Annotated in this window: 52 protein-coding genes, 3 tRNA genes, 3 pseudogenes and 1 riboswitch (1 of these 59 only partly in view); of the genes and pseudogenes, 37 read left to right on the forward strand and 21 right to left on the reverse strand. The window is 70.5% G+C overall.

From position 1 onward, the window contains the following. Positions 1–117: 117 nt before the first annotated feature. Positions 118–1,320 (forward strand): FAD-dependent oxidoreductase, encoded by a 1,203-nt coding sequence (locus ACGFWE_RS16485; RefSeq protein ID WP_393600294.1) that lies wholly within the window; start codon positions 118–120, stop codon positions 1,318–1,320. Between the two features lie 545 nt (positions 1,321–1,865). On the opposite strand, the gene ACGFWE_RS16490 is transcribed toward ACGFWE_RS16485, so the two are convergent. Both ACGFWE_RS16490 and ACGFWE_RS16495 read right to left on the reverse strand, forming a co-directional pair. Next, positions 1,866–2,270 carry a hypothetical protein gene (locus ACGFWE_RS16490; protein WP_352390662.1) on the reverse strand — a complete coding sequence of 135 codons (405 nt, stop codon included), beginning with the start codon at positions 2,268–2,270 and terminating at the stop codon, positions 1,866–1,868. Positions 2,271–2,423: 153 nt separating this feature from the next. Continuing rightward, positions 2,424–3,572, reverse strand: coding sequence for an arabinogalactan endo-beta-1,4-galactanase (locus tag ACGFWE_RS16495; protein ID WP_393600295.1), 1,149 nt, complete (start codon positions 3,570–3,572; stop codon positions 2,424–2,426). 380 nt (positions 3,573–3,952) lie between these two features. Between ACGFWE_RS16495 and ACGFWE_RS16500 the strand changes: the two genes are divergently transcribed. The 5 genes from ACGFWE_RS16500 to ACGFWE_RS16520 all read left to right on the forward strand — a co-directional run bounded on the left by ACGFWE_RS16500 (position 3,953) and on the right by ACGFWE_RS16520 (position 9,145). Beyond that, entirely contained in the window at positions 3,953–5,290 is a 1,338-nt protein-coding gene (locus ACGFWE_RS16500) for an ABC transporter substrate-binding protein (protein ID WP_393600296.1), read from the forward strand. Then, entirely contained in the window at positions 5,287–6,282 is a 996-nt protein-coding gene (locus ACGFWE_RS16505; protein ID WP_352390659.1) for a sugar ABC transporter permease, read from the forward strand. Before ACGFWE_RS16500 ends, ACGFWE_RS16505 begins: the two co-directional genes overlap by 4 nt. Further along, positions 6,279–7,142, forward strand: coding sequence for a carbohydrate ABC transporter permease (locus tag ACGFWE_RS16510; protein ID WP_352390658.1), 864 nt, complete (start codon positions 6,279–6,281; stop codon positions 7,140–7,142). The genes ACGFWE_RS16505 and ACGFWE_RS16510 overlap by 4 nt, the downstream gene beginning before the upstream one ends. A 30-nt stretch (positions 7,143–7,172) precedes the next feature. Further along, on the forward strand, positions 7,173–8,201 hold the full coding sequence (locus ACGFWE_RS16515) for a LacI family DNA-binding transcriptional regulator (RefSeq protein ID WP_352390657.1): 1,029 nt from the start codon (positions 7,173–7,175) through the stop codon (positions 8,199–8,201). Between the two features lie 131 nt (positions 8,202–8,332). Beyond that, positions 8,333–9,145 (forward strand): HAD family hydrolase, encoded by an 813-nt coding sequence (locus ACGFWE_RS16520; protein ID WP_393600297.1) that lies wholly within the window; start codon positions 8,333–8,335, stop codon positions 9,143–9,145. Between the two features lie 3 nt (positions 9,146–9,148). Here the strand turns inward: ACGFWE_RS16520 and ACGFWE_RS16525 are convergent, their stop codons facing one another. Then, on the reverse strand, positions 9,149–9,631 hold the full coding sequence (locus tag ACGFWE_RS16525) for a transglycosylase SLT domain-containing protein (RefSeq protein ID WP_352390655.1): 483 nt from the start codon (positions 9,629–9,631) through the stop codon (positions 9,149–9,151). A gap of 5 nt (positions 9,632–9,636) precedes the next feature. Next, positions 9,637–9,809, reverse strand: a riboswitch (cyclic di-AMP (ydaO/yuaA leader). Between the two features lie 524 nt (positions 9,810–10,333). Between ACGFWE_RS16525 and ACGFWE_RS16530 the strand changes: the two genes are divergently transcribed. From ACGFWE_RS16530 to ACGFWE_RS16545, 4 genes are all read left to right on the forward strand, one after another. Further along, the gene (locus ACGFWE_RS16530) at positions 10,334–11,344 is read left to right on the forward strand and encodes a polyprenyl synthetase family protein (protein ID WP_352390654.1); all 1,011 of its coding nucleotides are present in this window, start codon (positions 10,334–10,336) and stop codon (positions 11,342–11,344) included. 243 nt (positions 11,345–11,587) lie between these two features. Then, positions 11,588–12,826 (forward strand): outer membrane lipoprotein carrier protein LolA, encoded by a 1,239-nt coding sequence (locus ACGFWE_RS16535; RefSeq protein ID WP_393600298.1) that lies wholly within the window; start codon positions 11,588–11,590, stop codon positions 12,824–12,826. 34 nt (positions 12,827–12,860) lie between these two features. After that, positions 12,861–13,859 (forward strand): ABC transporter ATP-binding protein, encoded by a 999-nt coding sequence (locus ACGFWE_RS16540; RefSeq protein ID WP_393600299.1) that lies wholly within the window; start codon positions 12,861–12,863, stop codon positions 13,857–13,859. After that, positions 13,846–14,733 carry an ABC transporter permease subunit gene (locus tag ACGFWE_RS16545; protein WP_352390651.1) on the forward strand — a complete coding sequence of 296 codons (888 nt, stop codon included), beginning with the start codon at positions 13,846–13,848 and terminating at the stop codon, positions 14,731–14,733. Before ACGFWE_RS16540 ends, ACGFWE_RS16545 begins: the two co-directional genes overlap by 14 nt. On the opposite strand, the gene ACGFWE_RS16550 is transcribed toward ACGFWE_RS16545, so the two are convergent. The 3 genes from ACGFWE_RS16550 to ACGFWE_RS16560 form a co-directional block, all read right to left on the reverse strand. Continuing rightward, the gene (locus ACGFWE_RS16550) at positions 14,723–15,313 is read right to left on the reverse strand and encodes an NAD(P)H-dependent oxidoreductase (protein WP_352390650.1); all 591 of its coding nucleotides are present in this window, start codon (positions 15,311–15,313) and stop codon (positions 14,723–14,725) included. The two genes, ACGFWE_RS16545 and ACGFWE_RS16550, sit on opposite strands and share 11 nt — an antisense overlap. 81 nt (positions 15,314–15,394) lie before the next feature. Continuing rightward, positions 15,395–16,696, reverse strand: coding sequence for an amidase (locus ACGFWE_RS16555; protein ID WP_393600300.1), 1,302 nt, complete (start codon positions 16,694–16,696; stop codon positions 15,395–15,397). A gap of 16 nt (positions 16,697–16,712) precedes the next feature. Continuing rightward, a complete protein-coding gene (locus ACGFWE_RS16560; RefSeq protein ID WP_352390648.1) occupies positions 16,713–17,177 on the reverse strand; it encodes a DUF6668 family protein in 465 nt (154 codons plus the stop codon). Between the two features lie 161 nt (positions 17,178–17,338). On the opposite strand from ACGFWE_RS16560, the gene ACGFWE_RS16565 reads away from it, so the two are divergent. After that, positions 17,339–18,832: a hypothetical protein gene (locus ACGFWE_RS16565; RefSeq protein WP_393600301.1), complete on the forward strand. Its 1,494-nt coding sequence runs from the start codon at positions 17,339–17,341 to the stop codon at positions 18,830–18,832. A 15-nt stretch (positions 18,833–18,847) separates the two neighbouring features. Here ACGFWE_RS16565 and ACGFWE_RS16570 read toward each other — a convergent pair whose 3' ends face one another. From ACGFWE_RS16570 to ACGFWE_RS16580, 3 genes are all read right to left on the reverse strand, one after another. Next, positions 18,848–19,798, reverse strand: a complete 951-nt coding sequence (locus ACGFWE_RS16570; protein ID WP_352390646.1) for a M28 family metallopeptidase — start codon at positions 19,796–19,798, stop codon at positions 18,848–18,850. A 151-nt stretch (positions 19,799–19,949) separates the two neighbouring features. Beyond that, a complete protein-coding gene (locus ACGFWE_RS16575) occupies positions 19,950–20,402 on the reverse strand; it encodes a VOC family protein (RefSeq protein ID WP_352390645.1) in 453 nt (150 codons plus the stop codon). 39 nt (positions 20,403–20,441) lie between these two features. Then, positions 20,442–20,873, reverse strand: a complete 432-nt coding sequence (locus ACGFWE_RS16580; protein ID WP_352390644.1) for a helix-turn-helix domain-containing protein — start codon at positions 20,871–20,873, stop codon at positions 20,442–20,444. 164 nt (positions 20,874–21,037) lie between these two features. On the opposite strand from ACGFWE_RS16580, the pseudogene ACGFWE_RS16585 reads away from it, so the two are divergent. Further along, positions 21,038–22,117, forward strand: a pseudogene (locus ACGFWE_RS16585) (MFS transporter); the annotation flags it as partial. An 80-nt stretch (positions 22,118–22,197) separates the two neighbouring features. Here ACGFWE_RS16585 and rarD read toward each other — a convergent pair. After that, positions 22,198–23,202 carry an EamA family transporter RarD gene (gene rarD / locus ACGFWE_RS16590; RefSeq protein WP_393600302.1) on the reverse strand — a complete coding sequence of 335 codons (1,005 nt, stop codon included), beginning with the start codon at positions 23,200–23,202 and terminating at the stop codon, positions 22,198–22,200. 128 nt (positions 23,203–23,330) lie between these two features. After that, positions 23,331–24,185, reverse strand: a complete 855-nt coding sequence (locus tag ACGFWE_RS16595) for an SDR family oxidoreductase (protein ID WP_352390642.1) — start codon at positions 24,183–24,185, stop codon at positions 23,331–23,333. Between the two features lie 91 nt (positions 24,186–24,276). On the opposite strand from ACGFWE_RS16595, the gene ACGFWE_RS16600 reads away from it, so the two are divergent. Continuing rightward, positions 24,277–24,663 (forward strand): winged helix-turn-helix transcriptional regulator, encoded by a 387-nt coding sequence (locus tag ACGFWE_RS16600; protein ID WP_393600303.1) that lies wholly within the window; start codon positions 24,277–24,279, stop codon positions 24,661–24,663. Positions 24,664–24,765: 102 nt separating this feature from the next. On the opposite strand, the gene ACGFWE_RS16605 is transcribed toward ACGFWE_RS16600, so the two are convergent. The 5 genes from ACGFWE_RS16605 to ACGFWE_RS16625 form a co-directional block, all read right to left on the reverse strand. Further along, complete coding sequence (locus ACGFWE_RS16605) at positions 24,766–25,845, reverse strand: 2-oxoacid:ferredoxin oxidoreductase subunit beta (RefSeq protein ID WP_352390640.1); 1,080 nt, start codon at positions 25,843–25,845, stop codon at positions 24,766–24,768. After that, the gene (locus tag ACGFWE_RS16610) at positions 25,838–27,766 is read right to left on the reverse strand and encodes a 2-oxoacid:acceptor oxidoreductase subunit alpha (protein ID WP_393600304.1); all 1,929 of its coding nucleotides are present in this window, start codon (positions 27,764–27,766) and stop codon (positions 25,838–25,840) included. Before ACGFWE_RS16610 ends, ACGFWE_RS16605 begins: the two co-directional genes overlap by 8 nt. A gap of 242 nt (positions 27,767–28,008) precedes the next feature. Continuing rightward, the gene (locus ACGFWE_RS16615) at positions 28,009–28,668 is read right to left on the reverse strand and encodes a response regulator transcription factor (protein ID WP_277922183.1); all 660 of its coding nucleotides are present in this window, start codon (positions 28,666–28,668) and stop codon (positions 28,009–28,011) included. A 311-nt stretch (positions 28,669–28,979) separates the two neighbouring features. Continuing rightward, the gene (locus tag ACGFWE_RS16620; protein ID WP_352390638.1) at positions 28,980–30,323 is read right to left on the reverse strand and encodes a sensor histidine kinase; all 1,344 of its coding nucleotides are present in this window, start codon (positions 30,321–30,323) and stop codon (positions 28,980–28,982) included. Between the two features lie 112 nt (positions 30,324–30,435). Next, positions 30,436–31,659: a sensor histidine kinase gene (locus ACGFWE_RS16625; protein WP_393600305.1), complete on the reverse strand. Its 1,224-nt coding sequence runs from the start codon at positions 31,657–31,659 to the stop codon at positions 30,436–30,438. A 221-nt stretch (positions 31,660–31,880) separates the two neighbouring features. On the opposite strand from ACGFWE_RS16625, the gene ACGFWE_RS16630 reads away from it, so the two are divergent. From ACGFWE_RS16630 to ACGFWE_RS16690, 13 genes and pseudogenes are all read left to right on the forward strand, one after another. Beyond that, positions 31,881–32,303, forward strand: a complete 423-nt coding sequence (locus ACGFWE_RS16630) for an NADH-quinone oxidoreductase subunit A (RefSeq protein WP_352390636.1) — start codon at positions 31,881–31,883, stop codon at positions 32,301–32,303. Next, positions 32,294–32,992, forward strand: coding sequence for an NADH-quinone oxidoreductase subunit B (locus tag ACGFWE_RS16635; protein ID WP_393600306.1), 699 nt, complete (start codon positions 32,294–32,296; stop codon positions 32,990–32,992). The genes ACGFWE_RS16630 and ACGFWE_RS16635 overlap by 10 nt, the downstream gene beginning before the upstream one ends. Beyond that, the gene (locus ACGFWE_RS16640) at positions 32,989–34,566 is read left to right on the forward strand and encodes an NADH-quinone oxidoreductase subunit C (protein WP_393600307.1); all 1,578 of its coding nucleotides are present in this window, start codon (positions 32,989–32,991) and stop codon (positions 34,564–34,566) included. The genes ACGFWE_RS16635 and ACGFWE_RS16640 overlap by 4 nt, the downstream gene beginning before the upstream one ends. Continuing rightward, on the forward strand, positions 34,563–35,531 hold the full coding sequence (locus tag ACGFWE_RS16645) for an NADH-quinone oxidoreductase subunit H (protein WP_393600308.1): 969 nt from the start codon (positions 34,563–34,565) through the stop codon (positions 35,529–35,531). Before ACGFWE_RS16640 ends, ACGFWE_RS16645 begins: the two co-directional genes overlap by 4 nt. Before the next feature lie 2 nt (positions 35,532–35,533). After that, positions 35,534–36,103 (forward strand): NADH-quinone oxidoreductase subunit I, encoded by a 570-nt coding sequence (locus tag ACGFWE_RS16650; protein ID WP_352390632.1) that lies wholly within the window; start codon positions 35,534–35,536, stop codon positions 36,101–36,103. Next, the gene (locus ACGFWE_RS16655) at positions 36,100–36,864 is read left to right on the forward strand and encodes an NADH-quinone oxidoreductase subunit J (RefSeq protein ID WP_393600309.1); all 765 of its coding nucleotides are present in this window, start codon (positions 36,100–36,102) and stop codon (positions 36,862–36,864) included. Before ACGFWE_RS16650 ends, ACGFWE_RS16655 begins: the two co-directional genes overlap by 4 nt. Continuing rightward, a complete protein-coding gene (gene nuoK, locus ACGFWE_RS16660) occupies positions 36,864–37,280 on the forward strand; it encodes an NADH-quinone oxidoreductase subunit NuoK (protein WP_352390630.1) in 417 nt (138 codons plus the stop codon). The genes ACGFWE_RS16655 and nuoK overlap by 1 nt, the downstream gene beginning before the upstream one ends. After that, entirely contained in the window at positions 37,277–39,271 is a 1,995-nt protein-coding gene (locus ACGFWE_RS16665) for an NADH-quinone oxidoreductase subunit L (RefSeq protein WP_393600310.1), read from the forward strand. Before nuoK ends, ACGFWE_RS16665 begins: the two co-directional genes overlap by 4 nt. Before the next feature lie 6 nt (positions 39,272–39,277). Continuing rightward, positions 39,278–40,852 (forward strand): NADH-quinone oxidoreductase subunit M, encoded by a 1,575-nt coding sequence (locus ACGFWE_RS16670; RefSeq protein ID WP_393600311.1) that lies wholly within the window; start codon positions 39,278–39,280, stop codon positions 40,850–40,852. A 14-nt stretch (positions 40,853–40,866) separates the two neighbouring features. Beyond that, positions 40,867–42,411: an NADH-quinone oxidoreductase subunit N gene (locus ACGFWE_RS16675; protein ID WP_393600771.1), complete on the forward strand. Its 1,545-nt coding sequence runs from the start codon at positions 40,867–40,869 to the stop codon at positions 42,409–42,411. Positions 42,412–42,617: 206 nt separating this feature from the next. Then, positions 42,618–43,481, forward strand: a complete 864-nt coding sequence (gene htpX / locus ACGFWE_RS16680; protein ID WP_352390627.1) for a zinc metalloprotease HtpX — start codon at positions 42,618–42,620, stop codon at positions 43,479–43,481. After that, positions 43,478–43,870 carry a YccF domain-containing protein gene (locus ACGFWE_RS16685; protein ID WP_393600312.1) on the forward strand — a complete coding sequence of 131 codons (393 nt, stop codon included), beginning with the start codon at positions 43,478–43,480 and terminating at the stop codon, positions 43,868–43,870. The genes htpX and ACGFWE_RS16685 overlap by 4 nt, the downstream gene beginning before the upstream one ends. An 81-nt stretch (positions 43,871–43,951) precedes the next feature. Next, a pseudogene (locus ACGFWE_RS16690) lies at positions 43,952–44,520 on the forward strand (SMI1/KNR4 family protein). Positions 44,521–44,556: 36 nt separating this feature from the next. Here the strand turns inward: ACGFWE_RS16690 and ACGFWE_RS16695 are convergent. Then, positions 44,557–45,801: an APC family permease gene (locus tag ACGFWE_RS16695; protein WP_393600313.1), complete on the reverse strand. Its 1,245-nt coding sequence runs from the start codon at positions 45,799–45,801 to the stop codon at positions 44,557–44,559. 149 nt (positions 45,802–45,950) lie between these two features. On the opposite strand from ACGFWE_RS16695, the gene ACGFWE_RS16700 reads away from it, so the two are divergent. Beyond that, positions 45,951–46,217 carry a GlsB/YeaQ/YmgE family stress response membrane protein gene (locus ACGFWE_RS16700; RefSeq protein ID WP_352390623.1) on the forward strand — a complete coding sequence of 89 codons (267 nt, stop codon included), beginning with the start codon at positions 45,951–45,953 and terminating at the stop codon, positions 46,215–46,217. A 109-nt stretch (positions 46,218–46,326) separates the two neighbouring features. Here the strand turns inward: ACGFWE_RS16700 and ACGFWE_RS16705 are convergent, their stop codons facing one another. Further along, entirely contained in the window at positions 46,327–46,815 is a 489-nt protein-coding gene (locus ACGFWE_RS16705; RefSeq protein ID WP_020135872.1) for a YajQ family cyclic di-GMP-binding protein, read from the reverse strand. Positions 46,816–47,049: 234 nt separating this feature from the next. Between ACGFWE_RS16705 and ACGFWE_RS16710 the strand changes: the two genes are divergently transcribed. Continuing rightward, positions 47,050–47,131 (forward strand) — tRNA-Tyr (locus tag ACGFWE_RS16710). Between the two features lie 127 nt (positions 47,132–47,258). Here the strand turns inward: ACGFWE_RS16710 and ACGFWE_RS16715 are convergent. Beyond that, positions 47,259–47,798, reverse strand: coding sequence for a hypothetical protein (locus ACGFWE_RS16715; protein ID WP_352390603.1), 540 nt, complete (start codon positions 47,796–47,798; stop codon positions 47,259–47,261). A gap of 139 nt (positions 47,799–47,937) precedes the next feature. Here ACGFWE_RS16715 and ACGFWE_RS16720 point away from each other — a divergent pair, with 139 nt between their 5' ends. Next, complete coding sequence (locus ACGFWE_RS16720) at positions 47,938–48,150, forward strand: hypothetical protein (RefSeq protein WP_393600314.1); 213 nt, start codon at positions 47,938–47,940, stop codon at positions 48,148–48,150. Positions 48,151–48,284: 134 nt separating this feature from the next. Here the strand turns inward: ACGFWE_RS16720 and ACGFWE_RS16725 are convergent. Beyond that, positions 48,285–48,940, reverse strand: a pseudogene (locus ACGFWE_RS16725) (NAD(P)H-binding protein). 168 nt (positions 48,941–49,108) lie between these two features. Further along, positions 49,109–50,383 carry an amidohydrolase family protein gene (locus ACGFWE_RS16730; protein ID WP_393600315.1) on the reverse strand — a complete coding sequence of 425 codons (1,275 nt, stop codon included), beginning with the start codon at positions 50,381–50,383 and terminating at the stop codon, positions 49,109–49,111. Positions 50,384–50,639: 256 nt separating this feature from the next. On the opposite strand from ACGFWE_RS16730, the gene ACGFWE_RS16735 reads away from it, so the two are divergent. The 8 genes from ACGFWE_RS16735 to ACGFWE_RS16770 all read left to right on the forward strand — a co-directional run. Further along, positions 50,640–50,712, forward strand: a tRNA-Thr gene (locus ACGFWE_RS16735). A gap of 46 nt (positions 50,713–50,758) precedes the next feature. Next, positions 50,759–50,831: transfer RNA gene (locus tag ACGFWE_RS16740), tRNA-Met, on the forward strand. 88 nt (positions 50,832–50,919) lie between these two features. After that, positions 50,920–51,084 carry a 50S ribosomal protein L33 gene (rpmG, locus tag ACGFWE_RS16745; protein WP_003948671.1) on the forward strand — a complete coding sequence of 55 codons (165 nt, stop codon included), beginning with the start codon at positions 50,920–50,922 and terminating at the stop codon, positions 51,082–51,084. A 102-nt stretch (positions 51,085–51,186) separates the two neighbouring features. Next, the gene (locus tag ACGFWE_RS16750; RefSeq protein WP_352390599.1) at positions 51,187–51,639 is read left to right on the forward strand and encodes a MaoC family dehydratase N-terminal domain-containing protein; all 453 of its coding nucleotides are present in this window, start codon (positions 51,187–51,189) and stop codon (positions 51,637–51,639) included. Positions 51,640–51,647: 8 nt separating this feature from the next. Beyond that, on the forward strand, positions 51,648–52,076 hold the full coding sequence (locus tag ACGFWE_RS16755) for a MaoC family dehydratase (protein WP_352390796.1): 429 nt from the start codon (positions 51,648–51,650) through the stop codon (positions 52,074–52,076). Positions 52,077–52,214: 138 nt separating this feature from the next. After that, positions 52,215–52,784 (forward strand): TetR/AcrR family transcriptional regulator, encoded by a 570-nt coding sequence (locus ACGFWE_RS16760; protein ID WP_352390598.1) that lies wholly within the window; start codon positions 52,215–52,217, stop codon positions 52,782–52,784. An 85-nt stretch (positions 52,785–52,869) separates the two neighbouring features. After that, positions 52,870–54,324: an MFS transporter gene (locus tag ACGFWE_RS16765; RefSeq protein WP_393600316.1), complete on the forward strand. Its 1,455-nt coding sequence runs from the start codon at positions 52,870–52,872 to the stop codon at positions 54,322–54,324. Positions 54,325–54,924: 600 nt separating this feature from the next. Further along, on the forward strand, positions 54,925–55,352 hold the 5' portion of the coding sequence (locus ACGFWE_RS16770; protein WP_393600317.1) for a UDP-N-acetylmuramate dehydrogenase. 628 nt of this gene lie beyond the right edge of the window; only the first 428 of its 1,056 coding nucleotides appear in the window; the start codon lies at positions 54,925–54,927; its stop codon lies off the right edge, out of view.

Consider the following 55,352-nt stretch of genomic DNA (forward strand, 5'->3'; position numbering starts at 1 on the left):
TGAACAGCGGACCAGTTGAACAGCGGACCAATTGAGCAGCGGACCAATTGAACAGCGGACCAGTTGCACAGCGGCACCACCACGAAGTGACGAAGTGACGTCCTGGGGAGGGACTTCGTGATCCAACCGGTAGCAGTCATCGGCGCCGGGCCCTTCGGCCTGTCGACCGCCGCCCATCTGCGGGCGCGCGGCATTCCCGTGCGCGTCTTCGGCGACCCCATGGTCAGCTGGCGCGACCACATGCCCGCGGGCATGCTCCTCAAATCGACCCCGGCCGCCTCCAACCTCGACGCGCCCCAGCCCGGGCACACCCTCGTCGACTACTGCGACGCGGCGGGGATCCCCCGGCTGGTGACGGACCAGGACATCGTTCCCGTCGAGACCTTCATCGCCTACGGCCAGTGGTTCCAGCAGACGCTGGTGCCCGAACTGGAACAGGTGCGGGTGGTGTCCGTGGACCGCGGCGAGCGGGGGGACTTCCAGCTCAAGCTCGACTCGGGGGAGTCGTTCACCGCGCGGGCGGTCGTCGTCGCCACCGGTCTGTCCGGGCTCTCCCACCTGCCCAGGGAGCTGGCCGCCGCCCTGCCCGACGGACCGGCGCCCACCGGCCCGGTCTCCCACAGCTCCCAGCACCACGACCTCACCCGCTACGCCGGCAAGGAGTTGATCGTCGTCGGCGCCGGGCAGTCCGCGCTGGAGACGGCCGTCCTGGCGGCGGAGGCGGGCGCCCGGGTCAGGGTGGTCGCCCGTGGCCGCGGCAGCGTGGCCTTCGGCGCACCGCCGTGGAAGCAGCCGAGGCTGCGACCCGAGTCGCCCTTCGGTCGGGCGTGGTCGCTGTGGGCCCTGACCTACTACCCGCACCCCTACCGCCGCCTCCCGGCCGGCGCCCGTCATTACCTGGTCCGACGAGTCCTCGGCCCGCTCGGCGCGTGGTGGCTGCGCGACCGCTTCGAGGGCAAGGTCCAGGTCACCGAGGTGGACCGGATCCTCAAGGCGGACACGTCACGGGGGCACCCGAGCCTGGAGGTCCGCACCGACGCCGGGACCATGGACCGCCTCGCCGCCGACCACATCATCGCGGCCACCGGCTATCGCGTGGACCTCGCCGCGATGGACTTCCTCGGGCACGAACTGCGCACCGCCCTCGCGGTCAGCCGGGGCACGCCCAGGCTCGGCGCCGGATACGTCTCCTCCGTACCGGGCCTGTACTTCACCGGCCTCCCGGCGGCGGCGTCCTACGGCCCGGTGATGCGCTTCGTGTGCGGTACGGAGTTCGCCTCCCCGAGGCTGGCCCACCATCTGGCGGGGGCTCACGGTTAGGTCTGTCGGGGGGCTGGGGTGACCTCGTGTCCGGGCGGCCCGTGGCGACGTCGTGTCCGGCAGTCTGTGCTGACGGCCTTTCCGGGCGGTCCGGGCTGACGTGTGTCCGGTGTCGCACGCCGACGGCCTGTCCTGCGGCCCACGGCTTGGTCTGCTCGGGCGGTTCGTGCTGACGCCTTGCGCGGCGGACCACGTCAACACCCTGCGCGGCGGCCCACGCCGACGGCTTTTCGGGCGGAGGGCGCTGACCTCGCGGTGTCCGGGTTTGCCGACCCGGCGGTTGCGAGTTCCGGTGCGCCCGGCGGTCTGCGTCGACGGTCTGTCCTGCGGCCCACGGCTTGGTCTGCTCGGGCGGTTCGTGCTGACGCCTTGCGCGGCGGACCACGTCAACACCCTGCCCGGCGGCCCACGCCGACGGCCATTCCGGGCGGACGGCGCTGACGTCGCCGGGTCCGGGCGGGCCACCCCGGCTGCCGCGAGACCCGGCGCCCCGCTCCCGCGTCGACGTCACCCGAGCCCGCGCCGGAGGGCCCCCTCGCCCGGCCTCACGAGGTGCACGCGGCTTTCAGCCGGTCGGCCGCCGCGTCGATCCTGGCGGAGTCGGGGTCGGTGTCCCCGTTGAGGATGGACCTGTTGTAGTCCTCGATCGCCTTGTCGAGGTCCTTGACGGCCCTGTCGACCTCGCTGTCGCCCGACTCGTCCCGGTCCTTGTCGATCTCGTCGAGGTTCTTGTCGATCGTGGCGATGGATGCGTCGGTCTTAGAGGGGTCCTTCACCGCGTCCCAGCCGGCCTCGTGGATGGCCTTGACGCTGTCCGCGATTGTGTCGGCGTGGGAGACGCAGTCCAGGGAGTTGTCCACGTCGTCCGGGTCGCAGCCGGTGGCGAGGACGGCGGTGAGGGCGGCGGCGGTGAGGGCGGTGGCGATGGTGAGGCTACGGCGACGGCGCATGGCTGTGGCCAACCTTTCTCGGGGCGGGACGCGATGGGCGGAATGCGATGGGCGGGATGCGATGCCGTTCACGATTCCGCCCCCCGGCCCCGGCCACGAGGGAGCTGACTGCCGTATGCGGGGTGTACCGCACTACACCCCGCACCCGGTGAACTAAGACCGATACCGCCCCAGCGTCCGCAACCCCGGCAGCGCCCTGTCCTGGAAGTCGAACAGCGCCAGGTTCTCCCACGCGTTGCCCGAGGACGGGTCCGCCGGGTCCCAGCCATTGCCCGCGCGGTAGGTGCACAGGCCCTCCCAGTAGCAGTAGCCGAGACCCTGCCCGCCCGGCACACCGGCGGCGAGGTCCGCCACCGTGCGCACCCAGGCGGCCTGGCCCTCGGGCGTCGCCGGGTAGCCCTCGGTCAGCTGCGAGGGGCTGTTCATGATGTCGTTGACGTCGTCCTCGCTCTCCAGCGTGAACGGGTACGCCGTCTCGGCGATCACGCACGGCTTGCCGTAACGCGCGGTCACGTCGGCCATGTTGGCGGCCGCGTCCGCGATCGGCCCGTGCCAGAACGGGTAGTAGGAGAGCCCGATGATGTCGAAGTCGACGCCGTACGACACCACGTTGTCGAACCACCAGCGGTACAGCCCGTTGTCGCCGCCGTTCGCCAGGTGCAGGATCGTGCGGACGCGCGGGGTGGTGTCGCGGGCCGCGCTCAGACCGGCCTTGAGGAAGGCGGTCATGTTGTCGAAGTGCTCCCAGTTGCCCTCGGGCCAGATCAGGCCGCCGTTCAACTCGTTGCCGATCTGCACCAGCTGAGCCGGGGTGCCCTGCCGCTTCAGTGCGCCGAGGACGTCGGCCGTGTGGTCGTAGACCGCCCTGGTCAGGCCCGCCACGTCCAGGCCCGCCCAGGCGGCCGGCTTGGTCTGGTGGGCGGGGTCGGCCCAGCTGTCGGAGTAGTGGAAGTCGATCCAGATGCCGACCCCGGCCCGCTTGAGGCGGCGGGCCAGCGGCAGGATGTGCGCCTTGTTGTTGTAGCCGTCGGCCGGGTTCACCCACACCTTGAGGCGGGCGTGGGTGACGCCGGCCCGCGCGAGGAGGCGGACCGGGTCCTGCCGGTGGCCCTCGGCGGTGCGGTACACGGCGCCGTGGTCCTCGTTCTTCGGCAGCGAGGAGATGTCGATGCCCCGGATCTCCAGCCGGTTCCGGCCGCCCGCCGAAGCGGCGGCGGGTGCGGCCACGGCCGGCGCCGCCCCCAGCACGGGAACTGCCAGGGCGGCGGCTCCGGCAGCGGTGAGAACACTGCGTCTGCGCATGTCGAACGGTCCTTTCGCGGACGGTCAGGGGGACACCGGCTCTGCCGATGACTTCGGCGGCCGGAGAAGAACCAGAAGGCAGGTCGAGGAACGGGGTGAGGGGAGCCGGTGAGACGCCGGACGACCAAGGAAAACCCTCATTTTCTGTGATCGTGCACAGCTCCCCTCGTGCTCCCCTCACCCCTGTCATCGGCGGGCAACAAGTAGGTAACCCCACGCTCCCGCCATTGACAAGGGGCCGAAACAATTCTCTACTGTGCACGATCACAGAGCCGCGCGGCCCTCGCGCACAGCCTCTCGGGCACATCCGCAGAACCTCCCCCCACGGCGGTTGCCGCGTACGCGGATGTCCGAGACCGGCTGGTTCCAAGTCAGGGGAGATGAAGATGTCGATCAACCGCCGCCAGATCAGCAGGCGCAGCATCCTTGCCGGGGCCACAGCCCTCGGCCTCACGAGCACCCTCGCCGCCTGCGGCGGTAGCGACGACAAGGACTCCGGCGACAGCAGCGGGCCCGTCAAGCTGACCTACTGGTCGTGGGCGCCGAACATGGAGAAGGTCGCCGCGATCTGGAACAAGAAGAACCCGGACATCACGGTCACCGTGTCCAAGCAGGCCAGCGGTCAGGAGATCCTGTCCAAGCTGATCACCGCGAAGAAGGCCGGCAACGCCCCCGACCTCATGCAGGTCGAGTACCAGTCGCTGCCCACCCTGGTCTCCAACGACGTCCTCGCCGACATCTCCAAGTACGCCGGTGACACCAAGTCCGAGTTCGCCGCGGGCCTGTGGGGCATGGTCACCCTCGGCTCGGACGCGCTCTACGCGATCCCGCAGGACTCCGGTCCGCTGATGTTCTACTACCGCGAGGACCTCTTCAAGAAGCACGGACTGACCGTCCCGAAGACCTGGACGGAGTTCGCCGAGACCGCCCGCGCCGCCAAGAAGGCCGTCCCGGACGCCTACTTGACCACCTTCTCCGCCAACGACCCCGGTCTGTTCGCGGGCCTCGCCCAGCAGGCCGGCGGCAAGTGGTGGACCGTCGACTCGGCCGGCAAGTGGACCGTCGGCATCGACGACGCCGCCACCAAGCAGGTCGCGGAGTTCTGGGGCGGGCTCGTGCAGGAGGGCGTCATCGACAACCAGCCGATGTACACCCCGGCCTGGAACAACGCCCTCAACAAGGGCACCCACCTGGCCTGGGTCTCGGCCGTCTGGGCGCCCGGGGTGCTGGTCTCCTCCGCGCCCGACACCAAGGGCAAGTGGCGCATGGCCCCGCTGCCGCAGTGGAAGTCGGGCGAGAACGTCACCGGCAGCTGGGGCGGTTCCTCCACCGGCGTCTCCACCGACTCCAAGCACGCCGAGGCCGCCGCCAAGTTCGCCACCTGGCTGAACACCGACCCGGAGGCGCTTGCCGCCCTGGTCAAGGAGGTCGCGATCTACCCGGCCGCCACGAAGGGCCAGTCCGGGGACGTCCTGACCACGCCGGAGTTCTTCTCCAACCAGGCGGACTTCTACACGACGGCCGGCGAGATCGCCGCGACCACCGCCGCCGCGGCCTGGGGCCCCAACGTCAACACGGCCTACACCACCTTCCAGGACGCCTTCGGCAAGGCCACCAAGGCGAAGAAGGAGTCCCAGTTCGACTCCGCCCTCGCCACGGTGCAGTCGAAGACCTTCGGCGACATGAAGAAGCAGGGCTTCGAGGTGACCGAGGCATGACCAGCGCTCCGCTCAAGGGCTCCGACCTCATCGAGGCCGGGCCCTTGGCGGACGGCACCGGCACCGCCCCGTCCGTCCGCCCCAGCCGCCCCCGCCGCCGTGGCCGCAGCGCACCGTACTGGTTCCTGGTGCCGACCCTGACCCTGTTCGCCGCCTTCACCGTGGTGCCCATCGGGTACGCGATCTGGCTGAGCCTGCACAAGGTCCGGGTCAAGGGCATCGGCCTCGGCAAGGGCGCCCGCGAGCAGGTGTGGAACGGCATCGGCAACTACACCGACGTCCTGAACGACTCCGAGTTCGGCCACAGCGTGCTGCGCGCCTTCGGATACGGCCTCATCGTCATCCCGACCATGCTGGGCCTCGCGCTGCTGTTCGCGCTGATGCTGGACACCCCGAAGGCCCGCAGCGCGCCCTTCGCCCGGCTGATGATCTTCCTGCCGTACGCGGTGCCGGGCATCATCGCCGCCCTCATGTGGGGCTTCCTGTACCTGCCGGACGTCAGCCCCTTCTACTACCTGCTGGACAAGTTCGGCCTCCCGCAGCCCGACCTGTTCGACGGCGGCAACCTGTACCTCTCCTTCGCCAACATCGCGGTCTGGGGCGGCACCGGCTTCAACATGATCGTCATCTACACCGCCCTCAGGGCGATCCCGGCGGACATCTACGAGGCGGCCAGGATCGACGGCGCGACCAATCTGAGCATCGCCCTGAAGATCAAGATCCCGATCGTGATGCCCTCCCTGGTGCTCACCTTCTTCTTCTCGGTGATCGCCACCCTTCAGGTCTTCACCGAGCCGATGGCCCTCAAGCCGCTCACCAACGGCCTGCCCAGCTCGTGGAGCCCGCTGATGGCCATCTACGACAAGGCCTTCCTCCAGTCCGACATCTACGGTGCCTCCGCCACCGCGGTCGTCCTGGCCCTGGCCACGTTCGTCCTCTCCTTCACCCTGCTGCGCATCTCCGACCGCTACACCCGGGAGGACCGGGCATGACCCCCCTCACCCTCACCGCCAGGCCCAAGGGCGGCCGCACCGCCTGGGTGCCCACGATCGTCCTGATCCTCGGCGCGCTGTACTGCCTGATCCCCATCGCCTGGGTGGTCGTCGCGGCGACCAAGGACCGGTCGGAGCTCTTCTCCACCTTCACCCTCGCCCCCGGCACCGGCCTCTTCCAGAACCTGAGCGACCTCACCGCCTACCGCGACGGCATCTTCTGGCGCTGGATGGCCAACTCGGCCTTCTACGCCGGTCTCGGCGCCCTGCTCTCCGCCGCGGTCTCCGCCGCCGGCGGCTACGCGCTCGGCCGCTACAGCTTCCGCGGCCGTGAGGCCGTCTTCAAGATGATCCTGGCCGGCGTCCTGGTGCCGTCCATCGTGCTGGCCGTACCGCAGTACCTGCTGATGTCGAAGCTCGGCATGGCCGACTCGTACTGGTCGATGCTGCTGCCGTCGATCCTGTCGCCGTACGGCGTCTACCTGGTCCGCATCTACGCCGCCGCGTCCGTGCCCGCCGAGCTCATGGAGGCCGCCCGCATGGACGGCGCCAGCGAGTGGAGGATCTTCTCGCGGATCGCCGTACCGATGATGATGCCCGGGCTGATCACGGTGTTCCTCTTCCAGTTCGTCGGCATCTGGAACAACTTCCTGCTGCCCTTCGTCATGTTGGCCGACGACGAGAAGTTCCCGATCACCCTCGGCCTGTACACGCTGCTCGCCCAGGGCGCCTCGCAGCCCGCGCTCTACACCCTGGTCATCACCGGATGTCTGCTGGCGATCCTGCCGCTGATCGGGCTCTTCCTGGTGATCCAGCGGTTCTGGTCGCTGGACCTGATGAGCGGCGCGGTCAAGGCCTGAGGCTTCGGACCACTTTCACGAACGAGGAACATGACCACCAGCGCGAACGGACGCCGCAAGCCACCGACCATCCACGACGTGGCCCGGGAGGCGGGCGTCTCGCGGGGCACCGTCTCCCGCTTCCTGAACGGCGGCCACTACGTCTCGCCCGCCGCCCGGCGGGCGGTCGAGGCCGCCATCAGGAAGACCGGCTACGTGGTCAACCGGCACGCCCGCAGCCTCAGTACGGGCCGGTCGGACTCGGTGGCGTTCCTGCTGACCGAGCCGCAGGAGAAGTTCTTCGAGGACCCCAACTTCAACATCCTGCTGCGCGGTTGCACCGAGCGGCTGGCCCAGCACGACATCCCGCTGCTGCTGATGCTGGCCGAGAGCGACGACGACCGGCGCCGGCTGACCCGGTACATCACCTCGGGTCACGTCGACGGGGTGCTGCTGCTCTCCAACCACAGCGGTGACCCGGTCGCGGCCGAACTGCACCACGCGGGGATCCCGTTGGTGGTCTGCGGCAAGCCGATAGGGCGGGGGACCAAGGTGAGTTACGTGGCCGCCGCCGACCGGGAGGGCGCGCAGGACATGGTCCGCCATCTCCTCGCGGGCGGCCGCCGCCGCATCGGCATGGTCACCGGGCCGCTGGACATGCCCGGCGGCCCCGACCGCCTCGGCGGCTACCGGGACGTGCTCGCCGAGGCGGGCCTGCCCTACGACCCGGCGCTCGTCGTCGAGGGCGACTTCCGGCGCAGCGGCGGCGAACGGGCGGCCCGCCGCCTGCTGGCCCAGGCCCCGGACCTGGACGCGGTGTTCGTCGCCTCGGACCTCATGGCCCTCGGGGTCGTGGGTGTCCTTCAGCAGGCCGGGCGTTCGGTCCCGGACGACATCGCTGTCGGCGGCTTCGACGACTCCCCGGCGGCCACCGCCATCACCCCCGCCCTCACCACCATGCGCCAGCCCTTCGACCGCATCAGCGCCGAGATGGTCCGCATGCTGCTGGCCCAGATCGCGGGCGAGGACACGGCCGGAGTGATCCTCCCTACGGAACTGGTGGTCCGGGACTCCGCGTAGCCGAACGGGACGGACCGGCACCGGCCCGCTCTGCGGCCCCCCGGAACCGGAACTGCCGTCAACGGATGTGAAAGCAGGAGCCGTCCGGTTCGCGTCGAGTCGCGGGGGCCAACCATCCGTATTCTCTGATCATGGCCGCCTCCACCGCATATTCACTCATCGCCACCGACCTGGACGGCACGCTGCTCCGCGCCGACGACACCGTCTCGGACCGGTCGCTGGCCGCGCTCGCGAGGGTGGCGGAGAGTGGGGCCCGGCATCTCGTCGTGACGGGACGGCCGGCGCCCAGAGTGCGGTCCCTGCTCGACGAACTCGGCAGCACGGGGCTCGCGGTGTGCGGACAGGGCGCGCAGGTGTACGACGCCGGCGCGGACCGTCTGCTCTGGTCGGTGACCCTGGACCGGGAGCTGGCCGAGACCGCGCTCGGCAAGATCGAGGCCGAGGTCGGGCAGGTGTACGCGGCCGTGGACCAGGACGGTATCGAGGGGCTCACGCTCATCGAACCGGGCTATCTGATGCCCCACCCGACCCTGCCCGCCGTACGGGTGGGCCGGCGCGACGACCTGTGGTGCGAGCCGATCAGCAAGGTGCTGCTGCGCCATCCCTACCTGTCCGACGACGAGTTGGCGGTCACGGCGCGTGCGGTGGTGAGCTCGCTGGCGACGGTCACCATGTCGGGGCCCGGGACCGTCGAACTCCAGCCATGCGGCGTCACCAAGGCGACCGGCCTCGCGCTGGCCGCCCGGCACCTGGGTCTGGGCCCGGAGGTGACGATCGCCTTCGGGGACATGCCCAACGACATCCCCATGTTCGACTGGGCGGCCCGTGGTGTGGCGATGGCCAACGCCCACCCCGAACTCAGGGGCGTGGCCGACGAGGTGACCCTGTCGAACGAGGACGACGGCGTCGCCGTCGTCCTCGAAAGACTGTTCCGTGCGGCGTAGTTCCTAGTACGCGCCGAACACGTTGTCGATGGACCCGTACCGCTGGGCCGCGTAGTTGCAGGCCGCGGTGATGTTCGCCACCGGGTCGTACGGGTCCCACGAGGTGTTGGCCACGTGGTACGCGTTGAAGGTCGGGTCGATCACCTGGAGCAGGCCCTTGGAGGGCGTGCCGGCCGCCGCGTTGGAGTCCCAGAGGTTGATGGCGTAGGGGTTGCCGGAGGACTCGCGGATGACGTTGCGGTAGATGCCGTCGTAGGAGCCGGGAATCCCGTGCTCCGCCATGACGGCGAGGGAGGCCCGGATCCAGCCGTCGAGGGTGTTGGAGTACCCGAGCGTGCTGGCGGTCTGCACGGTCGGGGTGGCCGCGGACGCGGTGGTGGCGCCGATGAGGGGGAGCGCGAGGACGGCGGCCCCGGTGCCGGCGACGGCGAGCTTGCGGACGAGACGGCTGGTGCGGGTACGTCGGTGCTGAGCGGCAGCGGACATGGTGAAGTTCCTCTCCGTCGCCTGCGAGGTGAGCTGTCGGGTTCGGGCGGGAGATGCCCGGCCACGCCTACGAAAGGCGTGACTTCACCCCAAGCCGTGCCGGTATGTCCAAAGACGCCCGGTCCGGCGGTCAACCTGGTTCCCCCGCTCCTGCCATGGTTCTCGGTGGGTGTACGGGCGGTGGCAGGATTCGGCGTCCGCCCGACAGGCCGGGAACGTATGCGAGAGCACATGTCCGGAACAAGTGGCGAATTCACATGAGGTGCCTATTGACCTTGGTAAGGGGCATTTGAGGTACTTGATCCTTTGCGTTCGCCAAGTCTCAACTCGCGCACGGGCAAAGGCGGATCGGTGAATTCCGGTTTCATGCCGGTTCGCCCGCACGAGTGGGTCAAGTCACACTGGAGCGCAAGAGGTGCAAAAGGGGCAAGAAACCTCAACTCATGCTCAACCGGCGGCCCGTGGGATTCACTGCCTCCGCGCCCGTCCCGCCATGGCGGCCGATTCCGTACAAGTCGGTAGATATTTGTTCTTATCAGATGATCGAAAACATACCGGCCGTGATCCGATACCGCCCGGCATGGACGGGGCGGGCGCTATCGGTGATCCAAAGGTGACCGGATACGCTGACTTGAGTGATGGCAGCGACCTATCGACATTCCGTGTGACCGCCAGTAGACACCAGCAGACAGGAGACCCCTCGTGACCGTCGTCGGGCCGTTCGGGCTGAGCGTGCGGGACCAGGCTCTGGAAGCCGATGTCCAGGCCGGATTGGCGGCTGTCGAGGAGGGACTGCTCGAGGCCACCAAGAGCGAGGTCCCCTTCATCACGGAGGCCGCCCAGCACCTGGTGCGAGCGGGTGGAAAGCGGTTTCGGCCGTTGCTCGTGATGCTCGCCGCCCAGTTCGGTGACCCCTATGCGCCGGGCCTGGTGCCGTCGGCCGTGGTGGTGGAGCTGACCCACCTCGCGACCCTGTACCACGACGACGTCATGGACGAGGCCGAGGTCAGGCGGGGTGTCGAGAGCGCCAACACCCGCTGGGGCAACTCGGTGGCCGTGCTGACGGGCGACTTCCTGTTCGCCCGCGCCTCGCACATCCTGGCCGACCTCGGGCCCGAGGCGGTCCGGGTGCAGTCGGAGGCGTTCGAGCGCCTGGTCACCGGCCAGATCCTGGAGACGGCCGGGCCGCAGGACGGCCGCGATCCGGTGGAGCACTACCTCGACGTGCTCGGCGGCAAGACGGGCTCCCTGGTCGCGGTCTCGTGCCGCTTCGGGGCCATGATGTCGGGCGCCGACGAGACCGTCGTGGACGTCCTGACCCAGTACGGCGAGCGCCTCGGTGTCGCCTTCCAGCTCGCCGACGACGTGCTGGACATCGCCTCCGACTCCCGCGAGTCCGGCAAGACGCCGGGCACCGACCTGCGCGAGGGCATCCCCACGATGCCCGTGCTGCGGCTGCGGGAGCGGGCCGCCCGGCTCGGCCTTGCCGAGGACATCGCCCTGTGCGAGCTGCTCGACTCCGACCTCACGGACGATGCCCGGCACGCGGAGGCGCTGGCGGCCCTGCGCACGCACCCCGCGCTGGAGCAGGCCCGCCGGGACACCGTGCGCTACGCGCAGGACGCGCGCGCGGCCCTGGCACCGCTGCGGGAGTGCGACGCGAAGGCGGCGCTGATGGAGCTGTGCGACGCGGTGGTGCATCGGGCGGGCTAGCGCCGGCCGTCCGGCTGCCCGGCAGAGCGAACGCCCCCTACGGGTCGTAGGGGGCGTCGGCATGTCGTGTCATACCCCAGGTGTACACGGAGTTGGCTCCGAGGTCTGACGCATTCTCATGGCCGATTTGGTCAGATGGACATCACGGAAAACACCACTCCTCACCGATTCGGGTGAGAATGGCGGCTACGGGTGGATGCATGGGAGTGGACAGCCGCCGCCGACGACGGAGGTAAGGCACACATGGCACCGTACGAATCCGACGACAGCGTGACCGCCGCGGACGCCGAAGAGTTGCGTTCCGCGCGTCGGCGCAGGGCCGCGCGGTACGTCGTACCGGCCACGGTGGTGGGAGTCGCGGCGGCGACCATCGGGCTCGTCCCGGCGCTCGCCGACTCCGGTGACCCCGACCTGCCGAAGATCAGCGCACAGGAACTCATCGAGAAGATCGCCGCGTCGGACGTGCAGCAGCTGTCCGGCACCGTGAAGATCACCACGGATCTCGGTCTGCCGGACCTCGGCGGCCTGGAGAGCTCACTCGGCTCCGCCGCCGGGTCCTCCGGCTCGGGCGACGGTTCGTCCGCCGACCCCACCACCAAGCTCACCGAACTCGCCTCCGGCACGCACACACTGCGCGTCGCGGCCGACGGCGAGGACAGGCAGAAGGTCTCGCTGCTGGAGAACGCGGCGGAGTACAGCCTCATCCACAACGGCAAGGACGTCTGGGGCTACGACAGCAAGTCCAACTCCGTCTTCCACACCACGGCCTCCGAGAGCGGGGGCAAGCAGAAGGAAGAGCTCCCGGCCACACCCAAGGACCTCGCCGAGGACGCCCTCAAGGCCGCCGACAAGACCACGTCGGTGACCGTGGAGGGCACCGCGCAGGTCGCGGGCCGGGACGCCTACCGCCTGGTCATCAAGCCCAAGGACGACGGCTCGACGGTCGGTCAGATCACCGTGGCCGTGGACGCGAAGACCGGGCTGCCGCTGAAGTTCACGCTGACGCCGGCGAGTGGCGGCGCGGCCGTCGTGGACGCGGGCTTCACCCAGGTCAGCTTCACCAGGCCGGCCGCCTCGACCTTCGACTTCACCCCGCCGAAGGGGGCGAAGGTCGAGGAGGGCGACGCCGCGAAGGCGCCGGAGCACCGCGAGGGCCTGCACAAGGGTCCGGGCGACGGCCCCGGCAAGGGTTCCGACGACCTCGGCAAGGGCGGCCCCGAGGGGCTGAACGTCATCGGGGACGGCTGGGACTCCATAGCCACCTTCGACACCGGCGGCCAGGGCGTCCCGTCCGGCTCCGAGGTCGGCGGTGACGTCGGCGGCTTCCTGGACTCGCTCGGCGACAAGGTCTCCGGCAAGTTCGGGGAGGGCACCGTCTTCAAGACCCGCCTGATCAACGCCCTGATCACCGACGACGGCAAGGTCTACGTCGGCGCGGTCACCAAGGACGCCCTGGTGAAGGCGGCCGACGCGGGGAAGTAGCTCCCCCGCGGAGCACGACGAATCGAGGGAGCCGATGGACCAGCCGTCCGCCACGGAGCCGGACCCGGAGGGGGCGGACGAGGGTGCTTCGGAGGGTGTGGGTGACAGCGTCATCCACACCCGGGCCCTCACCAAGCGCTTCCGCGGCGGACAGCTCGCCGTGGACGGTCTCGATCTGACCGTCCCGGCGGGCAGCGTCTTCGGCTTCCTCGGCCCGAACGGCTCGGGCAAGACCACCACCATCCGCATGCTGATGGGCCTCATCGAACCGACCTCCGGCTCGGCGCGCGTCCTCGGCCGGCCCATGCCGCGCGCCTCCCGGACCGTCCTCCCGCACGTCGGCGCGCTCATCGAGGGCCCGGCCCTCTACGGCTTCCTCTCCGGCCGCGACAACCTCGTCCGCTACGACGCCGCCGACCCGACCGCCGACCCGCGCACCCGGAACACGCGCGTGGCGGCCGCCCTGGACCGGGTGGGCCTGGCGGCCGCCGCCGGCAAGAAGGCGAAGGCGTACTCACTGGGCATGAAACAGCGCCTCGGCCTGGCCGCGGCCCTCCTGCAGCCCCGCAGGCTCCTGGTCCTGGACGAACCGACCAACGGCCTGGACCCGCAGGGCATGCGCGAGATCCGTTCCCTGGTGCGGGAGCTGGCCTCGGACGGCACCACCGTCTTCCTCTCCTCCCACCTCCTCGACGAGATCGGGCAGGTCTGCACCCACGCGGCGGTGATGGCCCAGGGGCGCCTGATCACCCAGGGTTCGGTGGCGGAGCTGGCGGCGGGGGCGAGAGGGAGGCTGGTGGTGACGACGCCGGACACGGCGGACGCGGCGAGGGTGCTGAAGGAACAGGGCGTCGGTGATGTGGTCATCGCCGAGGACCGGGTGACGTCCGATCCCCCGGAAGGCGAACTGGCCGCCGTCAACGCCGCATTGGTGACGGCTGGGGTACGCGTGCGGGGCTTCGGTGTCGAGCGAGCCTCCCTGGAGGACGCTTTTGTCGCGCTGACGGGGGAGGGCTTCGATGTCGCGGGTTGAGGCAGGCGTTTTTGATCCCCCATCGGCCCGTGGCCGCCGTACGACCTTCCGAGCCACCCTCTTCCGTAACGAACTCCACGTCACGTTCCGCCGCTGGCGCACCCTCGCCCTGCTGGCCGTACTCGCAGCGGTCCCCATCCTCGTAGGCATCGCGGTGAAGATCGAGACCGGCGACGGCGACGCGGCCGGCGGTGGTGGCGGAGGCCCCGCGTTCATCTCCCAGATCACCAACAACGGCCTCTTCCTCGTCTTCACCGCCCTCGCCGCGACTCTCCCCTTCTTCCTCCCGATGTCCATCGGCGTCATCGCGGGCGACGCGATCGCGGGCGAGGCCAACGCGGGCACCCTCCGCTATCTGCTCGTCGCCCCGGCGGGCCGTACCCGGCTGCTCCTGTCCAAGTACGCGACAGTGATGGCGTTCTGCCTGGTCGCCACCCTCGTGGTCGCCCTCTCGGCACTGACGGTGGGGGCCATCCTCTTCCCGCTCGGCGACCTGACGACGATCTCCGGCACCCAGATCACCTTCGCCGAGGGCCTGGGAAGAGCCCTGCTGATCGCCCTGGTGGTGGCCGCGTCACTGACCGGTGTGGCGGCCCTCGGCCTGTTCGTGTCGACGCTCACGAACAGCGGCATCGCGGCGATGGCCACGACGGTCGGCCTGCTGATCACGGTCCAGATCCTCGACCAGATACCCCAACTGCACGCTCTCCAGCCGTACTTCTTCTCCCACTACTGGCTGTCCTTCGCCGACCTCATGCGTGAGCCGGTCTACTGGGACGACCTGGTGAAGAACCTCGGCCTCCAGGCGCTGTACGCGGCGGTGTTCGGCTCGGCCGCCTGGGCGAGGTTCATGGCGAAGGACATCACGGCGTGAGCTGCTCGTAGGGGAACCGCGCGAGCGGAGCCTCCTGGTCGAAGAAGGTCTTCGCCCGGGCGAGGGCATCGGTGTCCCGCAGGACGTCACCGGGCTTGCTGCCGTTGCCGAGGAGCACCCCGCCGAAGCGCATCCCCAGGTACGCGGCCGAGTTGTTGAGGGTGCCGATCAGCGGGTCGGCGACCTCGAACTCCTCGTGTGCCAGTGCGGTGACACCCCACAGCGTGCGCCCCGCCATGGTCGCCTTGAAGTCGACGCCCGGCGTGCGCAGCCAGCCCGACCAGTAGTCGAGGTAGCGCTTGACGTGCGCGGAGACCGAGTACCAGTACAGCGGAGAGGCGATCACGATGTCCGTCGCCGCGAGCGTCGCGTCGAAGAGCAGGGCCGTGTGGCCGATCGTCGGACGCACATGGTCCGTGTCGTGCCGGAGATCCTCGAAGTCGGGCAGCGGATGCTCCGTGAGGTCGATCCACTGCTGCTCGACATCAGGGGGAAGCTGCTCGGCGGCCCGGCGGGCCAGCAGTTCGGTGTTGCCGTCGCTGCGACTGCTGCCGAGCACGAACAGGAAACGGCGCGTCATGGAGATCTCCCGGCTGATCGGCGTACGGTGAATACTCGCACATGCATTATATGCGTACGCAAGTATCTGTCCAGGGGGGTCTCAGGTGCACGCCTGTGCCGCCCGCGCCACCTCCAGCAGCAGAGCCTCGCCGCCGTGCCTGGCCACCAGTTGGAGTCCGACCGGGCAGCCGTCCGGGCCCAGGCCGGCCGGGAGGCTGAGGGCCGGATGCCCGGAGAGATTGAACGCCCAGGTGAGGGCGGTGGAGTAGCGGTCGCCGGGGCCTTCGTGGCCGTGCGGCGGGTGGGGGGTCGTGGGCGTCAGCAGCAGGTCGGTGCCGGTGAGGATCCCGTCGAGGAGACGGTCGTTGGCGGCCCGGATCCGGTCGGCCTCCCGCAGGTCGGAGCCCGGGGTGCGCAGGGCGAGCCAGGCGGGGGCGGGGTCGTGCAGGCGCGGCGGGATGCGGGGCCGGGTGAGCCGCAGGACACCGGCGTCGGCCAGCCGCCCGACCGCCGAGCGGGCGATGCGGAGGATCCCCGGGTCCGGGTCGGCGAAGCCGAGGTCGGGGGACCAGACGGCGGTGACGGGAAGGGCGGGGGGCGGCTCGGGCGTGCCGTCTCCGTCGCCCTCGCGGGCGTCGAGGGCGGGGGGCGGCTCGGGCGTGCCGTCTCCGTCGCCCTCGCGGGCGTCGCCGTCATCGCCGTTGCCGTTGCCGACGAGCGTGTGCCAGTAGGCGGCCGCGTCACAGGCGTGGCGGACGAGGATGCCGGGGGCGGTGAGGCCGGGGCGCGGAGAGGCGGCTCGGGTGGGGCCGGGAGTGGGGTCGGTCGGATCCGGGTGAGCGCTCGTACCGCCGGTGGGGGCATGGGCGTGGCCGGAGTTCGTGATCTTGAGGCCGATCACCCCGCACCACGCCGCCGGGATCCGTACCGACCCCGCCCCGTCGCTCCCCGTCGCCATCGGGACGAGTCCCGCGGCCACCGCGGCCGCGGAGCCCGCCGAGGAGCCGCCCGGGGTGCGGTCGGCGCGCCAGGGGTTGACGGTACGGCCGTGAGCGCCGAGACCCCAGGTCTGCCAGGGAGTTCCGGGACCGGGCACGGAGGTCGCGCCGACGGGCACGCACCCGGCCGTGAGAAGCGGTGCCGCACCGCGCAGCCCGTGCCGCCCCTTCACGCCGATCGGCACCCCGGCGAGCGGCAGCCGCTCACCCGCGTCGACGCGCAGGTCGATCTCGCGTGCCCGCCGCAGCCCCTCCTCCTCCCACACCTCGGCGAACGCGCACAGCTCGGGATCCACCCGCCGGATCCGCTCCAGGGCGCAGGCGACGACGTCGACGGCCCGCAGCGCGCGCGAACGTACCGCCGACGCCAGTTCGGTGGCGGAGAGCGAGGCGGTGGCCGTCATGGGGCTGGGGTGGCCGTCATGGGGTGGTGGCGGTGGCCCGGATGAGCCGGACCAGTGCCCCGGTGGAGCGCGGGGGCGTCCCGTTCAGGTCGCCGAGGCGCCACGCGGGGACCCAGGGCACGCGGTACACGTCGACCATGGCCTCGATCTCCTTGGCCTGCTGGGCGAGCGGGCGCGGGAGCCGTCCGGGAGCGTCCGCGACGAGGACGACGGCGTCGAGGTCGAGCCCCGGCGGGTGCTCCCCGCGCCGGAACAGCTCCAGAGTGCGGCGGGCGGCGAGCAGGCCCGCGGCGTGCGTACGGGCGACGAGCAGGACGGAGGCGGGGTCACCGGGGCCCGGCCAGTCGCGTCCGCTGTCGTGACCGCCGTAGACGGCGGCCAGGGTGGAGACGCCGGCACCGCCGTGCGTGCCGACCCACGCGAACCGCCTCCCGGTCGGGGCCACCGGCCCGCGGATCCAGATCTCCGGCCCCTGCTGCACGCTCTCCGCCTCTCGCCGCACGTCAGTTCGCCTGACCGCGCTTGGATCCTGTCATCCCGCCCGCCCCGCCCGTTCGGAACAGGCCTGTGACATCACGGTGACGTGAGAACCGGGGGCGAGCGGAGAGACTCGACAGTACGTGCACGACCGTGAGGGATGAGATGTCTCGACTCAGCCGCGACAAGAAGCGGGACCAGCAGCGGGGGGCCACCCCGATCGACGTCCGCGTCCCCCTGACGGGTGAGTCCGCGACGGTGGCCGGAACACAGGTCACCGCGCCGCCCGGCGAGGAACTCCACCAGACCGTCCTGACCCACCTCCACCATCTCGCCCTCGCCGCCGGCCACGCCGTCCACGCCGCGATCCATGATGCCCGCATCGGTTACGTGGTCCCCCTGGAAGTCGCGACGGACGGCGCCAGCCGCTTCACGGCGGAGCCGGTAAGGATGCCGCTTGCCGTGCCCCAGGACCCGGCGGAGACGCCCTGGCCTTCCGCGGTCCCCGCGCCGGAGGACCCGGCGGAGAAGCTTTGGCCGTCCCCGCCCCCCGCGACCGAGGACCCGGCGGAGACGTCTTGGCCGTCCCCGGCCCCCGCGCACACACAGGACGACCCCGACCCGGCCCCCACCTTCCGGATGCGGAACCTGCCCGAGTCGCGGCCGGTGGACGCCGAACCGTTCCCGACCCAGGTGCTACGACAGCTGCCGGACTCCCGGACCACCGGCTCGGCTCCGGCCCCCGGGACGGCCCTGCCCCCGACGGGCCAGTTCGGCCCGCCCCCCGTGATGGACACCGACCCGGCCTCCACCCCGGCCCCACTGTCCCCGACCGACCCCACCTACACGCCCGGCCCCCTGCCCCGGACACCGGCTCCGCCGCCGTCCGGTCCGGTCCGTACCCCCGCCTGGGCGAAGCCCGACCCGGCAGACACGCCCACCCCACCACCGTCCGACACCGCTGCTCCGACCCCCCAGGCCGGCCCCGTTCCAGAACCCAGGCCCCTGCCCCTGCCGACAGCCGGCTTCGCCGCCGTCGTGCCTCGGCCGCTTCCGTCGGTCTCGCCCGCTCCCCGGGCCGCCGCCCCCCTCATCGACCCGGTCCCCCTCCTGGACGATCCCGGTCCCCGGCCGACGCCCGTGCGAGGGTTCGACGCCGTGGCCGAAGCCGTCCTGGGGGAGGGGCTGGTGGTCGACGAGGGCGCGGTGCTCGCGGAGCCGGTCGGACGGATCAGCGAGGCCGTGCGCGAGGGGCGGACGGACGTGGCCGCCGAGTTGGCGGAGCGCGTCGTGGGCGAGGCGTCGCAGACCCTGGGCGCCGAGCACCCCGATGTGCTGCGGGTACGTGAACTCGCCGCGTACATCGCCTACTTGGGCGGCGAGCCCGTACAGGCCGCGGAGATCTCCCTCGACCTGGCCGGCATCCACCACCGCGCCGGAGACGCCGAGGCGGCCTACGGCAACGTACAGAGCGCGGCCACCGCGTGGAAGGCCGTACGGGATCCGCTGCGGGGCCTGGAGCTCGGCCGCGACCTGGTCACCCTGTGGACGGACCTGGCCGCCGGGGAGGGCCCGGCGGCCGAGGAACCCGACAAGCTGGAGTCGGCCCGCACCCGGATGCTCCGCCTCGCGGAACGCGCCCGGAACGCGGGCCAGTAGCCCGGGGAAGGGCTGTTACCGCGACAGCTCCCACACCGCGTACGCCACCGCGTCACTGTTGCGGTCCAGGGCGGTGTCGTTGATGTTGGCCGTGGTGTCGCACGACGAGTGGTAGCAGCGGTCGAAGGCCAGCCCCGAGGTACCGCCCCACTTGGCCGCCTGCGCCGCCGTCTTGACGTAGTCGGCGCCGCTGAACAGCCCGCCCACCGGCACGCCCGCGTTCTTGAACGGCGCGTGGTCGGAGCGGCCGTCGCCCTCGGTCTCGATCTCGGTCGGGACGCCGAGGCCGGCGTAGTACGCCTTGAAGGTCTTCTCGATCGCCGGGTCGTCGTCGTAGACGAAGTAGCCGGGGTTCGGCGAGCCGATCATGTCGAAGTTGAGGTAGCCGCTGATCCGCGAACGGTCCGTGGTGGCCAGGCGGTTGACGTAGTAACGGGAGCCGACCATGCCCAGCTCCTCCGCGCCCCACCAGGCGAATCTCAGATGCTTGGTGGGCTGGTAGCCGGCCCGGGACACGGCGAGCGCGGTCTCCAGGACGGCCGCCGAACCGGAGCCGTTGTCGTTGATGCCCGCGCCCGCCGTCACGCTGTCGAGGTGCGAGCCGGACATGACCACCTGGCTGGTGTCACCGCCCGGCCAGTCCGCGATCAGGTTGTAGCCGGTGCGGCCGGACGAGGTGAACTGCTGGATTGTCGTGGTGAATCCGGCGGCGTCCAGCTTGGCCTTGACGTAGTCGAGCGAGGCCTTGTAGCCGGTGCGGCCGTGCGCGCGGTTGCCGCCGTTGGCGGTGGCGATGGACTGGAGCTGGGCCAGATGCGCCTTCACGTTGGCCACCGGGATGTCCGGGGCCGCGGCCACCGCGGGCTGTCCCGCGGGGGCCGCGCCGGCTATGGATCCGCCGGCCAGGAGGGAGACGGTGGCGACGACGGCGGTGGCCGCGACGCGTCCGGGAACCGAGAGCTTCATGTGGGGGGCTCCGAATTCCGTGGGAACCCCTGAAGTCACAGGGATTCCACAGCGAATGGGTGCCTGGATGGTGAAGCTGAGGTTGACTCTCCGTCAAGGGCGGAATCCGGTCAGGCCCGTTCGCATAACGGACCCCACGGCTCTCACGGTCTCATTGCACGCAGAACTCATTGCCCTCCGGATCCGCCATCACCACCCATTCACCGCCCCGCTCCCGCACCTCGCGCAGCACACGCGCCCCGAGCCCCGTCAGCCGCTCCACCTCGGCCGAGCGGCTGCCCTCCCCGGGGTGCAGATCCAGATGGAGCCGGTTCTTGACGGTCTTCGGCTCCGGTACGCGCTGGAAGAGCAGCCGCCGCCCCAGACCGGTGCCGCTGTCCTTGTCGTACGGGTCGTCCGGATGCCGTACGGCGACCAGATCCCGGAAGGCCAGACGGCCGTGGTACTCGACGGTGCCCTCGCGCGGCAGGGCACCGAGCTCCAGCAGCCGCTGGATCAGGGCGTCGTTGTCCTCGGTCGTGTACCGCAGTGCGGCGGCCCAGAAGTCGGCCTGGGCGTGCGGGTCCTCGGCGTCGATCACGACTTTCCAGTGCACGGGTGTCATGCCGTCACTTATAGCGGTGCGCACTGACAGCGGCCCCGTTCACACCGCTTCGGCCGCCCGGCTGTCGTACGCCGACCTTGCCGCCGCGATCTCCTCCTGGTGGGCCTCGGTCCAGGTCACCAGCGAGCGGATCGTCGCGTGCAGGGTGCCGCCGAGCGGGGTCAGTTCGTACTCCACCCGGGGTGGTACGACCGGATGGACCGTCCTCTTCACCAGCCCGTCCCGCTCCAGCGAGCGCAGGGTCACCGTCAGCATCCGCTGGCTGACCCCGTCGATCTCCCGGCGCAGTTCGGTGAAGCGCAGGCGCCGGTTCTCCAGCAGGGCGATGACGAGCAGGGACCACTTGTCGGCGACCCGGTCGAGGATCTGCCGTACCTGGCAGTCCTCGCGGGTGTCCCACTGGAAGGGATCGGTGTCGCCGTAGTCGGTGCCCGCGCAGTTACTCGGTGACTTCGAAGTGCCTTCTTCCATGTCCGTCGATGCTGCCCGAGGCTGGGAGCGGTTACAAGAGGAAACCGACCCTCGAGCCGGTAACTCCCCCCTATCCATGGAGTGTTGTCATGGGCGCACGCGCCTGGGCGCTGCTGCTCGTCCTCTGCGGAACGATCTTCCTGGAGGGCGCCGACATCGCGATGATGGCCGTCGCGATCCCCTCGATCCGGTCCGACCTGGGGCTCGCGACCGACACCGCGGCCTGGGTGATGAGCGCCTACGTGCTCGGTTACGCCGGCTTCACGCTGCTCGGCGGGCGCGCGGCCGACCTGCTGGGCCGCCGCCGGATGTTCCTGCTCTCGCTGACGGTCTTCCTCGCCTTCTCCGGCCTCGGCGGTCTCGCGACCGAAGGCTGGATGCTGGTCGTCGCCCGCTTCGTCACCGGTGTCTCCGCCGCCTTCATGACCCCGGCCGCGCTGTCCCTGATCACCACGTCCTACCCGGAGGGCCCGCAGCGCAACAAGGCCCTGCTGGTCTTCGCCGGCACCGGCGCCGGCGGCTTCTCGCTCGGCCTGGTGATCGGCGGCCTGCTCACCGCGCTGGGCTGGCGCTGGGTGTTCTTCGCACCGGTGCTGATGGCCGGCGCCCTGCTCCTCGCGGCCTTCCGGCTGATCCCGCGCCCGGTGACCGCACCCCCGACCGGACACGGCTTCGACCTCCCCGGCACCCTCACCGCCGCCGGCGCCATGCTGCTGGCCGCCTACACCGTCGTACGTCTGGAACACGGTCTGGACGCGTGGCGGTCGACGGCGGCGTCCGCCCTCGGGGCGTTGCTGCTCGGGGCCGCCTTCGTGGCCGTGGAACGCCGGGCCGCGCATCCGCTGGTGCGGCTGGGGCTCCTGCGCACGGGTCCGGTCGTGCGGGCCGACCTCGGGGCGCTGCTGTTCGTCGGGGCCTTCTTCGGCTTCCAGTTCGTGGTGACGCTCTATCTCCAGGAACTGCGCGGCTGGTCCTCGGTGCAGACCGCGATCGCCCTGGTGATCATGGGCTGCGACGCGGTCCTCGCGCCCACCCTCACGCCGCGGCTCGTCGCCCGCTTCGGCAACGCGCGCGTGATCGTCGGCGGCTTCCTGCTGGCGGTGCTCGCCTACGGCCTCTTCCTGCCGGTCGGCATGGACTGGCCCTATCTGGCGATGCTGCCGACGCTGTTCATCGCGGGCATCGCCTTCGCGCTGGCGTACGGGCCGCTGACGATCGCGGCGACGGACGGGGTCGCCGAGTCGGAGCAGGGCCTGGCGGGCGGGCTGCTGCACACGGCGACCCAGTTCGGCTCGGCGATCGGAATCTCGGCGGTGACCGCCGTCTACGGCCTGGCGGCGGGCGAGGCCGGCGGCTCCGGTGCCGAGGCCAGGCTCTCTGCCTTCCGTACGGCGCTGACCGTACCCGTGGTCATGGTGGTGCTGGGCCTGTTGATCTCCCTCCTGAGCGTCCGCGCGGTGCGCAGGGCGTCCCAGGTGAGCAGCGTCAACGCCAACCAGACCAGCGAGAATCCGGCCCAGCGCTCCGGTGGCATGGCCTCGTGGAAGTAGAAGATACCGAGCAGGAACTGGAAGACCGGGGCCATGTACTGGAGCAGTCCCAGCGTGGACAGCGGCACGCGGATCGCCGCCGCGCCGAAGCAGACCAGGGGGAGCGCGGTGACGATGCCGGTCGAGGCGAGCAGCGCCGCGTGCCCCGGGCCCTCGGAGGCGAAGCTGAGGTCGTCCCGCGAGCTCAGCCACAGCAGATAGCCGAGCGCGGGCAGGAACTGGATCGCGGTCTCGGCGGCCAGCGACTCGACCCCGCCGAGGTTCACCTTCTTCTTGACCAGGCCGTAGGTGGCGAAGGAGAAGGCGAGCGTGAGGGAGATCCACGGGGGCCGGCCGTATCCGACGGTGAGGACGAGCACCGCGGCGGCCCCGATCCCGACCGCCGCCCACTGCACGCGCCGCAGCCGCTCCTTGAGCAGCAGTACACCCATCGCGATGGTGACCAGCGGATTGATGAAGTACCCGAGCGAGGCCTCGACCACGTGACCGCTGTTGACGGCCCAGATGTAGACGCCCCAGTTCACGGTGATGACGGCGGCGGCCACGGTGATCAGCGCCAGCTTCCGGGGCTGCCGCAGCAGCTCACCGGCCCACGCCCGGCGCCGTACGACGACGAGCGCGACGGCCACGAAGACGAGCGACCACACCATCCGGTGGGCGAGGATCTCGGCGGCCCCGGCGGGCTTGAGCAGCGGCCAGAACAGGGGCACGAGCCCCCACATTCCGTACGCGGCGAAGCCGTTCAGCAGACCTATGTGCCGCTCGCCCCTCGACTTCACGGACTCTCCTCCTCGCACCGTCCTCGCCTGCACGAAGGTAACGCCGAGCACCCCCGGCTGTCATGCCCGTATCGCTATACGGTCATGACAGCCGAGGGTGGAGCGCCCAAGGGCCCGTTGGGGGAGTATCAGCCCTTGAGCGCGGCCTCGATCGACGCGGCGATCGGGGTGGCCGGACGGCCGGTCAGCCGGGCCAGGTCGCCGGAGGTGACGACCAGCTCGCCCTTCTCGATGGAGGCGTCGACGCCGGCGAGGGTCGCGGCGAAGGGGGCGGGCAGCCCGGCACCGGTCAGGATCCCGATGTAGTCGTCGACGGACACGGCGTTGTAGACGATCTCCTTGCCGGTCTGCCTGCTCAGCTCGGCCGCGTACTCGGCGAAGCCCCAGGGCTCGTCGCCACCGAGCTCGTACGTCGTGTTCTCGTGCCCCTCGCCGGTCAGCACGGCCACGGCGGCGGCCGCGTAGTCGGCGCGCGAGGCGGAGGAGACACGGCCGTCACCGGCGGCCTGGACGACCGCGTTGTACTCCAGGACGGGGGCGAGGTTCTCGGTGTAGTTCTCGTTGTACCAGCCGTTGCGCAGCAGCGAGTAGGGCAGACCGGAGGCGAGCAGGGCCTCCTCGGTGGCCCGGTGGTCGTCGGCGAGCGCGGCGGTCAGGGTGCCGGGTGCGCTGGTGTAGGCGAGGAGCGCGACGCCCGCGGCCTTGGCGGCCTCGATGACGACCTGGTGCTGGGCGGGGCGGCCCTTGTCGAACTCGTTGCCGGAGATCAGCAGCACCTTGTCGCCGGCCGCGAAGACCTTGTCGAAGGTCTCGGGGGCGTTGTAGTCGGCGACCGCTATCTTCACGCCCTTCGCCGCGAAGTCGGCGGCCTTCTCCGGGGTGCGGACGACGGCGGTGACCTGCTCGGCCGGAACCTTCTCGAGCAGCTGCTCGACGACGTGACGGCCGAGGTTTCCGGTGGCTCCGGTGACGACGATGCTCATGATGTGCGATCTCCTTGTGGGGTGCGGTGACACTAACCATAGGTGGAGCGCTAACTCTTGGAAAGTACCCACTTTGAAGTAAGGTACTGGCATGGCAGTAAGTGCAGCGAACCCTGTGATCTCCGCCGGCGAGGCGATGTGCCCCCACCGCCTCGTCCTGGAACACGTGACGAGCCGCTGGGGTGTCCTGGTCCTGATCCAGCTCCTGGACCGCCCGCACCGCTTCAGCGAACTCCGCCGGGCGATCGGCCGGGTGAGCGAGAAGATGCTGACCCAGACCCTCCAGACCCTGGAACGCGACGGCCTGGTCCACCGCGACGCCAAACCGGTGATCCCACCCCGAGTCGACTACTCCCTGACCACCCTCGGCCGCGAGGCAGCGGAACAGGTGCGGGGGCTGGCGGAGTGGACGGCCAAGCGGATGGAGTCGGTGCAGGAGGCCCGGGAGGCGTACGACGCGGCGAAGAAGCAGACCTGAGCGCTCCCTTCGGGTACCCCGACGTGGGCACCCCGACGGCTGACATGCGCGGGGCCTGGACGCCGTATGGCATCCAGGCCCCGCGCATGCGCGGGAGAAGCGTCAGCCCACGACCGTCCAGGTGTCCCCACCCGCCAGCAACGCCCCCAGGTCCCCCTTGCCGTTCTGCTCGATCGCGGCGTCCAGTTGGTCCGCCATCTGCGTGTCGTACACCGGCCGGTCCACCGAGCGGAACACCCCGATCGGGGTGTGGTGGAGCGTGTCCGGGTCGGCCAGGCGGGACAGGGCGAAGGCGGTCGTCGGGGACGACGCGTGCGCGTCGTGGACGACGATCTCCGCCTCGTTCGACGCCGTCACCGGCACCACCTTCAGGTCACCCGTCGCCGCGTCCCGGACCACGCCCTTGGACAGGTCGGTGCCGAAGCGGATCGGCTGACCGTGTTCCAGCCGGATCACCGCCTCCTCGGCTTGCTGCTTGTCCTTCAACGCCTCGAACGCGCCGTCGTTGAAGATGTTGCAGTTCTGGTAGATCTCGATCAGCGCGGTGCCGGGGTGGGCCGCCGCCTGCCGCAGCACCGAGGTGAGGTGCTTGCGGTCCGAGTCCACCGTCCGCGCCACGAAGGACGCCTCCGCGCCGATGGCCAGGGACACCGGGTTGAAGGGGGCGTCCAGCGACCCCATCGGCGTCGACTTCGTGATCTTGCCGACCTCGGAGGTGGGGGAGTACTGGCCCTTCGTCAGGCCGTAGATCCGGTTGTTGAACAGCAGGATCTTCAGGTTCACGTTCCGCCGCAGGGCGTGGATCAGGTGGTTGCCGCCGATGGACAGCGCGTCGCCGTCGCCGGTGACGACCCACACGCTCAGGTCCCGCCTGCTCGCGGCCAGCCCCGTCGCGATCGCCGGTGCCCGCCCGTGGATGGAGTGCATGCCGTACGTGTTCATGTAGTACGGGAACCGCGACGAGCAGCCGATGCCCGAGACGAAGACGATGTTCTCCTTGGCCAGTCCCAGCTCCGGCATGAAGCCCTGGACCGCCGCGAGGATCGCGTAGTCACCGCAGCCGGGGCACCAGCGGACTTCCTGGTCGCTCTTGAAGTCCTTCATGCTCTGGCGGCCCTCGGCCTTGGGGACGAGCGAGAGTGCCTCGATCGTGCCCGTGCCTTCCGTGGACGTCTCAGCCATCGATGGCCTCCTTGAGAGCCGTGGCGAGCTGTTCGGCCTTGAACGGCATACCGTTGACCTGGTTGTAGCTGTGCGCGTCGACCAGGTACTTCGCCCGGACCAGGGTGGCGAGCTGCCCGAGGTTCATCTCGGGGATGACGACCTTGTCGTACGCCTTCAGCACCGCGCCCAGGTTGCGCGGGAAGGGGTTGAGGTGGCGCAGGTGGGCCTGCGCGATCGACTCGCCGGCCGTCCGCAGGCGCCGTACCGCCGCCGTGATGGGGCCGTACGTCGATCCCCAGCCCAGCACCAGCGTGCGCGCCTCGTGCGGATCGTCCACTTCCAGATCCGGTACGTCGATGCCGTCGATCTTGGCCTGGCGGGTGCGGACCATGAAGTCGTGGTTGGCCGGGGCGTAGGAGATGTTGCCCGACCCGTCCTCCTTCTCGATCCCGCCGATGCGGTGTTCGAGACCGGGTGTGCCGGGAACGGCCCAGGGGCGGGCGAGGGTCTGCGGGTCGCGCTTGTAGGGCCAGAAGACCTCTGTGCCGTCGTCCAGGGTGTGGTTCGGCCCCTGCGCGAACTGCACGGTCAGGTCCGGGAGTTCGTCCAGCTCCGGGATCCGCCAGGGTTCCGAGCCGTTGGCCAGGTAGCCGTCCGACAGCAGCATCACCGGTGTGCGGTACGCCAGCGCGATCCGGGCCGCCTCCAGCGCCGCGTCGAAGCAGTCGGCCGGGGTGCAGGGGGCGACGATCGGCACCGGCGCCTCGCCGTTGCGCCCGAACATCGCCTGCAGCAGGTCCGCCTGCTCGGTCTTGGTCGGCAGACCGGTCGACGGGCCGCCTCTCTGGATGTCGATGACGAGAAGCGGCAGCTCCAGGGAGACCGCGAGCCCGATCGTCTCCGACTTCAGGGCCACGCCCGGACCGGAGGTCGTCGTCACCGCGAGCGAGCCGCCGAAGGCCGCGCCCAGGGCCGCGCCGATCCCCGCGATCTCGTCCTCGGCCTGGAAGGTCCGTACGCCGAAGTTCTTGTGCTTGCTCAGCTCGTGCAGGATGTCCGAGGCCGGGGTGATCGGGTACGAGCCCAGGAACAGCGGCAGGTCCGCCTGGCGGGACGCGGCGACCAGCCCGTAGGACAGGGCGAGGTTCCCGGAGATGTTGCGGTACGTGCCGACCGGGAAGGCCTTCGTGGCCGGGGCGATCTCGTAGGAGACGGCGAAGTCCTCGGTGGTCTCGCCGAAGTTCCAGCCCGCCCGGAAGGCCGCCAGGTTCGCCTCGGCGATCTCCGGCTTCCTCGCGAACTTCGTCCGCAGGAACTTCTCCGTGCCCTCGGTGGGCCGGTGGTACATCCACGACAAGAGGCCGAGCGCGAACATGTTCTTGCTGCGCTCGGCCTCCTTGCGACTGAGGTCGAAATCCTTGAGGGCCTCGACGGTCAGCGTGGTCAGGGGGACCGGATGAAGGCTGTACCCGTCGAGCGAGCCATCCTCCAGCGGCGAGGCCGCGTACCCCACTTTCTGCATCGCCCGTTTGGTGAACTCGTCCGTGTTGACGATGATCTCCGCGCCGCGCGGCAGATCGGCGATGTTGGCCTTGAGCGCGGCCGGGTTCATGGCCACGAGCACGTTGGGCGCGTCACCCGGCGTGAGGATGTCGTGGTCGGCGAAGTGCAACTGGAAGGAGGAGACACCCGGCAGGGTTCCGGCAGGGGCCCGGATCTCGGCGGGGAAGTTGGGAAGGGTGGACAGGTCGTTGCCGAAGGACGCGGTCTCCGAGGTGAAACGGTCCCCGGTGAGCTGCATCCCGTCACCGGAGTCGCCCGCGAAACGAATGATCACCCGGTCGAGGCGGCGGACGTCCTTCACGCCGGCCTCTTTGCGCTGCTCTCCCACGACGGCTTCGTCGGCCTGCTCCGCTGGGCTGCTGACCTGACTGGTCACTGAACTGGACCTCCCTCTGGGCGGCTGTTCGGGAGCGGCCTTCCCGCAGGCCTTCCCAGGATCAACCCTACGACCGCAGGGGTCGCCTTCCCTCGGCCATTCGCATGATGGACGTCGTTTTGAGACGGTTCAAAGCCCTGAATTGTCACGATTTACTCGCCCCCGGCGCTCTCCTTGAAGACGCTCCCTCATCGTTCTCGGTTCTCGGTCGACTCCCGCTGATCTGACACGGTGTCAGATGCTCACGAGTTCAGGTAGGTCAGCACCGCCAGCACCCGCCGGTGGTCCCCGTCGCTCGGGGACAGCCCGAGCTTCAGGAAGATGTTGCTGACGTGCTTCTCCACGGCCCCGTCGCTCACGACGAGCTGCCGCGCGACCGCCGAGTTGGTGCGCCCCTCGGCCATCAGCCCCAGGACCTCCCGCTCCCGGGGAGTGAGATGGGCGAGCACGTCCTGCTTCCGGCTGCGGCCCAGCAGCTGAGCGACCACCTCGGGGTCGAGGGCGGTGCCGCCCTCGGCCACCCGCACCACCGCGTCCACGAACTCGCGCACCTCCGCGACCCGGTCCTTGAGCAGATACCCCACCCCGCGACTGGACCCGGCCAGCAGCTCGGTGGCGTACCGCTCCTCCACGTACTGCGAGAGTACGAGTACCCCGAGTCCGGGATGTGCCTTGCGCAGTTGTACGGCGGCTCGCACGCCTTCGTCCGTGTGTGTCGGAGGCATCCGCACATCGGCGACCACGACGTCGGGCAGCTCGCCCTGGGCGTCCAGCTCACCGATGGTCTTGATCAGTGCCTCCCCGTCGCCCACACCGGCCACGACGTCGTGCCCGCGGTCGGTCAGCAACCGGGTCAGGCCCTCCCTCAGCAGCACTGAATCCTCGGCGATGACCACCCGCACCCTGTCCTCCACGACTCTCGGCCCCCCAGCCCACTGCCTGCCCACTTGCTGGACAAGTCCAGCATTCCAGCATTCGGATGCGGGCGGGCGCGAGCAACGGGAATAGGGGCCCCTGAATCCGAACAAAGCCCCGAAAACGGGGTTCCAAGCTCGGAATCCGGCCCGGTTCGGGGGGCACAGGCGCGGCGCAGCAGAGCTGTACGCATCTGGGCCGTACGCATCTGGGCCGTACGCATCTGCGCCGTACGCATCTGGAACGGGGAAGGGCGGCGGAGGCGAAAACGCCCCGCCGCCCCCTTACGGAGAACCCGTCACACCCGCTCGCTCCGCCAGGGCAGCTCCGCCGTCACCCGGGTGGGCCCCCCGGCCGGCGAGTCCACCACCAGGATCCCGTCGACCGCGTCCAGCCGTTCCGCGAGGCCCGCGAGCCCGGACCCGGAGGACACGTCGGCCCCGCCCACTCCGTTGTCCACGACCTGCAGCAGCAGCCGGTCCTCCACCCGCCACACATCCACCGCGGCGAACGTCGCCCGGGAGTGCTTGCTGATGTTCTGCAACAGCTCGGACACCGTGAAGTACGCGATCCCCTCGATCGCCGGCGCGGGCCGCGAGGGCAGATCCACCTCCACCTGCACCGGCACCGTGCACCGGGACGCCACCGAGGACAGCGCGGCGTCCAGCCCCCGGTCCGTCAGCACCGCCGGATGAATCCCCCGCGCCAGGTCCCGCAGCTCCTGAAGCGCCGTCTTCACCTCACCGTGCGCCTCGTCCACCATCCGCGCCGCGGCCTGCGGGTCCTCGGTGAGCTTCTCCTTCGCCAGCCCCAGATCCATCGCCAGCGCCACCAGCCGGGCCTGCGCCCCGTCGTGCAGATCCCGCTCGATGCGCCGCAGATCCGCCGCCGCCGTGTCCACCACGACCCCCCGGTCCGACTCCAGCTCCACCACCCGCGCCGACAGCCGGGTCGGCCCCAGCAGTCCGTGCACCATCACCCGGTCCACCGTCGTCAGCGCCCGCACGATCCACGGCGTGGACAGCGTGAACAGCAGTCCCACCAGCGCCGTCACACCGATCTCGAACGGGTTGTTCAGATAGATGTGGTGGGTCTCGTCGCCGTAGAGCTGGAGCCCGTCCTGACCGGCGTACGCCGGGAAGACCCAGAACCACAGTGGATACGTCAGCAGCGCCCAGCCGTACACCCAGAAGTTCACCGCGACGACGAAGGAGAACACCGCCCACGGCAGCTGCAGCACGGAGTACAGCAGCGTCCGCCACGACGTCCCGCTCTTGAGCACCGCCCCCATCCACCCCATGAACCCGGACTTCCCGATCCTGAGCGGCTCCGGATCGCCCACCTCGAGACCCAGCAGCCCCCGCGCCCGCGCCCGCTCCAGCGCCCCGAGCCCGCGGCACCCGGCGAGCCCGGCCGCGAAGACCGGAATCCCGAGGAAGGTCACGAGCAGGCCCGCGCCGAGCGAGATCATCGTGACGGCGTACGTGAACATCAGGATGCTGATCGGCAGGCTCAGCAGCACATACCCGAACTCCCGCCAGGTCCGCCCCTCGAACGGCGCCCGCAGCCCCGCCGGCACCCGGTGCCGCCGTACCGTCCCGGGGAACCCGAGCCCACTGTCGTACCCGTAGTCCGTGGCCATCGACGTCGTCCTTCTTCTCTCGTCCCGCGCCTGTCGTGTCGTACCTCCACCCTGCTGGGCCGCAGGTCGACGGACCATGGAGGCCGTCGGCGTCTTCGAAGGGGGGTTTTCCCTACCTCTTGTCCGCGGCCCGGTCCCGCCACGGCAGCTCCGCCGTGACCACCGTCGGTCCGCCGGGCGGGGAGTCGATGACGAACAGTCCGTCGACCGCGTCGAGGCGCTCCGCGAGCCCGCGCATCCCGGTGCCGCCGTCGAGCCGGGCGCCGCCGCGGCCGTCGTCCCACACCTGGATGAGCAGCCGGTTCTCCGACCGCCAGACGTCGACCGACGCCGACCGCGCCCCGCTGTGCTTGCTGACGTTCTGGAGCAGCTCGGAGACGGTGAAGTAGGCGATCCCCTCGATCGCCTGGACCGGCCGCGCGTCGAGGTCGGCGGTCACCTTCACCGGCACCGTGCAGCGTGAGGCGACCGACGAGAGGGCGGCGTCGAGTCCGCGGTCGGTCAGTACGGCGGGATGGATGCCCCGCGCCAGATCCCGCAGCTCCTGGAGCGCCAGCTTCACCTCGCCGTGCGCCTCCGCGACCATCGCCTGCGCGTACTCCGGGTCCTCCAGGAGCTTCTCCTTGGCGAGGCCGAGCCCCATCGCCAGGTTGACGAGCCGGGCCTGTGCCCCGTCGTGCAGATCCCGCTCGATGCGCCGCAGGTCGGACGCGGCCGCGTCCACCACGACCCCCCGGTCCGACTCCAGTTCGGCGATACGGCGTTCCAGCTCGTCGGAGGGCGACAGCAGCCCGCGCACCATCACCCGGTCGACGTTGGCCAGGCCCCGCGCGATGAACGGCAGCACCGGCCACAGCACGAACAACGAGGTCAGCGTGATCGTGAAGGTGAGCACGCCCCACGGCAGCCGGATGAAGTCGTACAGCACCGTCCGCCAGCCCACGGGGTCCTTCACCCCCATCCACAACTGGGCGAAGAAGCCGTTGCCGCCGTTCTTGGTGCGCCACGGCAGGCGGCTCGGCTCGTCCACCCGCACCCCGAGCAGCGCCCGGGCCCGCGCCCGCTCCAGCTTGCCCAGCTGCCGCGCGCCCAGCAGACCCGCCGCGAGCAGCGGGAACCCGATCACCGTGACGGTCAGCCAGAAGCCGGTGAACAGCACCGTCACGACGTAGGTGAAGCCGAGGACCGACACCGGGAGATTCGCCAGCAGATGCGCGATCTCCTTCCAGGTCTGCGCGTCGTAGGCGAAACGGGCCGGCGGCGGCCGGCCGTCGTCGGATCCGCCGTCTGGGCCGGTGATCACGGCACGGCTAGGGGAGGAGTGGCGTTCGGTCATATGGGCTAGCGTGCCGCGCGCGACCGCCGCGCGCCATGAGGCGGGCCGCCGCGCCGTGCTGGGGAAAACCCCACCCCCGCCCTTCGGATGGCTTTCCTTGGGTGACGGGCTGCTTACCGTGCCTTTATCAGGGCCTAGACTCCCGTGCGTACAGATCGTCGAACAGTGGTGTCCAGCGTGACCACTGTGTTCAGCGTGCTCACAGGGAGTGAGGGGCGGACGTGCCGGAACCGACCGTCGTCGATGCAACCGTCGTCGATCCGACCGTCGTCGCGGCGGACTACTTCCAGTCGTACTCGGTCGTCGGACTGCTCGCCGTCGTCGGCGTGCTGTTCGTCGCGGTCGCCTTCGGCGCCGGACGGCTGCTGCGACCCGTGGTCCCCACCCCGGAGAAACTGCTGACGTACGAGTGCGGGGTCGACCCCGTCGGCGAGGGCTGGGCCCACACCCAGGTCCGCTACTACGTCTACGCCTTCCTCTACGTCATCTTCGCCGTCGACTCGATCTTCCTGTTCCCCTGGGCCACCGTCTTCGCGGCCCCCGGCTACGGCGCGACGACCCTTGTCGAGATGTTCGTCTTCCTCGGCTTCCTCGCCGTGGGACTCCTGTACGCGTACAAGAAGGGTGTCCTGGCATGGACGTGAACCCCGCCGCCGAGTCCCCTTCGCGCTCCGTCGCCGACTCCTCCGCGAGCTCTGCGGCCGGCCCCGCCGCCACGGAGTCCGTACTGCTCCCGGAGCCGAAACGGCTGGGCGCCCTCTCCCGCCTGGCCCCCGAGCCGATGAAGGTGATCCTCAACTGGGGCCGCCGCTACTCCCTGTGGGTCTTCAACTTCGGCCTCGCCTGCTGCGCCATCGAGTTCATCGCCGCGTCCATGGCCCGCCACGACTTCATCCGCCTCGGCGTCATCCCCTTCGCCCCGGGCCCCCGCCAGGCCGACCTGATGGTCGTCTCCGGCACGGTCACGGACAAGATGGCGCCGGCGGTGAAGCGCCTGTACGAGCAGATGCCGGAGCCGAAGTACGTCATCTCCTTCGGCGCGTGCAGCAACTGCGGAGGCCCGTACTGGGACTCCTACTCCGTCACCAAGGGCGTCGACCAGATCATCCCCGTCGACGTCTACGTCCCCGGCTGCCCGCCCCGCCCCGAGGCGCTGCTCCAGGGCATCCTGAAGCTCCAGGAGAAGATCGCGAGGGAGTCGCTGGGGGAGCGCTACGGGTACGGTACGTCCGCGGCACGCCCGTCGGCGGCCGCGCTGCAGAGCGGGCTGGTCCAGCCGCCGGCAGCGGCGCCGGCAGCGGTGTCGGCTCCGGACGAGGAGGACGCGCAGTGACCGCCGTCGGCTGGCTCCCCGCCCCCGCCGAGGAACTCTTCGGCCCCGAGGCCACCGCCGAGGAGTCCTACGAGGTCCTGACGGTCGACGTCCCGCCCACGACCTGGCTCACCGCACTGCGCGTGGCCCGCGACGACCTGGGCTGCACCTACTTCGACTGGCTCAGCGCCGTCGACGAACCCGGCACCGGCTTCCGCGTGGCCGCCCACGTGGCCGCCCTCTCCCCGGTACGACGCCTGCTCCTGCGCACCACCGTCTCCCACGACACGCCGGTGCTGCCGACCGCCGTCGACATCTACGCGGGCGCCGCCTGGCACGAGCGCGAGACCCACGAAATGTTCGGCGTCACCTTCGAGGGCCATCCCTCCCTGGACCACCTCCTGTTGCCGGAAACCTTCGAGGGCCACCCCCTGCGCAAGGACTTCGTCCTGGCGGCCCGCGTCGCCAAGGCATGGCCCGGCGCGAAGGAACCGGGCGAGTCCGAACACGGCGGCCCCAAACGCCGCCAGATGCTCCCCCCAGGCGTCCCCGACCCCAACGAATGGGGCCCCCTGAAGGGCCAACTCCCCCCGGCCCCCACCCGCCGCACCCCAGGAGAACGGCCACCCCGCCCGACGGCCGACCGTCCGGTGCGCCGGGCGCGTTCGGCTGGGGAGGGGTCGGCGAGTCAGGGGTCAGCAAGTCGGGGGTCTGGAGCGTCGGGGCCGGCGGGCGCGGCGGGTACGTCCGGGCCCGGGGCGACGGAGGATGCTGCCCCAACCTCACCGACGGGTGTGCCCCGGCGTACACGTACCGCCGCGCAGGGTTCGGCCGGCCAGAGGGCACCAGAAGCCGACGCCACCGGCGCCGGTACGGCAGTCCCGGCCGGAGCCGCCCCTGAGTCGGAGTCTCCGGCACCTGGCATGTCTGCGTCCGCGACGGATGACCCGGTACCGGGATCACCTGCCCCCGTGTCGGAGAGTCCGGTGCCTGATGCTTCCGTACCCGCCTCAAAGGCCCCGGCGCCGGATGCGCCCGCAACCGAGTCGGACAGCTCGGCGTCGGAAGCGCCGGCACCTCAGTCTCGGGGAGCCGCGGCGGGGGGTGCCCCGAGGGGGCCTCGTCGGGCACGTACCGCTTCGGACGGTTCCGCGAGTCAGAGGGCCACCGCGACCGGCTCCGAGCCGTCGGCCGACGACGCGAGCACGAACCTCGCGCCGCCGAAGCCCCCCACGGCTCCTCGCAGCCCGGACGCACCGTGGCACCATGCCCGCCCGGCCTTCGACAACCCGGAACCGGATCGGTCTCCCACGCCCGAGAGCACGGGAGTCTCCGAACGCCCCGGAGAGCCCGAAGCGCGCAAGACCACCGGGGAGCCAACGCCTTCGAAAACCTCGGCCCCAGAAGACCTCGCGATTTCCGAAGAACCCGAGCCTTCCGAAGAACCCACGGCTTCTGAAGGCCCCGAGGTTCGGGAGGAGCCGCGCGCTTCCGACGAGCCGGCCTCCCAGGAGTCCACGGTCCCCGAAGAAGACAGAGCACCCGAAAAGACCAAGGACTCCACCCCCGACAAGCCCGCAGGAGGCCCGCAGTGAACGACGCTCTCGACGTCGCCCTGCGACTCCTGATCGTCTTCGTCGTCTTCCTCACCTTCCCCCTGATCATCGGTCAGACCGAGCACAAGGTGATGGCCCACATGCAGGGCCGCCTCGGCCCGATGTACGCCGGCGGCTTCCACGGCTGGGCCCAACTCGTCGCGGACGGCGTGAAGTTCGCCCAGAAGGAAGACGTCGTACCCGCGGGCGCGGACCGCCGCGTCTTCCAACTCGCCCCCGCCGTCGCCCTCCTGCCCTACCTCCTCGTCCTCCTCGCCATCCCGGTCGGCCCCGGCAAGGGCGCCGTCGGCGAGGTCGTCGACGCCGGCGTGTTCTTCGTGCTCGCCGTGATGGGTGTGGGCGTCCTCGGCTCCCTCATGGCCGGCTGGGCCTCCGCCAACAAGTTCTCCCTCCTCGGCGGCCTGCGCACCGCCGCACAGCTCCTCGCCTACGAACTCCCGATGCTCCTCACCGCCGCCTCGGTGGCGATGGCGGCCGGCACCGTCTCCCTCCCGGGCATCCTCGCCGCCTTCGAGTGGTGGTGGCTGCCCTGGCAGATCGTCGGCGCGATCGTCTTCTTCATCGCCGGCCTCGCCGAACTCCAGCGCCCTCCCTTCGACATGCCGGTCGCCGACTCGGAGATCATCTTCGGCGCCTACACCGAGTACACCGGCCTTCGCTTCGCCCTGTTCCTCCTCGCCGAATACGCCGGAATCGTCGTCCTGTGCGGTCTGACCACCGTCCTCTTCCTGGGCGGCTGGCACGGCCCCTGGGGCGCCGACGGGCTCGGCTGGGTCTGGACCCTCCTCAAGACGGCCGTGCTCGCCTTCGTCGTCATCTGGCTCCGCGTGACCTACCCCCGCCTGCGCGAGGACCAGCTCCAGAAGCTCTCCTGGACCCTCCTCGTCCCCCTCTCCCTCGCCCAGATCGCCCTCACCGGCATCGTCAAGGTGGTGATCCAGTAACCATGGCCCCCATTCCTGGCTCCGGTCTGGCCAAGGGCCTGGCCGTCACCCTGCGCACGATGACGAAGAAGACCGTCACCGAGCAGTACCCCGACGCCCAGCCCGACCTCCCGCCCCGTACCCGCGGGGTGATCGGCCTGTTCGAGGAGAACTGCACGGTCTGCATGCTCTGCGCCCGTGAGTGCCCCGACTGGTGCATCTACATCGACTCCCACAAGGAGACGGTCCCGGCGGCGACCCCCGGTGGCCGCGAACGCAGCCGCAACGTCCTCGACCGCTTCGCCATCGACTTCTCCCTCTGCATGTACTGCGGTATCTGCATCGAGGTGTGTCCTTTCGACGCCCTGTTCTGGTCCCCGGAGTTCGAGTACGCCGAGACCGACATCCGCGACCTCACCCACGAGCGGGACAAGCTCCGGGAGTGGATGTGGACCGTCCCGGCCCCACCGGCCCTCGACCCCGGCGCGGAGGAACCGAAGGAGATCGCCACCGCCCGCAAGACGGCCGAGAAGCTGGCGGCGGCGCAGGCCGAGCCGACCGCGCCGGCCGAGTCCCAGGGGGAGGAGTCGTGACCCTCGCTCAGGAGGCGCACGGCTTCCTCTCCCCGACCGGTGTCGAGATCGCCTTCCTCCTCGTCGGTCTGGTCACCTTCGGCGCCGCGATCGTCACCGTCACCACCAAGCAGCTGGTGCACGCCGCTCTGTGGCTGGTGGTGGCCCTCGGCGGCCTCGCCGTCGAATACCTCCTGCTCACCGCCGAGTTCATCGCCTGGGTGCAGGTCCTCATCTATGTGGGTTCCGTCGTCGTCCTCCTTCTGTTCGGTCTGATGCTCACCAGGGCCCCCATCGGCCGCTCCCCGGACGCCGACTCCGGCAACCGATGGGCCGCCCTCGTCGTGGCCCTCGCTGCAGCGGCCGCTCTGGTCTGGGTGGTCGCCGACGCCTTCCGCACCACCTGGATCGACCTCGACGGGCCCGCCGCCGGCTCCACCGAGGCCACCGGAGCGAGCCTCTTCCAGAACTGGGTCCTCCCCTTCGAGGCCCTCTCCGTCCTGCTCCTCGCGGCACTGGTCGGCGCGATCGTCCTGTCCCGCAAGGCGAAGGCGGAGCCGAGCTCTCCCCGTGTGAACTCCCGAGCCGCGAGCGGTAGTTCCCCATCCGTCCCGGATTCCCGCAATCACCCGAACGGGCGAAATGAGCCGATCTCGGGAACTGGGTCGGGCGAGGGCTCCAAGTCGGCCAGGGGCTCCGAGTCGGCCACAGGGTCTGAGACCGCCAAGGGGTCCGAGACCGCCGAGGAAGCCGAGTCGGCCGAACAGGAAGGCGCCCGCTGATGCACCTCGCCTATCCCGCCGTACTCTCCGCCCTCCTCTTCTGTACCGGCCTGTACGGCGTCCTCGCCCGCCGCAACGCGATCCTCATCCTCATGTCGGTCGAGCTGATGCTCAACGCCGTCAACCTGAACCTGGTCGCCTTCGACGTCTGGCTCAGCAAGGCCGCCGAGGAGACCCTGCACTCCGGCCAGGCCCTGACCCTGTTCACCATCACCATCGCCGCCGCCGAGATCGGCATCGGCCTCGCGATCGTCCTTGCCGTCCACCGCAACCGCGGCACCGCCGACATCGACAAACTCCGCGACACGGCGGAGGGCCACGACCCCGACGACCGCGACGACTCCGACAGCGAAGCCCGCCCGGCCGAGCAGGCCGCACGATCCGGGCGGACCGGGAAGGCTGAGGCCACCGCGTGACCACGACCACCCTCGCCGTCCTCGTCCCCGTCCTCCCCTTCCTGGGCGCCGCGGCCGGCCTGCTCCTGGGCCGCACGGCCCCCGGCTTCGTCCGTCCGCTCGCCGTCCTGCCTCCTCTGGCCGCCCTCGCGCTCGCCGCGGTGGTCGCCGTACGCCAGGGCGGCGACCAGGCGGTGAACGCCGCCACCGAACTCACCCCGACCGGCTCGGTCCCCATCGAACTCGCCCTGCACATCGACGGCTTCGCCGCGCTCGTCGCCGTCCTGGTCGGCCTCGTCGCCACCTGTGTGCAGATCTACTCGACGGGCTATCTGCGCGACGACCCGCGCTACCCCTCGTACGCCGCTCTCGTCTCCCTCTTCACCTCCGCGATGCTGCTCGTCGTCTACTCCGGCGACCTGATCGTGCTGCTGGTCGGCTGGGAGATCATGGGTATCTGCTCGTACTTCCTGGTCGGCCACTACTGGGAGACGCCGGAGGCCCGCGCCGCCTCCCTCAAGGCCTTCCTGGTGACCAAACTCGGTGACGTCCCCTTCCTGATCGGCCTGTTCGCACTGGCCACCGACGTCGGCTCCTTCCGGATCACCAAGGTCCTCGACGCCGTCGCGCACGGCGGACTCGACCATCCGACCCTGATCGCCCTGCTCCTCCTCGCGGGCGTGGCCGGCAAGTCGGCGCAGTTCCCGCTGCACACCTGGCTGCCCGACGCGATGGCCGGCCCCACGCCCGTCTCCGCGCTGATCCACGCCGCGACTATGGTCGCCGCCGGTGTCTACTTCATCGCCCGTCTCCTCCCGGTCTTCGAGGCATCCCAGGCCGCGATGGTGGTCCTCGCCGTCATGGCCGCCGTCACGATGCTCGGCTCCGGTCTCGCCGCACTCGCCCAGGACGACATCAAGCGCGTCCTCGCCTACTCGACGATCGGCCAGCTCGGCTACATGACCGGCGCCCTCGCCGTCGGCGACCGCGGTGCCGCCGTCTTCCACCTCCTGTCCCACGGCGCCTTCAAGGCGCTGCTCTTCCTCGCGGCCGGCGTGATCATCCACGCCGCCGGCACCAACTCACTGGCCGCCATGTCCCGTATGAAGGACCTGCCTGCCCGCATCCCTGACGCGTTCTGGACGATGACCGTGGCGCTCCTCGCGCTCGCCGCGATCCCGCCCTTCAGCGGCTTCTTCTCCAAGGAGTCCGTCCTCGGTGCCGCCGAACACGTCGCCACCGGCCACACCGAACACGCACCCGGCGCCGCGGGCTGGATCACCCTGGTCGCCGGCCTCCTCACGGCCGTGCTCACCGCCGCCTACGCGACCCGCCTGTGGCTGTTGGCCTTCCGCGGACGGGGCACCGAGGCCCCCGACCACGGCCGGCAGCCGCTGACGATGAACGTGGTCCTGTGGGTCCTGGCGGCTCCCTCCCTCGCCCTCGGTGCGTGCGCCTACCGCCTGCTGCCCGACTGGTTCGACGGCCGCGACCTCGCCCCGGCCCTCACCACGTCCGTCGTCGGCACGGGTGCGGCCCTGGTCGGCGGCATCGTCACCTATGCGGCCTGGCGGCACACCCGCGCGATCGCGGCCCGCGTCCCGCTCGGCGCGGTCGCCGCCCACCCCGAGGGCGACGCCGGACTGGTCGAGGCCGAGGCCATCGCCACCCACGAGCCCGCCTACGGAGACGTGGCCCACGCGCCGGACCCCGCCGACCCCGGACGACTGCTGCTCGGCCCGCTGCACCGCCACGCGGCCGTCGGCTTCCACCTGGACGCCCTGTACACGGCCCTCTTCGTCCGCCCGGTCCAAGCCGGAGCCGACCTCGTCCGCTTCCTGGACCGCGAGGTCGTCGAGACCTACGTGCGCGGCGCGGGAACGCTGCCCCGCTGGCTCGGCACCGCCGTGCGACGGGCCCAGACCGGCAATCTGCAGACCTATGTGAGCGCGCTGCTCGCCGGCACCGTCGTCCTCGCGGTCGCCGTCGTCCTCGTCGCCACGGGAGCGTGAGCAGGCGTGATCGATATCAACGAGTCCGTGATGCAGTTCCTTCTGGCGTTCGTCGTGGCCGGCCCGCTCCTCGGTGCCGTCACGGCCGTACTGCCCGCCCCGCCGGGACTGAAGGGGAAGTCGCCCGACCAGGCCGTACTGCGGCACGGTGTGACCGTCACCGGCGTGATCCTCATCGCCGCGATCGTCCTCGCGCTCGGCTTCGACCACGACCATCCGTCGAAGATGCAGGCCACGACCGACATCAGCTGGATCCCCGCACTCGACGTGCGCATCCACCTCGGCATCGACGGCATCTCCCTCCCCCTTCTGGTCCTGACCGCGCTGCTGACCTTCCTCTGCGCGCTCTACTCCTACTTCAAGATGCCTTCGGGACCGTCCCCGAAAGCCTTCGTCGCGCTGCTGCTCGTCCTGGAGTCCGGCACCCTCGCGACCTTCGCCGTCCTCGACCTGCTGCTGTTCTTCCTCGCGTTCGAGACGGTGCTCATCCCGATGTACTTCCTCATCGCCCGCTGGGGCGGCGCGGACCGCCAGGCCGCCGCCTGGCGGTTCATCCTCTACACATTGCTCGGCTCGGTCGTCATGCTGCTCGGCCTGCTCCTGATCGGGATCAAGGCGGGCACATTCGACATGGTGGCACTCGCCACTGACAACGGCCGGTCGCTGACCACATCCGTGCAGGTCATCGCCGTTCTGGCGATCGGGATCGGGCTCGCGGTCAAGACCCCGATGTGGCCGCTGCACAGCTGGCTGCCCGATGCCCACACCGCCGCGCCGACCGTCGGGTCGGTGCTGCTGGCCGGCGTCCTGCTGAAGATGGGTACGTACGGGTTCGTCCGGATTCTGCTGCCGATCGCGCCCGACGGCTTCCGCGACTTCGCGCCCTACCTCGCCGCCTTCGCCGTGGTCGGGATCATCTACGGATCCCTCGCCTGCCTGGCCCTCGCCAAGCGGGGCGCCAAGGGCGATCTCAAACGCCTCATCGCCTACTCCTCCGTCGGCCACATGGGCTTCGTCCTGCTCGGCATCGCCACCATGACCCCGACCGGCGTGAACGGCGCCCTGTTCGCCAACATCGCCCACGGCCTCATCACCGGCCTGCTGTTCTTCCTGGTCGGCGCCCTGAAGGACCGCACCGGCACCACCGACCTCGACACCCTGGCCGAGGAGACCGGCGCCGCCCTGTACGGCAAGGCCCCGCGCCTCGGCGGCCTGCTGGCCTTCGGCGCGGTCGCCTCGCTCGGCCTGCCCGGCCTCGCCGGATTCTGGGGCGAGATGCTGGCGCTCTTCGGCGCCTTCAAGCCCGCCGACGACCTCAGCCGCCCCGCCTTCCTCACCTTCATGGCGATCGGCGCGTTCGGCACCCTCCTGACGGCCGCGTACATGCTCGTCGTGGTCCGCCGCGTCTGCATGGGCGCCGTACCCCAGGACGCCCCCCGGCTCGCCGACGTCCACACGTACGAGTTCGCGGCCTGGACGCCGCTCGTCGCCCTCACCGTCGTGGCGGGCCTGTGGCCGAAGGCCCTCCTCGGCCTCACCGACCCGGCCGTCCAGCAGCTCTTCGCAGGAGGCAACCGATGAGCACCCCCGCCGCCATGGCCCAGCCATGGGCATCATCGGCCGAGCCGCTGACCGCGACGGCCGCGAACCTCGTCCAGTCCGTCGACTGGCTCGCCATCGCGCCGCCCACCCTCGCGGCGGTCGTCGGACTCGTCGTCCTCGTCGCCGACCTGTTCGTCGGCGAGCAGAAGAAGAGCCTGCTCGGGTGGGTCTCGGTCACGGGCCTGGCCGCCTCCGCGCTCCTGCTGCTGCCTCTCCTGGACGGCGACCGCAGCACCTTCTGCCTGACCGGCGATCCCCACATCTGCAGCTACACGGCCGACCGCTTCACGCTCGTCCTCCAGTTCCTCGTCCTCGGCGGCGCCCTCCTGGCCGCCCTCCTGTCGGTCACCACCCTCAAGGACGCCGACAAGAGACTCCCCGAAGGGGAGTACTGGTTCCTGCTGCTCTCCTCAGCCGCCGGCGCCGCCCTCCTGCCGGCCTCCCGCGACCTCGCGACCCTGATCGTCGCCCTGGAAGTCGCCTCCCTGCCCGCCTTCGCCCTCGTCGGCATCCGGCACGGCGACAGGAAGTCCTCCGAAGCGGCCCTGAAGTTCTTCCTGTCCTCGGTCACCGCCACCGCGGTCAGCCTCATGGGCATCAGCTTCGTGTACGCCTCCACGGGCACCCTCTACCTCACCCAGGTCGCCGACCGCATCCAGCACGTCGACGGACAGCTCCACACCCTCGCCCAGACCGGCGTCGTCCTCACCCTGGTCGGCTTCGCCTTCAAGACCGCCGCCGTACCCTTCCACTTCTGGGTGCCCGACACCTACGTAGGCGCGCCACTCCCGATCGCCGCCTACTTGTCGGTCGTCGGCAAGGCGGTCGGCTTCTCCGGCCTGATCCTCGTCACCGTCGTCGCCCTGCCCTCGTACGCCGAAGTCTGGGGCCCGGCCCTCGCCACGCTGGCCGCGCTCACCATGACCGTCGGCAACCTCGGCGCCCTCCGACAGCAGACCACGCGCGCGTACAGTGCCGTACGGCTGCTCGCCTGGTCCTCCGTCGGTCAGGCCGGCTACCTCCTCGTGCCGATCGCCGCCGCCGCGTACTCCGACGACGCCGAGCGATCCGTAGGCTCCACCGTCGCCTACGCCCTCATGTACGCCGCCGTGAACCTCGGCGCCTTCGCCGTGGCCGCTCTGGTGGGCCGCACCAGGACCGCGAACCGCATCACCGACTACCGCGGCCTCTACGCGACCAACCCCCTCGCAGCCCTCCTGCTGGCCTTCTTCCTGCTCTGCCTGGCAGGGCTGCCGCCCGGCATCATCGGCCTGTTCGCCAAGGTCACCGTCTTCTCGGCGGCCGTGGACGCGGGCCTCGGCTGGCTCGCCGTGATCATGGCCGTCAACGTCGTGATCGCGCTGTTCTACTACCTCCAGTGGACGACCCTGCTGTTCCGGGCACCAGAGGGCGAACCCGCCACGCACCGTGTCCCCGCCCCCCTCACCGCCGCGCTCGCCCTGACCGGCGTCCTCGGCGTCGCCCTGTCGGGTGCACCCCAACTGGTGCTGCGTTTCACCGACACCGGACTCTTCTGAACCGGCCTTCCCGGCCCTGGACCCAGGACCGTCACCCGAACGGCTCACCTGGGCCTCCGTGCGCACAAGGGAACTAGTGGCCCGCGCCTGGCGTTGAGCAGGACGGGAAGGTCCACTGGACGTGGCACCACGGACCGGTGGCATCGGAAGACATCGGAGACCAGCAAGCAAAGGGTTCCCCTGCTGCACCACTTGGAGGGCGTACCGTGCACCGCCGGCACAACGGGCTCAGGACCGCAGTCCTCCTCGGGGGACTGTCCGCACTCATCATCGTCATCGGCAGCTTCTTCGGCCGCATGGGGTTGGTCGTGGCCGTCCTGATCGCGCTGGGCACCAACGCGTACGCGTACTGGAACAGCGACAAGCTGGCTCTACGCGCGATGCGTGCCCGCCCGGTGAGCGAGTTCGAGGCACCGGCCCTCTACCGCATGGTCCGTGAGCTCTCCACCCAGGCCCGTCAGCCCATGCCGCGCCTGTACATCTCTCCGACCGAGGCACCCAACGCCTTCGCGACCGGCCGCAACCCGCGCAACGCCGCCGTGTGCTGCACCGACGGCATCCTGCGCATGCTGGACGAGCGCGAACTGCGCGGTGTCATCGGCCACGAACTCAGTCATGTCTACAACCGCGACATCCTGATCTCGTCGGTCGCCGGCGCCCTCGCCTCCGTGATCATGTTCCTGGTCAACTTCGCCTGGCTGATCCCGATCGGCCGCTCCGACGACGATGACGGGCCTGGCCTCCTCGGCATGCTGATGATCATGATCCTCGGACCGCTGGCGGCCGGCCTCATCCAGATGGCCATCAGCCGCTCCAGGGAGTACGAGGCGGACGCCTCAGGCGCCCAGCTCACCGGCGACCCCCTCGCACTCGCCAGCGCCCTGCGCAAGCTCGAATCGGGCACCAAACAGCTGCCCTTGCCCCCCGAGCCACGCATCGAGACCGCGAGCCACATGATGATCGCCAACCCCTTCCGCCCCGGCCAGGGACTGTCCAAGATGTTCTCGACTCACCCGCCGATGGCGGAGCGCATCGCCCGGCTCGAGAAGATGGCAGGTCGCCCCCAGTGAAAACCATCCTGAACGTCATCTGGCTCGTCCTGAGCGGCTTCTGGCTCTTCCTCGCCTACCTGGCCGCGGGCGCGCTGCTCTGCATCACCGTCATCGGCATCCCGTTCGGCATCGCGGCCTTCCGCATCGCCGTCTACGCCCTGTGGCCCTTCGGGTACACCACGGTCGAGCGCCGCGACGCCGGAGCGCCCTCCTTCGTCGGCAACCTCCTGTGGCTGGTGCTCGCCGGCTGGTGGCTGGCCCTGGGCCACATCGCGACGGGCCTCGTCCTGTGCCTCACGATCATCGGCATCCCGTTCGGCATCGCGAACTTCAAGCTGATCCCCGTGTCCCTGTTCCCACTGGGCCGCGAAATCGTCTCCACGGACGAGCCGTTCGCAACCCGCTGACGGACGAGCCGGGTTTTTCCACAATCCGTGGGTTGTCCACAGGCCTGCCCGGCTGTCAGTGCCGCCCTGCATCATGAATGCATGACCGAGAGCGAGCAGTTGCTGGCACGGGTGGCGGACAAGGCCCGCAACACCCGTCCGTGGGGCTGGGCTTCCCTCCCCGAGCCGGTGGACCCGCCCACCCTGGCCCGTGCCGAGGCCGCGTTGGGCTTCCACCTGCCCCCACTGCTCGCCGATCTCTACCTGCGGATAGGCGACGGCGGGTTCGGCCCGGAGTACGGCCTGTTGCCCCTGCTCGACGGCTCCCCGGCAGGCGAGCCCGCAGCCGTCGTGCAGTACCTGGCCAACCGCAAGAGCGGCCGCAAGGACCCCGACTGGCCCTGGCCCGAGGGCGTCCTGCCGATATCCCACTGGGGCTGTGCGATGTACGCGTGCGTGGACTGCCACAGCCCGAAGCCACCGTCCTCCTCTTCGAACCGAACGCCGGCGACCACGATCACTCCTGGTTCGTGGACGCCCCGTCCCTCACCGACTGGCTGCAAGCCTGGGTCGACGGCACCGGCTGGTACGAGGAGATGAACGAGGAACTGGAGATGGCTCCTTGGGCGGAGTTCCGGATACGCACGGCGCTGCCGACCCCCGCCACCTGACGAGCCGGCCCGAATCCAGGGGCACCTGCCGCCGACCTACCACGCCGCCCACCATTGCCGTACGCCGTACGCCAGCACCCCGACCGCCAGCACCCCCGCGCCCACGACCACGGAAACCCCGGGAAGCGCGAACGCCAGCACCACGCACCCGAGCAGCCCCACCACCGGTACCACCCGGACCGCCGGAGCCGAACCGAGCGTCCAGGCGGCCGCGTTGGCCACCGCGTAGTACGCGAGCACACCGAAGGAGGAGAAACCGATCGCGCCCCGTACGTCCACCGTGGCGGCGAGGACCGCGACCACCGCACCCACAGCCAGCTCGGCCCGGTGCGGCACCTGGAAACGGGGATGCACGGCGGACAGCGCGCCCGGCAGATGCCGGTCCCTGGCCATCGCCAGCGTCGTCCGGGAGACGCCCAGAATCAGGGCGAGCAGCGAGCCGAGCGCGGCCACGGCGGCACCCGCCCGCACCACCGGCACGAGCCCGGGCACCCCGGCCGCCCGTACCGCCTCGGCCAGCGGCGCGTCCGCACGGCCCAGAGCGTCGGCGCCCAGCACGGAAAGGACTGCCACCGCCACACCCGCGTACACCATCAGCGTGATGCCCAGGGCCAGGGGGATCGCGCGGGGGATGGTGCGCGCCGGGTCCCGTACCTCCTCACCGAGGGTCGCGATACGCGCGTACCCCGCGAACGCGAAGAACAGCAGACCGGCCGCCTGCAGCACCCCGCCCGCACCGCCGGAGACACCGGCATCCAGCCGCCCGGCCTGTGAGGCCCCGGACCCCAGACACACGACCACCACGGAAGCGAGGACAGCGAGGACCACCGCCACGATCGCCCGGGTCAGCCAGGCGGACTTCTGGATTCCGCCGTAGTTCACCGCGGTCAGCGCCACCACGGCCACGACTGCCACGGCATGGGCCTGCCCCGGCCAGACGTACGCACCCACCGTCAGCGCCATCGCCGCACAGGAGGCCGTCTTCCCGACCACGAATGACCAGCCCGCGAGATAACCCCAGAACGGTCCGAGCCGCTCCCGCCCGTACACGTAGGTGCCGCCCGAGGCCGGATACAGGGCGGCCAGCCGCGCCGAGGACGTGGCGTTGCAGTAGGCGACCACGGCGGCGACCGCGAGTCCGAGCAGCAGCCCGGATCCGGCCGCGTGCGCTGCCGGCCCGAGGGCGGCGAAGATCCCCGCGCCGATCATCGAGCCGAGCCCGATGACAACGGCGTCCCCTACTCCCAAGGTGCGCCGCAGTTCGGCACCGGAATGCGTCATGAGCCGCACCCTACTGATCGCATGCAACCGCAGGATGGGGCCCTGACGTCCTCTTCAGCAACGACACACGAACACCCGCTCGACGAACACCGCGCGCAAGCCGCACACGTACGACGTGCGGGCACAGCGCTGAAGGGCAGGTTCAGGGCATGAGCATCGTCGGCTGGATCATCCTGGGGTTGTTGGCCGGAGCCATCGCCAAACTCCTGCTGCCGGGCCGGGACCCGGGTGGCTTCATCGGGACGACCCTCATCGGCATCGCGGGCGCGTTCATCGGCGGCTGGATATCGGCCCGTTGGCTGGACCACCCGGTCACCAAGAGCTTCTACGACGGGCCCACCTGGGCCGCCGCGATCGGCGGCTCCCTGGTGCTCCTGATCGCCTACCGTCTCCTGTTCGGCAACTCGCGCGACTGACCCCCGAACCGCAGCCAGCAGGCGAGAAGGGTGGGCACCGGCCAGGTGCCCACCCTTCCTCGTGGATCGGCGTCTAGCGGAGCCGATCGGTGCCGATCGACGAATCAGCTCACCGGTAGTTCACGAACTGGATCGCGAAGTCGAAGTCCTTGCCCTTCAACAGGGAGATGACGGACTGCAGGTCGTCACGGCTCTTCGAGCTGACCCGCAGTTCGTCGCCCTGGACCTGGGCCTTCACGCCCTTCGGGCCCTCGTCACGGATGATCTTCGCGACCTTCTTCGCGTTGTCCTGGGAGATGCCCTCCTCGATCGACGCGAAGATCTTGTACTCCTTGCCGGAGAGCTGCGGCTCGCCCGCGTCGAGCGCCTTCAGTGAGATCCCGCGCTTGATCAGCTTGGACTGGAAGACGTCGAGGACGGCGTTGACCCGGTCCTCGGAGTTCGCCTCCATGAGGATCTTGTCACCGGACCACGAGATCGAGGCACCCACGCCCTTGAAGTCGTAGCGCTGGGAGATCTCCTTGGCGGCCTGGTTGAGGGCGTTGTCGACCTCCTGCCGCTCGACCTTCGAGACGATGTCGAAACTGGAGTCGGCCATGTCCTGTGGCTCCTTGTATCGGGGTGCGTGTCGGCGTGTGTACGGACGCGTATCGGCGTACGTGGGGGCGGTCGCCGAGCCGGTGTGAACCCGGGCCGCATCCGCCCAAGCCTAGTCACCCCATGGCCTCCGGGCGCAGATCAATCGGGTGGCGAAGCACCCCTCGGCATCGGGTATTGTTTACGTCGTTGCCACGGAGCACCGCCGAAAGACGGTTCGAAGGGCAGCAACCCCGGCGGTGTGCCCGAGCGGCCAAAGGGAGCAGACTGTAAATCTGCCGGCTCAGCCTTCCCAGGTTCGAATCCTGGCGCCGCCACGCTGAGAAAGAGACCCCTTCCGAACTGCGGAAACGCAGAGCGGAGGGGGTCTCTTCGTGTTGCGGGTGGTCCGTGTTTCGGGTGTTCCGGTGCGGGGTGCTGTGTCTCACCGTCGGTGCCGTGGGGTCAGGACACGCGTTCGTGTTCCTCCCGCAGTGCTGTGCGCATGTAGTGGTAGCGGTCCAGGGTGCGGCGTCGCATCCAGACGGCCCAGCAGCAGAAGCCGATCACGAAGGCCGCGAAGACGAGCGGGAAGACCACTGATCCGGTGGCCACCCCGAGGGCGAGCAGGGCGGCCGCGGTCAGGCCCATGAAGCCCAGCGAGTACGGCAGCCACCGGCGCCTGCGTTCCAGCAGGCGCAGTTGGTCGTCGACCAGCCGTCGCATCGACTCCCGTTCCCCGGGGTCGGTCGGCACCTCGCGATGCCGGATCCTGCGGCCGAGCTCGACGAGGCCGTGGGGGTCGGTGCCCGCCGCGCGGCTTGCCCGGCGACGCTGCACGGCCATGAATGTGATGGCGATGGCGGCGTAGAGGGCCGCTTGAACCACCCAGAACACGGGAGGGTCGCCCCGGCGGAACAAGGCGCTGGCACCCACACCCAGAAGGAAGATCAGAACCGCCTGTGCGGCCAGACTGCGGTCGAGCCAGCGCTTGAAGGAGCGCACGGCAGGTACCTCCTCGGAATCGACGAAAACCGCTGTCGCTTCCGAATACCCCTTCAGTAGCCGCCTATTGACGGTGGGTCACAAGACGACCGCCCACTCCAGACGCACGAACCCCTTCCGCCCGGGGCACACTGACTGCATGTCCAGTCGTCGCAGGCTCTGCCCCGAATGCCGTCGCGAGATCGCCGTCGTCGCCGGCCGCTTCGCCCGGCACGACCCGCCCGGCGCGCGCGAGAGGGGACAGCTCGTCTCGTGCCCGGGTTCGCGCAGACAGGCGGAACTCGGAGCGGCCCAGCCGTCGTTGGACGGGTACGCAGCCCCCGTCGTATCCGGCCAGCTGCCCCTGTTCTGATGTTCTGACGCGCCGGGCGCCGGGCGCCGGGAGCCCACGCCCCCGACCGCACGCACGTCCGCGCCACCAGCCCGTCCTCCGCGAACCGGAACCGAACCCGTACACCGGTACCGCACCCGCACCCGCGGGCACCCTCAGTTGCCGGCCACTGACTTCACCGCCACCGACACCGGCGTGGAACCGCTCACCAGCTCCAGCGTCAGCCCTGCCGTCGCGGGTGTGTCCAGCAACTCCGCCAATACGCGGCCACGTCGTCGCGCGGGATCGGGCCACGGCCGGTGTGCGCCTCCAGACGGACGAGACCCTTTCCGGCGTCGTCGGTGAGCGCGCCGGGACGCAGAATCGTCCAGTCCAGGGCGTCCAGGCCGCTCACGTAGGCGTCCGCCTCGCCCTTGGCGCGCAGGTACACGTCGAAGATCTCGTCGCCCTCATGCCGCGGATCCGCGCCCATGGAGGACACGATCACGTAGCGCCGTACGCCCGCCCGGACCGCCGCGTCCGCGAACAGCACCGCGGCTGCCTTGTCCACGGTGTCCTTGCGGGACGCGCCGCTGCCGGGCCCCGCGCCCGCCGCGAAGACCGCCGCGTCCGCGCCCCGCAGAGCCGCCGCGACGTCCTCGACCGAGGCCGACTCCAGGTCCAGCAGGACCGGTTCGGCACCGACGTCCCGCAGGTCGTCGCCCTGTTCCGGGCGGCGGATGATCCCCGCGACCTCGTCCCCGCGCGCGGCGAGCAACCGCTCCAGCCGCAGCGCGATCTGACCATGACCACCAGCGATGACAATGCGCATGCCTTCGACCGTACGCCGGAACATCCGCGAACGCCGCGTCAGGGGAGTGCCGGGTGGGGCTGAGGGCGCACCGGGGGGCCCACGCCCCGCACCAGAACACCGCGACACCGCCGCCTACCCCGCCCCTGCCGACACCACCGCCTACCCCGCCCCTGCCGATACCGCCACCTACCCCCGGCCCTGCCGAGGCAGCCCCAACTCCGCGGCCGCCGCCGAGTTGCAGTACTCGCGCACCGCGCTGGTCCGTGCCACCACACGCCCCCGGTGCACCACGATCCGGCTGTACGCCAGGGAGAGCGCGCCGGCCAGGCGGTCGCCGCGTACCGCGAGCAACTCGGCCGGGAAGCCGGCCTCCACGCGGACCTCGGGCAGTCCGAGCACGGCTCGCGCCGACGTGCTCACCGCGTCGTAGGCGTCCTCCGGCCGCAGTCCGTACCGGGAGGCGAGCAGGTACGCGGCCTCCAGCGGATCCCCGCGGCCCACGGGGTTGCAGGCGTCCCGCAGCGCGCCGCTGCCGGCGGCCACCCGGACCCCGGCCGCGCGCAGCAGCCGTACCGGAGCCGTGCCCCGGCGGTCCACGCCCGCGCAGCCGCCCTGCGGCAGGCACACGACGGCAACTCCGGCCGCCGCGAGCTGGTCGGCGGTGCGGGAGACCACCTCCGAGGGGAGCCGGTCGAGGCCCGCACAGGGGCCGAGGGTCACACCGGGCCGCAACCCCCCGGCCATGGCGGCGAGACGGGCGAGCCGGGCCGGGTCGGTGGCGTCGGTGTGCAGGTCGACGGGGCAGCCGTGCTCCGAAGCGACCTCCAGGACCGCCTCCGCGTAGCCGGCCGGATCGGGGTCGAGATCCGGACACCCGCCCACCACCGAGGCCCCCATCTTCAGGGCGTCCCGCAGCATGGCGAGCCCCTCCGCCCCCGCCACCCCGGTCAGCACCCTGGGCATCGCCACGGCCGTCAGCTCGGCGAGCCCGCGCAGCGACCGCCGCGTCTGGAGTACGGCGGCCAGCGCGCCCAGCCCCTGGACGTCACCCACGCGCACGTGTGCCCGCAGCGCGGTCGCCCCGTGCCCGAGCTGCAGCAGAGCCGCCTCCGTGGCCCGGCACTGGACGTCGTGCGGGTCGTAGGTGAGAGGCCCGTCCGCGTCGGCAGACAGGGCGGTGTCGCCGTGGGCGTGCGGCTCGGCCGGGGCCGGCAGGAGCAGATAGCCGTTGAGATCCACGCGCGCACCGCACGCGCGTGTGCCGCCCACGGCCAGGCTCCCGGCCGTACCGACCGCCTCGATGCGCCCGCCGCCCAGCCGTACGTCCACGGTCCTGCCGTCGGTGAGCCGCGCCCCGCACAGCAGGAGACCGGCCGCCTCGGAGTGGCCCGACGACGCGGCACCGGACGAGGACGACGAGGACGACGAGGAGTGGGGCGGCTGCGGCTGGCTGTCGGGCATTGCGCTCCAGGGGCTCGGGCTGCGCAAGCCCGGAGCCGCCGGAACCGCGCAAGGGGACGCAAGATCACGCAGAGTGAGTCGAGCCTAGGGTGGCGGCACGCCTGCGACGGGGAGGAGCGCAATAGTCGTACCGGTGTGGTCCGCCGTGCCGGAGGGGCTGTTGAGGGCTCCGGGAACCCCGTGGATCAAGGCACCCAGGGCGCCGCGAAACGGATTTGGGCGAACGGCGGCGGAGCGTGTAATGTCTTCATCGCTCGCCCCAATAGCTCAGTCGGCAGAGCGTCTCCATGGTAAGGAGAAGGTCTACGGTTCGATTCCGTATTGGGGCTCTGGTGTGTGAGGTTCCCGTCGAGAGGCGGGAACGGATCGCATCACAGCGGTGTAGCTCAGTCGGTAGAGCAAGCGGCTCATAATCGCTGTGTCACCGGTTCAAGTCCGGTCACCGCTACAGACAGTAGCCGATTGCGGGGTCGGTCCTTCGATCGGCTACTCTTCTATGCGTTAGTTGTCCCATCCGTTCGTCAAGGAGCACTCCTGTGGCTGCCACCGACGTCCGCCCGAAGATCACGCTGGCCTGCGTGGAGTGCAAGGAGCGGAACTACATCACCAAGAAGAACCGGCGTAACAACCCGGACCGACTGGAGATGAAGAAGCACTGCCCGCGTTGCAACGCGCACACCGCGCACCGCGAGACGCGATAAATCAGGCTCGTACGCGAGGCCGTCCCCGAGAGATCGGGGGCGGCCTCGCGTCGTTGAGGGACCCGATACCGGCCAGTAGAGCAAGCAGGAGGTGCCGAGCCCATGGCGCTCGACCAGTCCTTCGTGGGGCGGACCTATCCGCCCACCGCCCCCTATGAGGTGGGCCGGGAGAAGATCCGCGAGTTCGCCGAGGCAGTGGGGGACGCCAACCCCGCGTACACGGACCCGGAGGCCGCCAAGGCGCTCGGCCACCCCGACGTCGTCGCCCCGCCGACCTTCGTGTTCTCGATCACCTTCAAGGCCGCGGGACAGGTCGTGCAGGACCCGCAGCTCGGCCTGGACTACAGCCGCGTGGTGCACGGCGACCAGAAGTTCGCCTACGTCCGCCCCGTGCGCGCCGGTGACCGTCTGACCGTCACCTCCACCATCGAGGCGATCAGGTCCATGGCCGGCAACGACATCCTGGACATCCGCGGCGAGGTCCACGACGAGGCCGGCGAACACGTGGTGACCGCCTGGACCAAGCTGGTCGCGCGTGCGGCAGAGGGGGCGTGACGAAGAACATGACGGCGAAGATCGCATACGACGACGTCGAGGTCGGCACCGAGCTGCCGGCCCAGACCTTCCCCGTGACGCGCGCCGGCCTCGTCCAGTACGCGGGCGCCTCCGGGGACTTCAACCCGATCCACTGGAACGAGAAGTTCGCCAAGGAGGTCGGACTGCCGGACGTCATCGCGCACGGCATGTTCACCATGGCCGAGGCGATCCGTGTGGTCACCGACTGGGTCGGCGACCCGGGCGCGGTCGTCGAGTACGGCGTCCGCTTCACCAAGCCCGTCGTCGTCCCGAACGACGACCAGGGCGCCGCGATCGAGGTCGCCGCCAAGGTCGCCGCCAAGCTCGACGACAACACGGTCCGCGTCGACCTCACGGTGACCAGCGCCGGGCAGAAGGTGCTGGGGATGTCGCGAGCGGTCGTACGACTGGCCTGATGGCCGACGGTCCGGCTGCCGATGTAAGGGGCGCTCGCCATGGTGGGGCGCTCCTTACTGCACTGCGTCCGGGAAGCCTGAACTACGTCTTGGATCCCGCCTCTTGCCAAGTTAGTGATTGAGTACTAACTTACTCACATGGTCAGGATGAGCGCAGAGGACAGGCGTGAGAGCGTCATCCGCGCGGCGATGATCGAGTTCGCCCGCGGTGGCTACCACGGCACGTCCACCGAGGAGATCGCCAAGCGGGTCGGGGTCTCGCAGCCGTACCTGTTCCGGCTCTTCCCGGGAAAGAAGGCGATCTTCCTGGCTGCGGCGGAGCGCTGCGTCGAGGACACCCTCCGCACCTTCGAGGAGGCCTCGAAGGGCCTGGAGGGAGAAGAGGCCGAGCACGCCATGGCGGACGCGTACACCAAGGTCATCGCCGAGCGGCCCGAGTGGCTGATGATGCAGATGCAGATGTACGTCGCGGTGGGGGCCGCCGAGCAGGACGGCGACCACGAGTTCGGCGAGGCGGTGCGGGCCGGCTGGATGCGGCTGTGGGACGCCGTCCACGGGCCGCTCGGCGCCGACGTCAAGGAGACGACGAACTTCCTGGCGTACGGCATGCTCATCAACTGCCTGGTGGCGATGGGCTTTCCGCCCGGGCACCGGGTCTGGGAGGGCATGTACCCGTCGGCGCAGTCCACGGGTCGGCTGGAGCACTGAGTCCCACGGGGCGTCACGGGCGCCTCTTCATGATCGCGAAACTTAGTAATCGCTAACTAATCACCGAACACCCGCTGGGGGAGCGATGTCACAACAAGCACAAGCCACCACCACACCCACCGCACGTCGCGGGGGTGCCGTCTGGGCCCTCGTCATCACCAGCGTCGCCGGATTCATGGCGGCCCTCGACAACCTCGTCGTCACCACCGCCCTGCCCTCCATCCGCGAGGACCTCGGCGGAGCGCTGCACGACCTCGAATGGACCGTCAGCGCCTACACACTCACCTTCGCCGTCCTGCTCATGACCGGCGCGGCGCTCGGCGACCGCTTCGGCCGGCGCCGACTCTTCCTGGTCGGCCTCACGATCTTCACCGGCGCGTCGGCGGCCGCGGCCCTGGCCCCCGGCATCGACTCCCTCATCGCGGCCCGCGCGATCCAGGGCGTGGGAGCGGCGATCATGATGCCCCTCACGCTCACCCTCCTCACGGCGGCCGTCCCCGTGGCCAGGCGCGGAATGGCGTACGGCATCTGGGGTGCCGTCAACGGACTCGCGGTCGCCTCCGGACCGCTGATCGGCGGCAGCCTCACCGAACACATCTCCTGGCAGTGGATCTTCTGGCTGAACGTCCCGCTCGGCGTCGCCCTGCTGCCCCTCGCCCGCCTTCGCCTCGCCGAGTCCCACGGCACCGGCGCGCGCCTCGACATCCCCGGCACCCTGCTCGCCAGCGGCGGCCTCTTCGGCATCGTCTACGGCCTGGTCCGCGGCCCGTCCGACGGCTGGACCGACTCCGTGGTCCTCCTGGCCCTGTTCACGGGAGCCGCGCTGCTCGCCGCGTTCGTCCTCTACAGCACGCGGGCCAAGAACCCGATGCTCCCCATGCGGCTGTTCCGCTCCCGGGCCTTCTCCGGCATCAACGCGGCGAGCCTGCTGATGTTCCTCGGGATGTTCGGCTCGATCTTCCTGCTCAGCCAGTACATGCAGGGCGTCCTCGGCTACTCGCCCACCGAGGCGGGCCTGCGGATGCTGCCCTGGACCGGCATGCCGATGCTCGTCGCGCCGATCGCCGGGATCCTCTCCGACCGCATCGGTGGCCGACCCGTCGTGGCCACGGGCCTCTTCTTCCAGGCGGCGGGCCTCGCGTACATGTCGTCCGTGGTCACCGTCGACGCGTCCTACGGCGCACAGCTTCCCGGTCTCATCCTCAGCGGCATAGGCATGGCTCTCTTCTTCGCCCCCGCGTCCAACCTGGTCATGTCGAGCGTGCTGCCGAAGGAGCAGGGCATCGCGTCCGGCGCCAACAACGCGCTGCGTGAGGTGGGTGGCGCGCTGGGTATCGCCGTCATGGCGTCGATCTTCTCCTCGCAGGGCGGATACGAGAGCGGCCAGTCCTTCGTCGACGGCCTGCGACCGGCACTGGTGACCGGAGCGGCCGTGGTGGCGCTCGCCGGGGTTGCGGCTCTGCTGATTCCCTCGCGGAAGCGGGGGGTGGAGCAGGAGGCTCCCGTGGAGAAGCGCGAGCGGGATCTGGTGGCCGGCTGAGCCTGTGAGTCGACGGTCCCGTCCGGGAGGGCGGGGCCGTTTGACGTGGGGGGTGCCGGGTCAGGTTGTCGGGCGGGTGCGGGTCGGTGGGGGCTGGTCGCGCAGTTCCCCGCGGTGCCGCTGCGCTGGGCTTGGACGGGCGCCTAACCGGGTGCCGGGTCAGCTTGTGGGGCGGGTGCGGGTCGGTGGGGGCTGGTCGCGCAGTTCCCCGCGCCGCTAGGGGGTTGCAGTCGCCTGCGCCAGGACGGAACCGTTCGCCGCCTCGTGCGCCGCAACGGACCGTCAGCCGGACCGCACGCCACTTCCGGCCGTTGGCCGCGTACGGCGGGCAGGGGACGGGGTGGGGGGTGTCCGCCCGCAGCGGCCGGCGTCCGTTACCGAGCCCTTCTCAAAGGGACCGAGCCGCCGGACCGAGGACGGACACCCCCTACCCCGGCACCGACCCACCCACCGAACCCCACGCGCTACACAAGCCCCCACCGGACCGCAACGGGCCGCCGCAGGCGTCCAGGGGCGCGGGGAACTGCGCAAAGACGCCCGCCCCCACCGGCCCGCACCCGTACCCGCTCAACCGCCGGAGGCCCCCGTACCCTGTACCGCGTGCAGGAACGACACGACGCCCCCCTCGCCCCCCTGACCACCTTCCGCCTCGGCGGCCCCGCCACCCGGCTCGTCACCGCGACGACCGACGCCGAGGTGATCGATGTCGTCCGCGAGGCCGACGCCACCGGCACGCCGCTCCTCGTGATCGGCGGCGGGTCCAACCTCGTCATCGGGGACAAGGGATTCGAGGGCACCGCGCTCGTCATCGCCACGAAGGGTTTCGAGCTCACCGGCACCCGCCTGGAGCTCGCCGCCGGCGAGGTCTGGACCGACGCCGTCGAACGCACCGTGGACGCCGGACTCGCCGGTGTCGAGTGCCTCGCCGGCATCCCCGGCTCCGCGGGCGCGACCCCCATCCAGAACGTCGGCGCCTACGGCCAGGAGGTGTCCTCCACCATCACCGAGGTCATCGCCTACGACCGCCA

Origin of the sequence: Streptomyces sp. NPDC048523, assembly GCF_043199815.1 — a bacterium.
GTDB lineage: Bacteria > Actinomycetota > Actinomycetes > Streptomycetales > Streptomycetaceae > Streptomyces.

What these genes read in the sequence shown, in the direction of transcription:
- ACGFWE_RS16550 (WP_352390650.1), bottom strand. Translation starts at nt 15,313, where the DNA reads ATGACGCGCCGTTTCCTGTTCGTGCTCGGCAGCAGTCGCAGCGACGGC.
- nuoK (WP_352390630.1), top strand. Translation starts at nt 36,864, where the DNA reads ATGCACCTCGCCTATCCCGCCGTACTCTCCGCCCTCCTCTTCTGTACC.
- ACGFWE_RS16755 (WP_352390796.1), top strand. Translation starts at nt 51,648, where the DNA reads ATGACGGCGAAGATCGCATACGACGACGTCGAGGTCGGCACCGAGCTG.
- ACGFWE_RS16540 (WP_393600299.1), top strand. Translation starts at nt 12,861, where the DNA reads ATGGACCAGCCGTCCGCCACGGAGCCGGACCCGGAGGGGGCGGACGAG.
- ACGFWE_RS16635 (WP_393600306.1), top strand. Translation starts at nt 32,294, where the DNA reads ATGGACGTGAACCCCGCCGCCGAGTCCCCTTCGCGCTCCGTCGCCGAC.
- ACGFWE_RS16510 (WP_352390658.1), top strand. Translation starts at nt 6,279, where the DNA reads ATGACCCCCCTCACCCTCACCGCCAGGCCCAAGGGCGGCCGCACCGCC.
- ACGFWE_RS16705 (WP_020135872.1), bottom strand. Translation starts at nt 46,815, where the DNA reads ATGGCCGACTCCAGTTTCGACATCGTCTCGAAGGTCGAGCGGCAGGAG.
- ACGFWE_RS16545 (WP_352390651.1), top strand. Translation starts at nt 13,846, where the DNA reads ATGTCGCGGGTTGAGGCAGGCGTTTTTGATCCCCCATCGGCCCGTGGC.
- ACGFWE_RS16650 (WP_352390632.1), top strand. Translation starts at nt 35,534, where the DNA reads ATGGCCCCCATTCCTGGCTCCGGTCTGGCCAAGGGCCTGGCCGTCACC.
- ACGFWE_RS16595 (WP_352390642.1), bottom strand. Translation starts at nt 24,185, where the DNA reads ATGAGCATCGTCGTCACCGGAGCCACCGGAAACCTCGGCCGTCACGTC.
- ACGFWE_RS16695 (WP_393600313.1), bottom strand. Translation starts at nt 45,801, where the DNA reads ATGACGCATTCCGGTGCCGAACTGCGGCGCACCTTGGGAGTAGGGGAC.
- ACGFWE_RS16555 (WP_393600300.1), bottom strand. Translation starts at nt 16,696, where the DNA reads ATGACGGCCACCGCCTCGCTCTCCGCCACCGAACTGGCGTCGGCGGTA.
- ACGFWE_RS16700 (WP_352390623.1), top strand. Translation starts at nt 45,951, where the DNA reads ATGAGCATCGTCGGCTGGATCATCCTGGGGTTGTTGGCCGGAGCCATC.
- ACGFWE_RS16575 (WP_352390645.1), bottom strand. Translation starts at nt 20,402, where the DNA reads ATGACACCCGTGCACTGGAAAGTCGTGATCGACGCCGAGGACCCGCAC.
- ACGFWE_RS16625 (WP_393600305.1), bottom strand. Translation starts at nt 31,659, where the DNA reads ATGACCGAACGCCACTCCTCCCCTAGCCGTGCCGTGATCACCGGCCCA.
- ACGFWE_RS16675 (WP_393600771.1), top strand. Translation starts at nt 40,867, where the DNA reads ATGGCCCAGCCATGGGCATCATCGGCCGAGCCGCTGACCGCGACGGCC.
- ACGFWE_RS16620 (WP_352390638.1), bottom strand. Translation starts at nt 30,323, where the DNA reads ATGGCCACGGACTACGGGTACGACAGTGGGCTCGGGTTCCCCGGGACG.
- ACGFWE_RS16490 (WP_352390662.1), bottom strand. Translation starts at nt 2,270, where the DNA reads ATGCGCCGTCGCCGTAGCCTCACCATCGCCACCGCCCTCACCGCCGCC.
- ACGFWE_RS16525 (WP_352390655.1), bottom strand. Translation starts at nt 9,631, where the DNA reads ATGTCCGCTGCCGCTCAGCACCGACGTACCCGCACCAGCCGTCTCGTC.
- ACGFWE_RS16520 (WP_393600297.1), top strand. Translation starts at nt 8,333, where the DNA reads ATGGCCGCCTCCACCGCATATTCACTCATCGCCACCGACCTGGACGGC.
- ACGFWE_RS16580 (WP_352390644.1), bottom strand. Translation starts at nt 20,873, where the DNA reads ATGGAAGAAGGCACTTCGAAGTCACCGAGTAACTGCGCGGGCACCGAC.
- ACGFWE_RS16730 (WP_393600315.1), bottom strand. Translation starts at nt 50,383, where the DNA reads ATGCCCGACAGCCAGCCGCAGCCGCCCCACTCCTCGTCGTCCTCGTCG.
- ACGFWE_RS16515 (WP_352390657.1), top strand. Translation starts at nt 7,173, where the DNA reads ATGACCACCAGCGCGAACGGACGCCGCAAGCCACCGACCATCCACGAC.
- ACGFWE_RS16495 (WP_393600295.1), bottom strand. Translation starts at nt 3,572, where the DNA reads ATGCGCAGACGCAGTGTTCTCACCGCTGCCGGAGCCGCCGCCCTGGCA.
- ACGFWE_RS16565 (WP_393600301.1), top strand. Translation starts at nt 17,339, where the DNA reads ATGTCTCGACTCAGCCGCGACAAGAAGCGGGACCAGCAGCGGGGGGCC.
- ACGFWE_RS16505 (WP_352390659.1), top strand. Translation starts at nt 5,287, where the DNA reads ATGACCAGCGCTCCGCTCAAGGGCTCCGACCTCATCGAGGCCGGGCCC.
- ACGFWE_RS16760 (WP_352390598.1), top strand. Translation starts at nt 52,215, where the DNA reads ATGGTCAGGATGAGCGCAGAGGACAGGCGTGAGAGCGTCATCCGCGCG.
- ACGFWE_RS16750 (WP_352390599.1), top strand. Translation starts at nt 51,187, where the DNA reads ATGGCGCTCGACCAGTCCTTCGTGGGGCGGACCTATCCGCCCACCGCC.
- ACGFWE_RS16500 (WP_393600296.1), top strand. Translation starts at nt 3,953, where the DNA reads ATGAAGATGTCGATCAACCGCCGCCAGATCAGCAGGCGCAGCATCCTT.
- ACGFWE_RS16570 (WP_352390646.1), bottom strand. Translation starts at nt 19,798, where the DNA reads ATGAAGCTCTCGGTTCCCGGACGCGTCGCGGCCACCGCCGTCGTCGCC.
- ACGFWE_RS16535 (WP_393600298.1), top strand. Translation starts at nt 11,588, where the DNA reads ATGGCACCGTACGAATCCGACGACAGCGTGACCGCCGCGGACGCCGAA.
- ACGFWE_RS16720 (WP_393600314.1), top strand. Translation starts at nt 47,938, where the DNA reads ATGTCCAGTCGTCGCAGGCTCTGCCCCGAATGCCGTCGCGAGATCGCC.
- ACGFWE_RS16605 (WP_352390640.1), bottom strand. Translation starts at nt 25,845, where the DNA reads ATGGCTGAGACGTCCACGGAAGGCACGGGCACGATCGAGGCACTCTCG.
- ACGFWE_RS16765 (WP_393600316.1), top strand. Translation starts at nt 52,870, where the DNA reads ATGTCACAACAAGCACAAGCCACCACCACACCCACCGCACGTCGCGGG.
- ACGFWE_RS16600 (WP_393600303.1), top strand. Translation starts at nt 24,277, where the DNA reads ATGGCAGTAAGTGCAGCGAACCCTGTGATCTCCGCCGGCGAGGCGATG.